Below are 57,671 nucleotides of genomic sequence, written 5' to 3' on the forward strand. Positions count from 1 at the left end.
TGAGGAGTGATTAATTATGAAAAAAATATTGCTTATTGTATTGGCTTTATCTTTGTTGTTGGTAGTTGGGTGTAGTGATGATGATGATAATACTTTAGTTTGGGATACCTATTCTAATGGTTATTATGCCTTTCAATATCCTGCTGAATGGGTAATAACTGACGAATATATAGACGAATCAAACACGGATCACGAAGTAATAATTCAACCTAATAAGACTAGTACTTTTAAATTTGGTATTTATGGCATCTATACAGAAACAAAAGATGAATTGAGAAATGAAGCTTTATATGTTATAGAATCATCTCAAGAAGATGGACTAACCATTTTGAATGGACAAACAGATAATCCAAAAGAGTATAAAAGAAGAATAAATAATTTTTTAGCGTACCATTTTATTCTTGAAGAAGAAAGCGATTCCCAGTTATGGAAAGGAGAACTCTTTCTCCTTCACGATGAGGAAAACCAAATTTCTATGGATATAGAATTTTTTGGCGACGCAAATGAGTACAACTCTAACTCTTCTGTAGCCAAAAGAATTGTAGAATCATTTGAATTTTTATATTAAATAAAACAAAAACCGCGCTCCTCTACTCTAGAGCGTGGTTACATATTAATTGATTCTATTATCACTTGTATAGCAACTGATAAATAATTAATAAATAAAGATGCTACAAGTGTTGTATTGATTACTATAAAAATATCCACATACCCATTAATTAAATCAGTTTGAAGAACAACCATAATATACAAAAAAGAAACCCAGGGTATAATCTTTTCATTCCTTAATTCAGAGGTATAAAACAAGGCTAATGTTAGCCCAGCTAAATAAGGCATTTTAACAATCAACTCCTTTCCTACCAAAAATTCAAAAGAGGTGAGAACGTGGACAGTTTCGATGAATTAAGACTTTTCATAAAAGAACATGAACAATTTATAAAAGACTCTCATAAAGCCATCTCTTCAATTGCAACGCCTGATTTTACAGATTATCTTAATAATATAACTTCTAACTTTATTATACCAGACTTTGGTCGCTTTTTGGAGGGGAATTATGCAATTTCTAGACCCTCATTAGAATTTTGCAATTACGCAAAACAACTGCAACTTGAAATTAATCAGGCTGCAACTATCCCTATTATAGAAAATATATCGAAAGACACAAGGGCTTTCTTAGATGAATTACACCTTGATATTGATTTCAATATTCAACTTGTAAATGAATTGAATATTGTTCTTAATCAAAGTTACTTTACAGAACTCAATAAAAAAATAGAAGATTTAAAAAAAGAATCAAGTAAAAAAGAGGTTCACAAAAATGAGCATAGTGACAAGTCTGCTCATGTAACTATAATAAACACTAGTGCTATTCAAAATATAACTATACTAGCTTTAGAACAGAGTGGTTTTTTAGAATCTCCAGCAGATGGCTTATACAACTTACTCTTTCATATAGAACCGATAATAGAATTTGTCGCTATTAATATTACTAACGCTTTAAACAATCATATAATCCAAAAGGTTATTATAGGCTTAATTCTACACATATTAACCTTTTTCATTCAGCCTGCTCTTAAAACTACCAGAGATAAATTTTTCAATAAAAGAAAAGCAATTAAAACAATAAAACAAAATGTTTCATCTCAACCTCTAGATCTATCTGCATTGAAAAATCACAGATTTATTACAGCAGATTCTTTAGAGGTAAGAAAAAGCGAGACTATAAATTCTGAAATAGTTGACCATTTATATTTCAGTAATGTTGTTCTAGTTGTCCGCAAGAAAAGGAATTGGATGTTAGTTAAATATAATAATCAAGAAGATAAACCAGTAATAGGTTGGATATTCAGTAGATATACTAGTAAGTTTAATTAATTTTAACTATATTTTATCAACAGGAGGTCTATAAAATGAAAACCAAACAATACATCCTCGACAAACTAGATAAATTAATTAATGAAGCTGAAGAAGTGCTTAAAACTGAACCCAGAGAAGCCACTCTTGATTATTTAGAAGTAGACTTTAAAAAAGAATTAGGTACCGAATCATACTATAAATGGGCCAGCACTTGCGTGAACCTCTTAAAAAATCACTTTGGCGAAGATAACATCTACTATGAAACCTTTAATGCCAGCTTTAAAGCTAGTGCCAATGAGGCTAAAAGTGTTCTAATGTGCAAAGGAATTCTAAGGGCTGCTAGAGATGACTACCAGAGTGATGATGTAACCAACCTCTCTACCCTTCTGCGGGTCGAGATTATAACAGAGATACTAGGACAAGCCCAGGAAGCTTTGAAAGGTGGTGATAAGAACAGAGCTTATATTATTTCTACTACTGCCCTGGAGCTGGCTTTGAGATTCTTGGGAGATCTTAAGGGGGTTAGGAGCAAGAAGGTTGATAAGATCAATGGTGACCTGAGGAAGAAGAAAGTTTACAATGCTGCTAAGGAGAAGCAGATTAAAAGTTGGTTGGAGATGAATGATGATTGTTCTGGTGATGATGTTGGGGCTATGATTACAGGGGTGAATGGGTTTGTGGCTGATTACTTGTAGGTTTGCTATTCTATCGCCCTGCTCTGTTTTAATCTAAAGGTGAATTTTACGGTATATATATGTCGTAAAGATTTTGTTATACTAAATCATCAAGTAATAATGGACAAGTGATTTATAAATCGAAAAGATTAATTATATTATTGGGTAGATGAGAGGAGTGGCAATTGTGAAATATGAAATAATTGATGAGATAAAAGTAGAAGGGGTTAAATATAAAAATCATCAGAAAAATATTAAGAAATTCATAGAAATATTAGTTCCTATATGTGATAAAAAAAGACAGAAATTAATATTGAAACAAAAACAGATTTTAGCTAGAGAAAAGGGAAGTATTAAGTTTAATTTACTGATTAATATTAAGATTAATACTTCTGAAAAAGATATAATATCTCAAAGGGAAAGTTTTAAAGAGAAAGTGTGTATTACAATGGAAATATTAAATGTTAGAAGATTGAGTGAGAAATAGTTATGTTTTTTTACAGAGTATCAAACTTAAGTCAAAAACTGATGGGGTGAGGGAAAATGAAAAAAGAAAAAAATTTGTTATTAAGGGGATTGGCATTTAATCCTAATGATTTTAATTCACTTAATGAAATGAAAATTTCATTACTTAAAAATGGTGACCCTATAGATAGAGGATCTTGTTTACAAGTTCCTAATATAGATCATCATAATATGAATGCTAATTCAGTTATTGAATCTGTATTAACAGATGAAAAAAATGGTGTTTTGAGATATAAAAAAAATAATAATAAACAAAGTTTAGCAAAATATGTTTGTGGAGATTCTATTGGTGCAAATTTTTATGCAACTAGACAATACGAACCAGGTTTAGTTTTACATCTGAAAGCTGATATTAGTAGCTTAGTAATTGATGGAAGAGATTTTTTATACACAATAATACCAATAATCATTAAAAAGGAAACTCAACAAAAGTATGCTAAAATTTTAAGTCAATCTTTTGGTACAAAAATTGTTGATTATCTAAATTCTGGTTCTAAATTAAAAGATAACTCTAGGAATGTTTTATTCAGGTTAGTTGATTATATATGTATGGATTTAGAAATTATTAAAGCTCACTTGAAAAGCAATGTTTTAATTAAAGGAAGACATAATACTAATTTTAAGAGTGCTTTTGGAGTAATAGGCGATATTAAGCCTAACGATATTATTAAAATTACTAAATCGGATATAGATGTCAACGCATATGTTGATAATGTTATATCAGTTAGAGATATAATGAAAAATTGTTAATCTTTTGTATAAAATATGCATACAAAATAAGCTTAACTTTTTACTAGCCCTACTCCCCTCTTAACCTTTAATAATTAAGAAGGGATGACTTATGATTGTTCTGGGGTGATATTAAGAAGATGATTACAGGGGCCAATGGGTTTGTAGCTGACTATTTATGAAAATTTAATTACTTTTTTAAGTTACAATCCCATTAGATCTTAAACACCTAAAAATGAAAGGAGTTTTTAATAGACATAATAAAATATTAAAGGGATGTGAATTTTAATTCACATCCCTTTAATTATATAAATTATAAAATCAAGGTTTTACCCCGATTCTCCTCACAATATGTTGTATATTTCTTTGCTTTAATCTGTTTTCAACACGTTGCTTAATCTGTTCATAAATCTCTACTTCTTCATTATAATGTTCAAGTGTTACTACAACAGAATAGTCTTCTTTCATATCTTCACTATAACCAATACTATTTCCAAGCCAGTTATCTTCAGACCTAACTACTAAATAATAAGTATCTCCATAATCTACTCTAGAACTTCTTGTTCTTTCAAACACTGCTCTTTGAAGGGTACTTTTTCTTATCAAAGTACTATTAGGTTGCAATTCACACCTCTCTGCTCCCATTTTACTATACGTTTTTTCTTTAGTATCATTACTTGCAATTTCTAATACTTCTGATAGACTTTTTCCTCGTATGAGTTCAAATCCCATTGAATATCCAGAATAGTCTTTTCTAGTATGTCTAGTTGGGGGTGTATGCGCTAAAGAAATTATTATTTTTCTGATTCCTTTATTATTAATAAAATCCTCTGGAACAGGTATTTCATAAACATCAAAATTATCTAGTCTAATTTTTCCTTCTGCGTATAAAGTTACTCTATTATCAGATGAATATAACGCTTTATTTAGATTTGGAATCCCATATCCACAAATTCTTAAAAGGTATTTATCAAATTCTGCATCATAACCTGGAATAACCTCAAGTAAATTTTTTAACTCCTCAGAACACGAATTACTTTTTAATAGCTTTCCTTTGTTTGTTACATTAACTATTCCTTTATCTATACAATCTTGAATTACATCTTCTATTTCTTCATTAAAGTCACTTTTATTTTCTTGAAGAAAAGAAACAAGTTGACTATGAGCTTGATTCATATAATCTTTAAGCAAACAACAAATTTCTTCTGAAGGAATAGCAGAATTAGATAATAAAGCTCTAATTGTATTATTAGTGAAATTAAAATTATAATTAAGAATTCTAGCAGATAAATTAGCTATAAAAGGAGCAGAAAAACTTGTCCCAGTATCGCAAGCAAAAAGCTTATCATCTTGCATGTATTTATGATTAATCGAAAAAACACCTGTCTCTATATTTCCTCCAACCAGTGCTTTATGATCACCATCATAATACATGTTCCCGCCATATGCTACAAACTCAGGCTTTATAGTGTCGTTTATTCCTAACCCACATCTAGTAAATGGAGAAGGCTGATTAACAGAAGCGATTGATACTTTTCTAATTCCTTTAGCTTTTTCTTGTGGATTTCTATAACCTCTGCTAGTTCTAAGCTCTGTTGAAACAGAACCTACAGTTAAACAATTAGTAGCTGTTGCAGGATCTAATAGACCTGCCGATTCTTTGAATAAATACTCAGGATAACATTTAACTATCCCTTCACCACTAATATCAAATTGTTCTTGAAATTGATTAGGGGTGATATTTCCCGTAGAAATAACTACTATAATATCTCTTTCCCTAACTAAATTATCTAATACTTGTGCCCATTTGCTTTGATACTGGTTACCTTTATATATATTATCTGGGTCTCCTAAAGAAATATTAAAAATTCGACACCCAAACTGATTATTATAATATTCAATAGCCCTCTTTATTTGTTTTATGTAAATTTTATCATTAGGCCCAAGGTTTGAATCTTCATCAGTAACTCTAGCACTATATAATTTTACCTCAGGTATAAATTCATTTTTCTCTATACATTCATTAATATCACCATATAAAGCAATTCCAGCCACAAATGTGCCATGGCCATTTTCATCTATTCCATCATTTAAATCTCCTCTAAAAACATCATAATCTACAATTGCATTTTCTAATAATGGATGTTTTGGCATAACCCCACTATCTATAATACAAACCCCAGCAGCATCTTCATCAGGAGTACCAGGATTGATTTCAGATAAAGGAGTTCTAACTTTTCTAATTCCCTTTGACATTAGTTTAGGTGGAAAATCAATTTGACAAACAATATCTTCATTAAGTAGTTCTTTTAAAGCATACCCTGAAACTTCTGCTCGTAACATATGTAAGTGATTATCTATATAATAATCAGTTATTCTGCCTTGATCACCTATAATTGTTTTTATATCTTGTTCTGAGCTTTTACACTCTAGTTCAGAGCCACTATACCACAATTCTATATCTACCCAATAATATTCATCGTCAATTATTTCTTTACCCTGTAATTTAGATCCTTTTCTATCTTCTGGCTCTAACCTTTTTAGTTGTTTTATATTATTAAAAAAACTTACATAAGGAGGGTTATTTGAAGAAGTTAACTCCCCATTACTATACTTATCCCACCTTTCTAAAAATTGTTCCATCATTTCTTCATTAGAAAAAACAACCTGAGCTTTACCACCGGTTGGAATTTCACCTAACAAACGACAACCACCCCTCATAAGATCATCTTCTAATAATGGCTTTTCATATTCAATCTTAAATATCAAATGGGGGTTTATGCCTTTATCTTTAGCTTGTTGCTTTATTTGCTTTTGAATTCTATCTATATCAGTTTTAACTTGTTCAGAATGTGTCTTTCTATCTTTATCAGGAGGAATAAAAGCTCCTCCTCCTGGTTGTGATTTATATCTTTCTTCCTTATCATGAGGTATGTTCACAAGTTCTAAGTTAGGATAAGGAAATTTATTCTGGTCTTGCATAGCAATATCACTCCATTTCCATTAAACCATCATAAATTTTCTTCCGTCTTTTCTCTTCATCTATACATTCTTTTATTACATCTTCATTAACAAAATCTCTATTATCTATGATACAAGCTTTTATAGCATCTTTACAAATACGTTCAATTTGAGAATGAGACATACCATCTAATTCTCCACTTATTTTTTCAAAATTAATATTAGTTTTGAAAACTCTAAGTTTTTTCTTTAATAATTTCTGAATCTGATCTAAACCTGGCTTATTAAAATATAAAATTTCATCAAATCTTCTCCAAATAGCACTATCAAGTAGATGTTGATGATTGGTAGCTGCAATAAATAATGTCTTTGTTTTAAAATTATCTAGCATTTGTAAAAATGTATTAACAGATCTTTTGAGCTCGCCATGTTCGTTTTCGTCTTCTCTACTTTTGCCTATAGTATCAAATTCATCAAAGAAAACAACCCATTTGCCAGTTCCCGCATACTGAAATATTTTTCTTAAATTAGATGCTGTATCCCCCAAATAGGAAGAAATTAAGGAATCCATATGAACATAAAGTAAAGGTAAATTAATTTCATTAGCTAAGGCCTGAGCAGTTATTGTCTTTCCACATCCAGGAGGACCACAAAATAAAAGTCTTCTTTTTGCATCCAAGTTATAACCTCTTAATTCATTAGCACTATGATATTCAAGCATAATTCTATTAATTACATTCTTATTTTCATCAGATAAAACTACATCTTCTAAATAATAATTAGGTTTAATAATAGAAACTAAATCAGCTCCACCTTTATCATCTCTAGGCAAGCTATTAAAGTAACTTCCATTTATGGAACTGGAATGATTTTTCCTATATTCATCGTTATTCTCATTAGGAAAAGAATTAAATAATTGTTGTAATGAATTAGCAAGTTTGTAATGAGATTTATCTTTTTCATCTTCTATTATCTTTTTTGCTACTTGTTTGAATCTAATGTGATTATTTTCATTATAAGCCTTAAATAAACTTTCTACATATTTACCTTTAGGCATAACTCTACCCCCTCCCTTAATTTGATTTTACCGAATAAATAGTACATATAATTATAGCATTTTTCTAATGATGATTAAAGTCGATTTTTGATTTAAGAAACATTATTTGTTTATTTTTAACTACTTTAAAATTTATATACCATTAAAATACATATAAGGTATCAATTAATCAATTAGACAAATCTAATTTAAATCCTGCAAATAAACAAAATAATAATGAATTTTTGACCTAATAATTAAAACTAGATATAATAAACTTATAGTATGTTTTTTACAAATTTATTATAAAGAAAAATTTAATGCACTATAAAATTGCATATACTATTATTTTATAACTTGCTTTAAAACATTAATACTATTTTATTATAAGTATATAAGTAGCCTTTACTAAATTATTACTGTAATATTACTGTAACTTAAAATTAATTAATATAAAGGAGTGATTTTATGAAAAATGGTATAGCTTATATACGAGTATCTAAAGCCAGGGCCAATATGATTACCCAAGATACTCAACTTGAAAAAATTGAACAATACTGTAGCTTACATGATATAGAACTACTGAGCACTTATATGGACTTAGACTTCTCTGGTAGATCTACTAACCGCCCAGATTTTCAAAAGTTATTTTATGATATTGAAAATGATAATATAGATGTTGATTATCTATTAGTGTACAAACTAGATCGCTTTGCTAGATCAGTTAATGACTTTCATGAATATATGGATATTTTAGATAAACATGATATTAACTTTGTTTCTATCACTCAACACTTTGACACTTCTACCCCTATGGGTCGCTTGGTAAGAAATATACTTGTTGATTTTGCTCAATTTGAATCGGAAATGGTTGGAGAGCGTGTTAGAGATAATATGCTTCAAAACGCTCAAAACGGTGTATGGAACGGTGGGCCAGTCCCCTTAGGGTTTAGCCTTAATGAAGATGAAAAAGGCCCTAATATAATACCTAATGGACGAGCTAAAGACATTATAAAGTTTTATAATTGGTACTTAGAATCAGATGGAACCATAAGAAATAATTCTATGCGGGCCAACAAACAAAGAATTCCTTCCTCTACTGGTTCTGTATGGAACCCAAATCAAATGAGTAGAATATTAAAAAACCCTATTTATTGTATAGCTGATAAGGAATCAATCAAATATTTTGAAGATCAAGGTTTTGAAGTGTTGAATAAACAAGCTAATGATGGTAAAAGAGGGTTTATTAGATATAACCGTCGTAAGCCAACAGGAACTACTTCTGTTGTAAGAGATAAGTCTAAATGGCTTATAGCAGTTGCTGAACATGAAGGTATTGTACCATCTGAACTATATATCAAAGCTCAAAAAAAACGAGATAAACGAAAAAATAAACCTGTTAGGGCAGGTACAGGTAAAAGTCTTTTAGCGTGGTTAACTAAATGTAGTAAATGTGGAAGAGCTATGACCTATAGCTATTCATACTCTAAGCTTGCTGATGGTACTAAAAAAAGATATAACTATTATAAATGCAGAGGTAAGCAGCAACAGGGAACTATTACTTGTGAAGGCCAAACTGTTAAAGCTGAACAGTTAGAAAAAGTAGTCTTAAATAAACTTCACTCTTTATGTAATGACAATGATTTCTTAAATGGATCTCGTGGTAAAATCAATTCTTTGTCTGAACATATAAATCAATTAAAAGAACAGAGAAAAGAAATCAACTCTAAAATAAATCAATTAATTTCCGAAGAAGAAAACTTAATCAATACACTTAAAAGAAGCAATTCCGAAAGGCTGTTAGTTATAATTGAAGAAAAAGTTGAGGAGTTAAATAAGAGTAGGTTAGAATTAGAAGCTCAGTTAGAAGAAATTCAAACTCAACTATTAGATTATGAAGCTGAAGAATACAATAAACAAATTATACTATCTCATCTCAGAGATTTTAATAATAGTTTTGACAGTATGAGTTTTGAGGAAAAAAGAGAGTTTTTACAATCTGTTATAAATAAAATTATCTACAATGAAGGCGATGTTAAGCTGGAGCTCTTTTTTTCGTGATAAAGGGAGGGGTTTTCATTTGCATTTTTGTAATGAACGGGCAAGGGTTTAAAGCTCCGATCAGAGTAAAGCGAGCAGGATAATTTAAGGTTGTCAAGGCTCTAGAGATAGTAACCTCTCCCTCTTCTAAAGGTTGACGCAGAACTTCTAGGACACTCTTCTTAAACTCTGGTAGTTCATCTAAGAAGAGTACTCCATTATGGGCCAACGTCACTTCACCAGGCTTTGGTATCCTCCCTCCACCTATCAAACCTGCATTGGAGGTAGTGTGATGGGGGCTTCTAAAAGGAGGTTCTGCAATCAAATTATCGGTCTTAGGTAATCCACCGACAACACTAAAGATCTTTGTTACCTCAATAGCCTCCTCCTTAGTCAAAGAAGGTAATATAGTAGGAAAACGCTTTGCTAGCATAGTCTTTCCTGACCCAGGCGGGCCAACCATAATCAGATTATGACCACCTGCTGCTGCAACCTCTAAGGCCCTCTTGGCATGTTGTTGGCCTTTTACATCAGAAAAATCAACTTTAAACCGACTGGCAGCTTTAGGCTCAAATGAAGTCTTTAGACCTTTTATACTAATATCTCCATTTAAATAACCTATAGTCTCTTTTAAAGACTCTACAGGAATAATCTCTAACCCTCCTATCAAAGAGGCTTCCTTAGCATTCTCTTTAGGAAGTATAATCCCCTTCTTAGCTCCTTCTTTAGCTGCTAGAGCCATTGCTAGAACACCTTTTACCCCTCTAATCTCACCATCTAAAGATAGCTCACCAATTAAAGTAAATTCCTCTAACCTTTTTTCATCTATAAAACCCATTGCCGACAACATACCTACTGCTATAGGCAGGTCAAAGGTTGCCCCTTCCTTCTTTATATCAGCAGGAGCTAGATTAACAGTTATTCTCTTAATGGGAAATTGATACCCCGAATTCTTAATAGCAGCCCTTACCCTCTCCTTTGCTTCTTTAACAGCCACATCAGGAAGACCTACTATATTAAAAGCCGGCAAACCCTTAGAGAGATCAACCTCAACCTGTATCAGATACCCTTCCACCCCCAAAACGCCATTACTCTCTGCTTTTGCTAACATTTCTCTCCTCCTTATCTTAAACTTAATAGTAATAAAGCGAAGCTTTATTACTGGTGATGAGTAATCAGTAATGGGTAAAACCTTAAAACCTCAGACCCCATCCCCCTTACGAGTTTCAAGAAACTCTTTATGGTTATTATCTTCACCAAAGTGATTGTGAAGATAATTTCCCTCCCCCCTCTCTTCAGAGGAGGAGAGGCTGGTTTTGCACGGAGTGATCGATAGACCCGAAGGGGGGTAGGGAGGTGAGGTGTGAGTTCTTGACTTTACTCATTACTCTTCACTCATTACCCATTACTAGTGGCACGATAGTGCCACTATACTACTAATAAATAACAATATTCTTAAACAATTCTATCTCCTCACCAAAAGAAGTCTTAGATATTGCTACAAGATCAAACCTTGTATCTACTTCTATTCCCTTTTGAGTTATGTAATACTTAGCTACTCTAGTTAGATTCTCTTTTTTTCTATAATCTATCTGTTCACTAGGAGACATAAAGCCTCTCCCCCTAGTCATCTTTACCTCTACAAAGGCCAAACATCCTCTATCCCAAGCAATTATATCTATCTCACCCCAACGACACCAAAAATTCTCCTCTACTATCCTATAGCCTTTAGAGATTAGATAGTCTTTGGCCCTTTGCTCTCCCCTTCTTCCTAATTCTCTTTTATTCATTCACCTTACCTCCATTACTATATATTATCCACACAAGGAATAATTATACATATTTTTACTTAGAGTTGAGCATCTTCATTATTAAAGCAATGATTAATTTAAAATAATTGTACTTATTTTCTCAAATATGCATATACTAAATGTAAAGGTAATCTTCTAGATTACCTTTCACTATAGATAGCCCCCTTCTCCTAGGAAAAGGGGGCTTTTCTATTTCTAAAACAACTTAGAATAATAACTCTATAGATATTAACGAATTAAGTTATCTATGGTATAATATAGATATACACCTACAAAGGAGGATCAGAAATGGTAGAAATGGAAGATATGGACTTTGAAGTTGATAATTATATTGAAGAGAATTTAGAATGTTCAGAGGTCCTAGCAGATTTCTTAGAGATAATTACCTTACTATTAAAAGAAGGTACTAAATCTACAGTTGAAAAGGTAGAACCTGAAGATTTATACGAAGAAACAAATAAAGAGATTTATGGTGTAGAATTAAGTATCTCTTTGCTTCTATCCCACGAAGGCTATGCACAATCAGAAATCTTCCTTTTTAATACTGAAGAAAGAAGAGATAAATTCTATTATTATCTTATTAAGATAATAAAAAGTTGAACTACAAAAGCTAGTAATTATCAAATTCATCATATTACGTTGAATTTGATAATTACTAGCTTATACTTTTACATCTATAGTATTTAGATTTTCTTCTTCTCCTAGAAGCTTAAATAAGAGTTTCCCCTTATACCACCCTTTAACTCTGACCTTTATCTTTTCTCCTTCTTTAAGGTCTGTCATAAGCTTAACTTCAATTGCTCGATTAGAAAATTTAACTATTGCACTATCTCTCTTAACCTCCAAAACAGTACCAACTAAGGTGTCTCCTTCTTTAATCATCCTACCTCTCCTTAGCTAAATTTACTTACAATCTTAAAAGATTTTCTATGTATAGGCGTTGGCCCGTGCTCTTTTAATGCCTCTATATGATAAGCAGTCCCATAGCCCTTGTGAGATGAAAAACCATACTCAGGATACTCTTTATCATACTCTAACAACATTCTATCTCTAGTTACTTTAGCTACTATAGAGGCTGCAGCTATAGAAACACTATTAGCATCACCTTCAACTATACCCTTTTGAGCAATAGCTATTCCAGGCAAAGTCTCAGCATCTATCAATAGATAATCAGGATCAACTTCTAAAGAACTTATTGCTTCTTTCATTCCTTGATAAGTTGCTTGTAAGATATTAATTTCATCAATCCTTCTATTATCAACTATCCCTACACCTACACCCAAAGCCTTCTCTTGAATAATCTCAAATAACTCTTCACGCTTGCTCTCTGATAATTTTTTCGAATCATCTAAACCAGGTATATAAGTGTCTTCATCCAATATGACTACAGCTGCCACTACTGGCCCTGCTAAAGGTCCACGACCAGCCTCATCAATTCCACCAATCAATTTATAGCCTCTTTCTCTTAACCCTTTCTCATACCTGCTCATCTGCTCAAACTTTTCTTTAAGCATCTGCTCTCTCTTTCTAGCTTTGAGTATACTACTGCTTATCTTTTGTACACCTTTGCGCGAATCTAAAGCTAACTTCTCGATAAGATCATCCGAAATAACCTCTAAATTAGAGACTGCCTCTTTAATCTCTTTAATTGTCATACTAGCAAAATCCATCCTCTCACTCCTTAAAAACCAGTTAATAAAGAACATTAAATATTTAATAAATAAAATCAAAATCTAGAATATTCTCTATTGTCTGCCCTTGACCTTAACTGTCAATTATCAATTATCAATTATCAACTGTCTCTAAAGTTAATCTTCCAAATTTACCTTCCCTAAACTCTCTAATAATTATATCTGAAACTCTTTCTCGATCTATACGCCCACCTGATTGTAAACAGCCTCGCTTACGTCCAATATCAGCTACTAACTCATAGGTATCAGGGTTTACATAATCTAAGTTAAAACGTTCTTCTATCTTTTGGGGAGCGACATCAGTTAATATCTGAAGTAATTTATAAGCTAAAAGCTCACTATCAAATAAAGTCTCCTTAATAGCACCTGCTAAAGCTAATTTAAACCCTACCTCTTGATCCTCAAATTTAGGCCATAAAATTCCAGGTGTATCTAATAACTCAAAGCCCTTTCTCAACTTCACCCATTGTTGGCCCCTAGTTACACCAGCTTTATTTCCAACTCGAGCACTCTTTTTATTACTTAAACTATTAATCAATTGAGACTTACCTACATTGGGAATACCGACTATCATCATCCTTATATCTTTCTTAGTACGCCCTTTTTCTTCCCATTTCTTCATTTCCTCTTCCATCAAGTCTTTACTGACTTTAATGATCCCATTTACCCCTTTACCAGATAAAGAGTTAACAGTTAAGGTTGGAGCAATATTTGAGAAATAATCCTCCCACCTTTGAGTCTCTTTAGGATCAGCCAAATCTTCTTTATTTAAAACAATAATCCTATTTTTACCTTCTAAAAGATCATCTATATCAGGATTTCTACTACTTAACGGAATCCTAGCATCTAAAAGTTCAATTACTACATCTATTAAACCAAGTCTTTCACTAACCTTTCGCTTAGCTTTTACCATATGACCTGGGTACCATTGAATTGTCATAATTACTACCCCCTAATTAATTAAGCTGATCCTATTTAAAGGCCAAAAGATAACAAATGCCCTACCAACAACCTTTTCTTCAGGGACAAATCCCCAATACCTGCTATCCTCGCTATTATTTCTATTATCACCAAGCATAAAGTAATGACCTTCTGGAACAACTTTAGCTGGAAAATCTGCATAATTTCTCTCTAATAGATAGTCCTCTTCCAATACTTCTCCATTAATATGAACCACACCATTTATTATTTCCACTTCATCCCCTGGCATACCAATTAACCTTTTAATGAAGTTACGCCTAGGATCAACTGGATATTTAAAGACTATAATTTCCTGGCGTTTAGGCTCAGTAAATCTATAAATGAATTTATTTACTAAAATCCTATCTCCAGGCTCTAATAGAGGTCTCATAGACCCAGATGGAATAAAAAAGGCCTGTACCACAAAGGTAATTATTAAAAAGGCAAGAATAATTGAGATAATTAAGGATTCTAAATACTCTCTAATCATAGATAACACCTCCACTTATATAAAAGAGGACAGGCTAAAAGCCAGTCCCCTAATAATAGTCTTTGCAACTTAATTAAAATCTCTTTTCTTTTACTTGAGCAGCCTTACCTCTACGTTCTCTTAGGTAATATAGCTTAGCTCTTCTTACATCTCCACGTCTTACAACTTCGATCTTAGCGATCTTTGGAGAATGTAATGGGAATACACGTTCTACTCCAACTCCAAAAGATATCTTACGAACAGTGAAAGTCTCTTGAATTCCTCCACCCTTCTTCTTGATTACGATACCTTGGAATACCTGAATTCTCTCTTTTCCACCCTCTTGAACTTTTACATGAACCTTAAGAGTATCACCAGGGCCAAAAGAAGGAACTTCTTCTTTTAATTGATCTTGCTCTATAGCTTTAATCAAATCCATCGTTATTTGCCTCCCCTCTCAAGACGTTCTTAACCACTTTTCTGGACAGCGGACCGCCTGTTTTCACACTGAATCATTATAGCATATAATTAGCAGTATTACAAGAACTTTTTCTCTTTAATTACTCATCACTATTACTATACCATCCTTCTCCTAAGAGCCTATCCATAATAATAGAAGCAGCACTTCTTACAGATAGATGGTTATAATCTACTGGCCCATAGATAGGCTCTAAGATATAATCAGTAGATTTCATAACCTCTTTGGTAAGACCCCATCCAGTTCCAAGAAGTATCAGATAAGGCTTATCTCCGCTTTGAATTTTGGCCCTTAAGTCTTTGTATCCAATTGTATTAGGATAGATCCTAGCATCAGTAGTTACTAAGATAGGTTCTTCTCCTTCTACCTTCTTAATATCTTCAACTGCATCTTCTAACTCACTTCTTACATCTATTACACTAAAGGCTTCTTTTCTATCTGGATTGTATTGGGCTCCAAAATCACCAGTCCAATAATCTTTCATTTTATTGACCATATCCTGTTGACTTTGGAGGTGATTTACTATGTAATACTTTTTCACACCATAAGTTCTACTTGCTCTAGCAATATCATGGAGGTCAAAATTTGTTACTGTAGTAGTAATTACCTCCATCTTCTTATTGTAAATTGGATTATGTATTAATGCCAAATAAAATCTTGGATTAGCCATTGGCCCCCTCCTCCATCTCTTTCTTTATCTCTTCTAATAGCCCTTTATCCTCTTTGGACAGCTGAACCTTTTTTAAAAGCTCAGGCCTTCTTAGTAGAGTCTCTTCTAAGGCTTTTTTTCTGCGCCAAGTAGCAATCTTTCCATGGTTACCACTTAAAAGAATATCTGGAACCTCTATTCCTCTATAAGATTGAGGTCTTGTATAATTAGGAAAATCTAAAATCCCATTATAAAAAGAATCTTCTATTGCCGATTCTTCACTTCCAAGAACTTCAGGTACCATCCTAGAAACTGCATCTATTAAGACCATAGCTGGTAACTCTCCACCAGTTAAAACATAATCACCAATTGAAACTTCATGGGTAACTAAATTATCCCTAACCCGCTGGTCGATACCTTCATAATGTCCACACAAAAGTACTAATCTATCTTCTTTAGCAAATTCTTTAGCCATCTTTTGGTCTAAAGTCTTTCCTTGAGGAGTTAAAAAGATTAAAGGAGTGCCTTCCTCTATCTTCAAATCATCTACCGCTTCAAAGATAGGTTCTGGTTTCATTACCATCCCCGCTCCACCACCGTAGGGGTAATCATCAGCCTGATTATGCTTATCTTTTGTATAATCTCTAATATCTACTTTATTTATAGAAATAAGCTCTCTCTCCCTAGCTTTATTTAGTATACTAGCACCGAGTACACTATCAAACATCTCTGGAAAGAGAGTTAAAATATCGAATTTCATCTATATCCCACCTACCTTAAACCTGGAATCATTTTAACAATCATCTCTCTTTTCTCCATATCAACAGATAAAACCACATCTTTAATGGCTGGCAAGAGAACCTCTTTATTAGCATTTTTAACAACATAAACATCGTTGGCCCCTGTCTCTAAGACCTCTGCTAATATACCTAAGTCCTCGCCTTGATCTGTATAAACTTGAATACCTACAATATCATCTATATAATAAGTAGCTTCAGGAAGATCAACTTTATCCTCATCCTTTACTTTCAAGAAGAATCCCTTATGTTCGATAGCTATACCAATTTCATCAAAACCTTTAAACTTTAAAATAACAAAATCTTTATGATACCACATATCCTCTACAAAGACCTCTTTTTTGATTCTATTTTTTATTAGATAAAGAGAATCTAACTCTTCAAACCTTTCAATGAAATCAGTCAAAGGAGCAACTCTAACCTCTCCTTTATTACCTTGATGACGAATTATCTTGCCAATTGTAGTTAACTCTTCTCCCATAACTACTCTCCTTTTCATTATTATATACTTTTTATTATAAATTATAATTAAAGAGCTAGAGTTAGCCTCTAGCTCTGCATTAATCAGTCTTTAATTTCTACTCTTACCTGCTTCTTAGCTTTAGTTGCTGCAGCCTCAATTAGGGTTCTGATGGCTTTAGCCACCCTTCCCCCTTTACCGATGACCTTACCCATATCTTCATCAGCAACTCTCAACTCTAAGATAATAGACTGTCCTTCTTCCCTCTCCTTAACGGAGACTTCTTGAGGATTGTCCACTATATTTTCAGCAATAGTTCTTAGTACCTCTTTCAAAGAGAGCACCTCCAATTAAGTTAAAGACCTCTTTTTTAGTTCTTTTCAGCAAATTTCTTCATAATACCTTCACGCTTAAAAATATTCTTAACTGTATCGGAAGGTTGAGCACCTTTACTTAGCCATTCTATTGCACTTTCTTCATTAATCTTAACTGTTTCTGGCTCAGTAGTAGGGTTATAGAATCCTACCTCTTCGATAAATCTACCATCACGAGGAGATCTAGAATCAGCAACAACTAATCTATAAAAAGGATTTCTCTTAGCTCCCATTCTTTTTAGTCTAATCTTAACTGCCATTATTATTCACCTCCTTTATAGTATATAGCTTCTAGCTTGTGGCTACTAGCTAAATTACTTAAGTATATATATTATTATAACTAGCTGCTAATACCTAGCAGCTAATAAATAACTTACATAAAAGGTAGTTTAAATTTACCCTTCAATCCACCTTTTCCACCTAGACCTTTTTGCATTTGGCCCATCTGTTTCATCATCTTTCTTGTCTGCTTAAACTGCTTTAATAGTCGATTAACATCTTGAACTTTTGTTCCACTACCTTTAGCAATTCTTCGCCTTCTACTTCCATTAATCATCTCTGGATTACGACGTTCTTCTATGGTCATAGAACTGATAAGAGCTTGAATCTTATCTAACTCTTTTTCATCCATATTGATATTCTTTAACTGCTTACCAACACCAGGTATCATCCCTAAAACCTCTTCTAAAGGTCCCATATTTCTCACCTGGTTCATCTGATCTAAGAAATCCTCTAAGGTAAACTCTTGCCTTCTTAATTTCTCTTCTAGCTCTTTTGCTTTCTGAGCATCTATCTGCTCTTCAGCTTTTTCAATAAGAGTTAGAACATCACCCATCCCCAAAATTCTTGAGGCCATTCTATCTGGGTGGAATGGCTTTAGATCATCTAACTTCTCACCAAAACCTCCAAATTTAATAGGCTTATTGGTTACAGAACTGATTGATAAGGCTGCCCCACCACGAGCATCACCATCTAACTTAGTCAAAATTACACCGTCAACACCTAGCGCTTCATCAAAGCTTTGGGCAACATTCACAGCATCCTGACCAGTCATTGAATCAACAACTAATAGTATCTCATGTGGCTTAACCTCTTTTTTAATATCTTTAAGCTCATCCATCAATTCCTCATCTATATGCAATCGACCAGCAGTATCTATAATCACAACATCATTACCATTTGACTCTGCATTACTGATTGCTGCTTTCGCAATATCGACTGGACTCTGCTTATCCCCCATAGTAAATACAGGTTGCTCAACTCTCTCTCCTAGTACCTGTAGCTGTTTGATAGCAGCAGGCCTATAGATATCTCCAGCTACTAATAAAGGGTTCTTTCCTTCCTTCTTTAGAAGCTTAGCTAGTTTACCTACAGTGGTAGTCTTACCGGCACCTTGTAAACCTGCCATCATAATTACTGTAGGAGGGTTGGAGGCAAAGGTTATCTTACTCTGCGATCCACCCATCAAATCTGTTAACTCTTCATTAACAATCTTAATAACCTGTTGGGCAGGAGTTAAACTACCTAAAACCTCTTCTCCAACAGCTCTTTTTTCTATCTTTTTAATAAACTTCTTAACAACCTTAAAGTTAACATCGGCTTCTAACAAAGCCAATTTAACCTCGCGCATTGCTGCTTTAACATCCTTCTCCGATAACTTTCCTTTACTCTTTAATTTATCAAAAGCACCTTGTAACTTGTCTGCCAATCCTTCAAAGATCACACTAATTCCCCCTCTTGGTAAGCTTTTAGTCTAATTAAAATATCCTTTAAATCCTCTAGCTCTTCCTTTTCCAATCTGGGTTCTATCCTTTTTCTTATATCTTCTAATTTTTCTATCTCTTCTTCTATTCGTTGATAGTGTTTTAGTAATTTTAATTTTTCTTCATAGTCTTCTAAAGCTTCTTCTGAGCGCTTTAGATTGTCATAAACGCCTTGTCTACTGATCCCTTTCTGCTCTGCTATCTCACCTAAAGATAGGTCATGATAGTAATAGAGCTTAACAAACTCTTGTTGCTTTTGAGTCAGTAGCTTCCCATAAAAACTAAACAACTTCCCAATCCTAACAACCTTGTCAACACTTAACAAAAAACCACCTTCAATCCTGTTAAGTAATTTCACTTTACAGACATAACTATAACATAGTAACACATAGTTGTCAATTATTTTTTTATTGCCTTTATCCTGTGAAAATCAAAGTGCTGCTCAATAGGTAATATAGTGTCAGTTTTAGAGTTAAGATCAAAAGATTTTTTTACCACTAATGAACTGAAGCTTTTTACCTTAACTATCAATTCTCAATTAATCTATTCCTCGCCATCAAATAGTGCATTGATAAAGCTCTCTGGCTCGAAGTCTTGTAAGTCCTCTGCACCTTCACCTACACCGATTAGCTTGATTGGAATACCTAGCTCCTCTTTAATAGCAATTACTACTCCACCTTTAGCCGTTCCATCTAGTTTGGTTAAAGCAATTCCATCAACATTTACAGCTTCGTTAAATAGCTTAGCTTGGGAGATTGCATTCTGCCCTGTAGTGGCATCTAAGACTAAAAGAACCTCAACTCTCATATCACCAGCTTCACGATCGATTACCCTTCTTACCTTCTTAAGTTCTTCCATTAGATTAGACTGAGTATGTAACCTTCCAGCAGTATCTACTATTAATAAGTCAACCTCTCTAGACTTAGCTGCTTGTACTGCATCATAGGCTACAGCTGCAGCATCAGCACCCTCTTGGTGGGATATTATATCTATCCCAACCCTTGAAGACCAGACCTTAAGTTGATCAATTGCTGCTGCTCTAAAGGTATCTCCAGCGCCTAAAAGTACTTTCTTATCCGCAGCCTTAAACTTTTGTCCAATTTTTCCAATAGTAGTTGTCTTTCCGGCCCCATTAACACCTACTACCATCAAAATAGTTGGCTTATCCTCTTCTTCTTCCTCTTCTTGGTTTAATAACTCAATTAACTGTTCTCTAAATATATTAGTAAGATCACTTGGCTCTTTAATCTTCTCCTCCTGAGCCTTATCCCTCAAATCATCTACCAACTTCATAGTTGTATTCACACCTACATCAGCTTGAATCAATATCTCTTCTAACTCTTCATACAATTCATCATCAATACTTGAAAACCTACTAAAGAGATCTTCAACCTGAGATACAAAACCTTTCCTTGTCTTGGATAGCCCCTTTTTTAACCGGCTAAAGAAACCAACTTTCTCTTCTTTTTCTTCTACTTCATTAAGCTTTTGTTCAGCTTTTTCTCCAACCTTTTCCTCAATTTTCTCTTCAACTTCGACTTCCTCTTTCTTCTCTCCTAGATCTTCTTCAATCTCTTTTATTTCTTCTACTACTTGTACTACTTGCTCATCTACAAGCTCTTCTTTCTTCTTTTTCTTTCTACCTAAACCAAATATCTTCTTTAACATAATCTTCACTCCCCACTATTTCATCTCAATTGGTTTACATAAATCTGTATATTCTTGGGCGATTCCAAATCTCCTCTTTCTTATCTCTGTCTCTTCTTCTGGAGTTTGGGCCAAATAATACCGTTGACCAACCTCTTCATACTCATCGGCAAGGTTAGCAACTTCAGGACGAAGTTCAATAACTGTAGCCCCTCTAATGTTACCATCTTTATCATGACCAATAGCAACTACCGGTCTCCCCCAAGTTCCCGGGCCAGCCATGGCATCACCCATATGCATTACACCTGTTCCACCTGGATGTGTATGTACTATCACTACGTTGTTAGGAATAACTTCAGTATAAGCTTCCTTTAGAGATAAGCCTGAGATATCTGTATAACTTGAGGCAAGCATCCTCGATGGTACATAACCCATACCACCAACTACAATCTCACCTTTTTGTACTATATGACCATCCTTTACCTCTCCAATGGCTGCTACCTCTCTTCCTTGCTCAACCTGAGTAGATTTATCTACTAACCTTTTAGCAAAACCTTCATCTATAGAATCAACTTCAACAGTTGGAATCTCCCAATCACTTTTTACTAGAGATAATTCTACATCCCTTTCTTCAATATCAACAACCTCTAACTCTTCACAAACATCTAAATAATTAAGTTGAAGGTTGAAAGACTCTCTTAAGATATCCCTCTCTTCTTCCATAGTATTGGCTGTTAACCTCTTTAATTGAATATTTTCTGAGCTGGTAGAGAGATCAAATAGCTTCTTTTGAGGATAAATTAGACCTACCCCAGCTGCTTTACCCATCTTCACCCCTATACTTACTAGAGGAAGATTAAAGATATCAAGACCACCAGTTCCAACAATTATCCCTGTCTTTCCAGGGTTAGTGGTAATTATCACTGCATTATCAGGCAGTTGATTAATTATCTCTAAAAGAGACTCCCCTTCTACCTTTACTAATTTAGATAACATCTTTCTATAAGGAAGGCCAGATATACCCCCATCTACCAAATCTGTCAATGCATCTATGTACCCTTCATCATTTAAAAAACCAATAGCCCCAGCGGGTCTTCCTTGGCTTAAATGGTTGCTTCTTTCTACTAATCTATCTACTACAAATTTTCCTATACCTTTTACCTTCATAATTTCCTCCTTTTATTATTAGCTATATGATTTATGCTAATGATTTTTATCTTCTTAAAACTTCAAGTGCAAAATCACCCGTACTGACAAAGGCAGTATTCTAGAATCAGAAGTCTGGAATCTGTACAGATCAAAGTCAAGGACTTAAAGATTTTGAACTTGCTTATTCTTCGTTCCCAATTCCTAAATTCCTACTCTTCATACTCATCCAAATCATCCATCCTCAAAGAGACCATCTCTGAGACTCCAGACTCTTGCATTGTGACCCCATAAAGAGCATTTGCTGCTTCCATAGTTCCTTTTCTATGAGTAATGACAATAAACTGAGATATCTCAGATAATCTCCTTAAATAAGCTGCAAATCTATTAACATTAGCATCATCTAAAGGAGCATCCAACTCATCAAGGACATAGAAAGGGCTTGGATTTACCTTTAGAAGGGAAAAGATCAAAGCAGTAGCTGTTAGAGCCTTCTCTCCTCCTGACATCAAAGATAGCTTCTGTAACTTCTTCCCTGGTGGTTGGGCATTAATCTCAATACCTGTCTCTAATAGATCATCTTCATCCTCCAAAGCTAATTGAGCTCTTCCTCCACCAAATAGATCAACAAAAATCTCCTCAAACTGTGCTTTAACTTGTTTAAATGTCTGAGCAAACTTTTCCTTCATCTCCTCTTCCATCTCACTTATTACCTTCTCTAAAGATTCTTTGGCTTCTACCAAGTCATCATGCTGCTCCCTTAAAAAATCAAACCTTTCCTTTAAACTCTCATATTCCTCAATTGACGTTAAATTAACAGGCTCTAAGCCCTTCATCAACCTCTTTAACTCTTTAATCCTCTTCTCTACCTTGGAATAGTCATCAATTGCTACCCTGCTTTCTACAGCTTGGCAGGCCTCTAAATCATATTCTTCTCTTAATCTCGACTCGGTATTCTCAACCTTGACCTTTAACTGGGCCAACTCCACTTCAACCTTATTATAACCTTCTTGAAGTGAATTAAATTGTTCTCTTATCTCTTTAGATTCTTGCAAAAATTGAGCTATCTGTCCATCAGCCTCTTTCTTCTTATCTCTAAAGCCATCTAGTCGGTTCTTCAGTTCAAAGACCTCTTGACTTTTAAGCTCGCGATCTTTATGTAATTGAGATCGTTGGTCCTCTAGATCTTCATCTTTATTTTCTAGCCTTTTAATGCTTGCTTCTCTCCTTTGAATTCCCTCTTTAGCACCTTTAATAGATCTCTCCTTAAGGCTAATATCTTCTCTTAGACCTTCTTTTTCCTTACGCAATGAAGCAATCTCAACTTTTAAGTCAGTAATCAACTCATTGCACTCTTCCTTCTTAGCTTGATTAGCCTCTATATTATCTTCAAGCTCTTTGATTATCTCTTTAATATTACTTCCATCCTCATTAAGGTCCTCTAAAGCCTTAGATAGTCCACCCTTTTCTACTTCTAAACTATCTATTTTATCCTTTAATTGAGATGACCTCTTATCTTTCTCATCAATCTCCTTATTTAAACGATCTATCTCTTTAGTATAACCTTCTATGTCTTTAGAATAGCCATTCTTCTCTATCTCTAAAGAATGAATATTTTTGTTCAACTCTTTAATCTCTCCTTCAGCTTCTAAGAGTTGACCTCTCTTCTCTAAGCCAGCCTCCTCTAACAACTTTAACTCCTTAGATAAACCTTTTAAAAGCTCATCTAATTTTTCAATTTCTCGAGAACGACCTAAAAGGTTATTATTTTGATTTCTACTACCTCCTGTCATAGCTCCACCAGGATTAATTAAATCTCCTTGTAAAGTTACAACCTTTACCCTCTTATTTGTAGCCTTAGAGACCTTAACTGCCACATCCATATCCTTGGCAATAATAACCCTTCCTAAAAGGCTCTCAAAGACAGGTCTATACTTTTGATCATAGCTAACTAAATCCTTAGCTATCCCGATTACACCTTCAATATCTAAGGCACCCTTCTCTTTATTATTTAAATAACGGCGACTGACTAAATTAATCGGTAAGAAGGTAGCCCTACCCATTCTATTCTTCTTCAAATAATTAATAGCCCTCTTTCCTACCTTATCATCTTCAACTACTATGTTCTGGAGGCTACCACCTAAGGCAATCTCAATTGCTGTATCATATTCCTTAGGAGTATTAATAAGCTCTGCTACTACTCCACAGACCCCTTTAAAATCATTATTACCTTTAGTTGCTTTTAATAGATTCTTAACCCCTCTATAATAGCCTTCATAATTTTCTTCCATACCCTTTAAGACCTTAAATCTAGACCTTTTACTATTATATTTACCCTTTAAACTTTCATAACCTTTTTGCAAAGTATGTAAATCACTCTTTAAACTCTCTACCTTAACTTCTAAATCCTTATGTCTTGCGCTTAAAGTATTTAATTTATCCTTTGTCTCCTCTAAACCCTCTTGCCCTTCTCTTCTAATGCTCTCTAGATCCTTGATATCTCTAGCTAATTCTTCTTTCTCTTGCTTTAGCTTATTAATATCCTCTTTATCTCTTTGGATCTCTCTGTCCATACTCTTTAATCTATGCCTTTGATCACTTATCTTATCAACCTGTTTTAATCTATTTCCTTCTATCTTACTCTTTTGAGATAGATAAGCAGCCAACTCTTCTTGTATCTGATTAGCTAATGATTCTTTAGCCCTTAAATCCTCTTCCTTCTTTTCAATTAACTCCTCTAACTGATCTTCCCTAATTTTCTTATTATCTAATTCTTTAGTATTTAACTCTATATTACTATTTAAAGATACAACTTCTTTATTTAAACGTTTCTTCTCTCTAACGAGGTTATCTTTCTTCTCCCTAGCTAATTTAAGCTTATTTTCTATCCTCTCTACATTACTCTTTGCTTCAAATATCTTATCCTTCTCTTGGTCAATCTTAGTAGTTAACTCTTCACTTTGCTGCTTGTACTTATCCATCTTTAGATCATATTCACTTACTGCAGCCTTGGCTTGAGTTAATTTATAAGACAAAGATTGTTTCTCCCTTAGCTTTTCATCTAGCTTATCATCAAAGGTATTATACTTATTAAGTAATAGATTAACCTCTAGCTCTTTTAGTTGGCCCTGATAATCTTTATACTCTATAGCCTTTTTGGACTCCTTCTTAAGCGGCCCAATCTGTCTTTCTATCTCACTAATAATATCTTCTATCCTCTGTAACTTCTGCTGAGTATTATCTAGCTTCCTTAATGCCTCTTCTTTCCTACTCTTATGTTTTGTAATACCTGCTGCTTCCTCGAAAAGCTCTCTTCTATCTACAGAACGCTCACTTAAAATAGCTTCTACCTTACCTTGTCCAATAATTGAGTAAGCATCCTTACCAACTCCAGTATCCATAAATAATTCTTTAACATCCTTTAATCGACATATATTATTATTAATTAAATAATCGCTATCTCCACTACGACTCACCCTACGACCTATTGTTACTTCTTTATAATCAATAGGCAAATCTCCATTTCTATTATCTAAAGTCAAATAAACCTCGGCAATACCCAAGGCTCTCCTATCCTTACTACCAGCAAAGATTACATCCTCCATCTTTCCACCACGCAAGGTTTTAGCACTCTGTTCACCTAAAACCCACCTAATAGCATCCGAAATATTACTCTTCCCACTACCATTAGGGCCAATGACTCCAGTAATAGCGGGCTCAAAATCTACCTTAACCTTATTTGCAAAGGATTTAAACCCTTTTATAGTTATCCGTTTCAAAAACACAAAAAATTCCTCCTCCACCAATAATACAAGTCCACCTTATATTCTATCATAAGTTTGTCAAAAAATAAATATAAGCACAAATCCTCCCCTTATTAGGAGAGGATTTTAAAATTATAAATATAATAATATGCTTTAGAGAAATTTCTATCTAACAGATAATCATCAACAAATATTAAACAATTTAAAAAACTTTTATTTTTCTAAAATTATTCTTTTTTCCCGTTACCTTGGTTCTACAATGAATTTAATTGCTGTTCTTTCTTGCCCATCAATTTCAATCTCAGAAAATGCGGGAATTGCAATTAAATCTATACCATTAGGTGCTATAAAGCCCCGTACAATTGCAATAGCCTTAACAGCTTGATTGATTGCACCCGCTCCAACGCCTTGCAATTCTGCTCTTCCTTCTTCTCTTATTACAGCAGCTAAAGCCCCAGCAACAGATTTTGGCTTTGATTTTGATGATACCTTCAACATTTCCATATTTCTTCCTCCTCAACTTTTAGTAGATTAATATATCTCTTATGTTAATATATATTAACTAGTCTACTAAAATATTCATATTTAAAAATTTTTTTGAGGATTTATAGTAATAAAGCGTCACTTTCGTGCCACTAGTAATGGGTAATGAGTGAAGAGTAATGAGTAGAGTCAAAATCTCAAAACCTCTTATAAGTCTTAGGTAACAAAGGGGTTTCTGTTTTCTTAAGGTTTTACCCATTACTCATTACTGATTACTCATCACCAGTAATAAAGCTACGCTTTATTACCTATAACGCTTCCACAATAACACTCCCGCGTTCTAGGGTATCATCTCTTTTTATTATTATCTCTTCTATAGGATATTTATTATTTAAAGTATCTATATTATGATTCTTTTGACCCCTAAGGTTAGATATATCCTTAGAATTAACAGTAATAGTTAGAGTTTTAATAGGATTATCATCTATTTTTTCCTCAACCTTTTTTAACATAATTCTAGATTCTACAATCTGTCTAAAGGAGGGATGGAAGGGTCCAGCTATCACCTCATCATCATTTACACCTTCTGAAGGCTGTAGACCGACCCTTATAACCTTTATTTGAGCTTTGTTTAACTCTTCTAAAATAGTAGAACTAATCTCTACTCCATCTTCTAGGGATAAAGGGATATAGTGTCCACTCTTATAAAGAGAAGCCAACTGAGTCCCCTTTATAACCAAGGTAGGATATATTCTAACAAAGTCTGGCTTTAGTTGAATGATCTCCTTTACTGTTTGAAAATCAGATTCCCTACTACTACCAGGTAGTCCAGGCATAATCTGTAGTCCTAATTGAAAATTATATTCTTTAATTAAATCTACAGCCTTTAAAACCACCTCTCTATTATGACCTCTCCCAGCAGCTTTTAAAACCTTCTCATCTAAAGACTGTACTCCTAGCTCTATAGCTGTAACACCATAATCCTCTAAGTAATCTAAAACCTTTTCATCTATGTAATCAGGACGAGTCGATAACCTAACTCCATTTATATCACCTTTTAATAATTTATCTTTAGCTGCTTTTAGTAATTCTCTTTGATAAAGAGGGTCAATCCCTGTAAAACTTCCACCATAAAAAGCTACTTCAATGTTGTTGGCCCTTTTAGGTATGGTCTCTAGATAAGAATCAACCTTCTTGATCACTTCAGCATAACCAAGGCCTCTTTTAACCCCTGTTATTTCCTCTTGATTGCAAAAAACACAATCATGGGGACATCCTAAGTGGGGTACAAAGATAGGAATAATATAATTCCTCTTACTCATTCTCTTTAACCCTCTTAGCTATCTCTTTTAATTTATTGACTTCCCAGCGCTTTAACCTCCTATAAGAACCTAACTTTAAATTGTCATCCAACTCCAAAGGTCCCATCTTAATTCTCTTCAATTCTAAAACTGGGTATCCTACCGATTTAAGCATCCTCTTTACTTGATGTTTCTTACCTTCATGAATCTCTAAAGATACAATAGATTTATTTTTATAATCAACTACTAACCTAGCTTTAGCTGGAGCAGTCCATCCATCATAAAGCTTGATCCCTCTCTCTAAAGCATCTAGGGCACCTTGATTTGGAACCCCCTCAACTGTTGCTATATATTCCTTACTTACCTGATGACTTGGGTGGGTTAGAGCATAGGCTACATCTCCATCATTTGTTAAGAGTAATAGACCCTCTGTATCATAATCCAACCTACCAACTGGATAGACCCTCTGCTTTACCTTAACTAAGTCTAAAACTGTTGCTCTCCCCTTTGGATCATCGGCAGTAGTAATATAACCCTTTGGTTTGTTTAAAAGAAGGTAAACCTTCTGTTCCTTATTTATTTCTTTACCATCTACCTCGATCCTATCCTTATTAGGATCTACCTTAACACCTAATTCCTTTACTAACTTTCCATTTACTTTGACCCTACCTTCTGTAATTATCTCTTCACTTTTACGTCTTGATGCCACTCCTGCTTTTGCCATTACTTTCTGTAATCTGTCCATTCTAATATCACCTCAACTACTTTTTATCTTTCTTTAAAGTTATTCACGATAAGAGTTCAGGTTCCTTTTTAAAAATAAATTTGTATCCTTGAGGTGATTATCTTCCAAAATCTATTGATAGCTGATTCTTCAACATCTCTGTCACTTATTATATCTACCTTTCCTATTAATTGGCCCTCGTTATTATAAAAGGATATATTACCCATCTTATCTCCTCTTCTAATAGGAAGGGTATAATTATAAACTCTTAGAGACCTCTTTATGTTAACTTCCTCCCCCTTAGGTATGACCACCTTAAAGTCTTTATCAGCTATTAGATCTATCTTTTCACCTCTTCTTAATTTAATTTGATGAACAACTTCACCTTTATCAATTAGATCTACTCTATCATAATTATCAAAACCATAATTTAATAAAGCTAAAGACTCACCCCACATATCACCACTCTTTAAAACTACACTTATCAACCTTCTACCATTTTTTGTTGCAGAGGCTACTAAGCACCTTCCTGCTGCCCTAGTATAACCTGTCTTTACTCCATCTACTATATCTGATCTAGTTAACAATCTATTTGTATTCTTTAATATCCTATCCCAACTATTACCGGGCCAAGATATCCTCTTTTTCGGGGTTGCAACAACCTCAGAAAAGAACGGGTTCTGTAGTGCATAACGCGTAATCTGGGCCAAATCATAGGCTGTAGTCAAATGCCCTTCTTGTGGTAGACCATTAGGATTTTTGAAGGTAGTATTTAGAGCTCCAACCTCCCTTGCTTTTATATTCATCATCTGAGCAAAGTCTTCTACTGATCCCCCTATATGTTCAGCAATGGCTACTGCTGCATCATTTCCAGACTTAACCATAAGACCATAGACCATTTCTCTTAAAGTTAAAGTCTCACCTGGCACTAAATATATAGAAGACCCTCCTTCATAAGCAGCTCTAGGACTTGCTGTGACCTCATCTGATAAATTCCCTTGCTCTATTGCTAAAATTCCTGTCATTATCTTTGTAGTGCTAGCAGGAGCCCTTCTCTTATGAATGTTTTTTCCATAAAGAACCTCTCCTGTATCCCCATCAATTAAGATTGCTGCATAAGAACTTATACTTGGACTAGCAAAAACACTGATATTTAATCCAATATTTAACAATAGACTTACTACTAAAATCAAAATTATCCTTTTACTTGCTTTATTCATAAAAAACACCTCCATTGTTTCAAAAGAAAAGTGAAGGTTACCCTCCACTTTAGAAGCTAATAAGTCAAGTCTACCTGCCTATCACTATTTTTCTTACCACTATAAACATCAGCAAACTGATCGATTAATTCAGGTACTAAATTAATCAAACGCTCTATTCCAGCCTTATTATTAACTGGTAAAAGCCTTACCTGTTCTTTATTAACAACTAAGAAAGCCATTGGCTGTAACATAACTCCAGCACCACTACCCCCACCAAACTTTGGAGTATTACTCTCATCATCTTTTTTACTCTTTAACTTATATTCGGCACCACCAGCAGCAAAACCAAAGTTGACTTTGGAAATAGGAATTATAACATTTCCCTCTTTAGTTTCTACTGCATCACCGACAATTGTATTGACATCTATCATCTCTTTAATATTCTCCATTGCAGTAGACATTAATCCTTCAATGGGATGTTCTTTGCTCATATTTTCTCCTCCTCTTTTTTATCTTTGACGAAACAATAGTAAAACCTATACGTATAATTTTTCCTAAATTCAATTTAAATATACCTTTTATTTCAAATTTCAAGGGGGAGGAACCATCAAAATCGGGACATATTTCAAATACAGGGTCTTTTTCTAACTTTAGATTATTACTCATTAACCCAACAACTGAGCCTTTAAGCCCCCATAACAAACCAGTAATTATTCCAGTATAAGCTGGATTACTAAAACCAAAACTACTCCTCCAAAGGAAATAATCACAGTTATTTACTTTTTCAAAAAAAAATCGAATTAAATTTGGGTCAATATCTAAACGATTGAAAAATATTTTAATATCTTCTAAACTTTCCTTCTCCCCTAAACTTTCCTCTGCACTTATCCCCTCTTCAAAAATACTTTCAAACTCTCCTTTGAATTCTAAATTTGATAAAGAAAAGCACTCTTCTATATTAAGATAAGGAATTTTAACTCTATCATTAATTATCATTAGCATTCCACTTACTTTGATATGTAAAGATTTGTTCTTCTGTTTGCATATTAAATCCATTCTTAACTTTACTGGTATAAAATAAAGAATGATCAAGGCTAAGATTATTAATATAAGTATCATAAAATCATCCTTTCAAATGTTAGGAATCTGGCAAACCATTAATCCTAAAGGTTTAGATTTTAACGCTCTATTTATTCCTGATTACTTATTCCAGATTCCTGTAATAAAGCTATACTTTATTACTATAAAAAAAAGAACTAGATATCAATTAAGATACCTAGTTCTGGAAAATTTATTCTTATTTTTTGAATACCTCTTCTTCTAATTCTTCTTCGTGAAGTTGAGTAAACTCTTGGGGTAAAGGTAAATCTTTAAGATCATTTAGCCCCATATACTCTAAAAATTGATCAGTCGTCCCATAAATAATTGGATTACCTATAGTATCTTTCTTACCTTTTTCCTTTATCAAACCTCTTTTTTGTAGAGTCTTTAAAGCCTTCTCTACATTAACCCCCCTAATCGCCTCAACCTCGGCTCTAGTAATAGGTTGTTTATAAGCTACTATAGTTAAAGTCTCTAATGCTGCCTGGCTTAGAGAATTGTTCATTTCTGGTTTATGCAGCTCTTTAATAAAGGGTTGATATTGCTCCTTGGTCTGCAATTGATAACCTTTATTAACCGTTACCAATTCAATACCCTTATCTGCCCCTTGATACTCTTTCTTTATCTTATCTAAAGAATCCTTAACTTCTTCTTTAGTTATACCTAAGACATCTACAATATCTTTAAGCTTTAAAGGATCTGTACCCATAAATAATAAAGCTTCAACTGCTCCTCTTATCTCATCCGCTTTTAACATTTAAACCACTCCCCAGAAGGTAAATTCTTATATCACTAAAACTATCCTCCTGCTTAATCTTGATCTCTTTTAATTTTATTAATTCCAATAAAGCCATAAAGCTTACTACTACCTCTAACCTAGTTGTAATGTCTGAAAATAAGTCTATAAAACTGACTTCTCCACCTCTAATCATTAACTCTTTAATAATATATCCTTCTTGTTCTTTAATAGTAACCTTCTCTCTTTTAATTTGAGGAATCTCAGGTACCTCTTCCTCCTTTTTAGCCTCTTGCCTTCTCTTTTTTCTTCTCTTTAACACCCTTTGAAAAGCAACTATAAAGTCTTCTAATTCAACATCTTCTAATGGATTTACACTTTCAAACTCTAAATTAGCCAATAAAGGTGCTACATTTCTAGTATAAGACTTGCGCTTCTTAACTTCAAAGTCCTGTAATTGACTAGCTAATTCCTTATACTTCTTATACTCTAATAACCGCTCTACCAGTTGCTGACGAGGGTCAACCTCATCCTCTTCTTCATCACTCTTCTTTTTTGGTAATAGAGTTTGGGCTTTAATCTCCATTAGTCGAGCAGCCATCACCAAGAATTCACTAGCAACCTCTAAATCTAGCTGATTCATCTCTGTAATATAATTTAAATACTGCTTTGTGATATCAGAAATTCTAATATCATAAATCTCCACCTTATCCTTCTTCAATAGATGTAACAATAAGTCTATTGGCCCTTCAAAGGCGTCTATTCTAACTTGATAGCCCATACTCTATCACTCCTATTTTAGATTCATTGCCTTTCTTACTTCTTCTAGAGTCACTTTGGCAATTTCACGAGCCTTATTAACACCCTTCGCCAAAATCTCATCAACAATCTCTGGGTTCTCTTTTAACTCTCTTCTTTTTTGGTGGATATCCGATAAATAATCAGTAATTGAATTTGCTAATGTCTTCTTGCAATCCATACAACCAATCTGAGCTTTACGACAGCCTTTATCTATCTCTTCTGCCTTATCTTCAGTAAATATTCTATGATATCCAAATACAGAACATACTTCTGGGTTACCTGGGTCATCTAATCTAATCCTATCAGGATCAGTTACCATCTTTTTGACCTTATTCTCTATCTCTTTAGGGCCATCACTTAAATATATAGCATTACCATAACTCTTACTCATTTTTCGCCCATCTAAGCCTAATAACTTCTTGATCTCAGCAAGCTCTGGCTCAGGCTCAGGGAAAGTTTCTCCATAAAGATGATTAAATCTTCTTGCTATCTCCCTACTTATCTCTATATGAGGAAGTTGATCCTCTCCAACAGGCACCTTATCTCCCTTGAAAGTTAATATATCAGCAGCCTGTAATACAGGGTATTCTAAAAGGCCAAAGGGAATAGAGTCCTTTACTCCTAACTCCTGGATCTGATCCTTATATGTAGGGTTTCTTTCCAATCTAGATACAGAAACGATCATAGATAGTAAAAGGTTTAACTCTGCAATCTCTGGTATATGGGATTGAACAAAGATAATACTCTCTTCTGGATCAATTCCAGCACTAATCCAATCTATTACCTGCTCTCTAATATTCTCTTGCAGTTCTTCAGTCTGATCAAATTTGGTAGTTAGAGCATGCCAGTCTGCCACCTCAAAGATACAATCATACTCCTTTTGTAACCTCTTCCAATTATCTAAAACTCCTATTAAGTGTCCTAAGTGCAATTTACCTGTAGGTCGCATCCCACTTAAAATAGTACCTTTCTTACTCATAACAATTCCTCCCCTAAAATCAATTAATTTAAAACCTTTTCATACCTCACTCTAACTCTATCCTACCTTAGAAGAGAGAACTAAAAGCATTATCTTTGTTCCCCTATCCTGGTATGAGGAGAAGGATTAGGGATGAGGTGATTTTTTAAGTTTTATTTTAAATTCAAATTTATAATCTAAAATCATATAATTCTAAGCACTATCCCTCCAAGTTTTTAAAGCCTTCGGGTTCAAAAACCATAAACCACTCGTGGAATCTCAATTTCAAAGGTCCCTCATAGTTTATAAAAAGCATAAACCACTCGTGGAATCTCAATTTCAAAGGTCCCTCTATCCCTTATTATATAATTCCAACTATACTAAAAATCAAATTCCTTATAACAATTAAAGGCACTCCTAATACCCTTCCTAGTCCTCCAGTAAATACTAAAAGCATTAAGATAAAAGGGCCATAAGCTTCTAGATTATATATTATATTATCCATACTAGGTGGTAATATCCCCATTAAGATTTTAGACCCATCTAATGGAGGTACTGGCAAGAGATTAAACAATGCTAAACCCACGTTCAAAGAAACTCCAACCATAAAGAATGTAACAACTATATTGGGATTTAAAAATTGTATCAAATAATCTCCTGTAAATCTAAATAAAATAGCCAAAAGAAAGGCCATTAATATATTTGATAAAGGGCCAGCTATACTTACAAGCATCATTCCTTTTCTCTTATCCTTAAAGTAACGAGGGTTTATTTGTACAGGTTTTGCCCAACCAAACCTTCTAGTTGTCAATAAAACTAGAGTTCCTAACAGACTTAAATGGGCCATAGGATTTAAAGTTAACCTTCCTGTCATCTTAGGGGTTGGGTCTCCTAAGATATCAGCCATCTTACCATGGGCAAACTCATGTATTGATAAAGATAATAATAGTATCGGTATTAATATAAGTAGTTCAGCTACTAATGGCATTCTAATCACCTCTTTTCTCTATATACTCTCTTAAATATTCAAGCTCTTCTTTATAACCATTTACTTCTCCATCTAATTTGGCCCTTTTAACCTCTTTTAAAACATCTTGAAAGAAAGGACCAGGCTTATATCCATATTCAATAATATCTTCTCCTGAAACTTCTAGATCAACCCATTGCAACTCTTCTAAATAAAGGCTTACCTTAGCCTCTAATTTAGGTTCTAACAATAAAATTAGGATAATATCTTCAATTGCTAAGCTCTGTAAGAAGTAATATATCTGGCTAGAGCTATGAGCTTGCTTCAACATTTTAATATCATCATCTATTCTAATTGTAGCCAAAAGCCTATAAAATAAATTTTTATTTAAACTTAACTTCTCTTTTAGACCTCTTATTTTCTCCTTCTCTAAACCTTTAAATAAGATCATAAGATAAAGAACCCACTCTTCAAAGCTAAAAGATACCTCTAAAGCCGAAAGCCAATCTAATATTTTTGATATCTTAGAAGCCAATTCTACCTTTTGATCATCCCAACTAAGGTTCTCATCTATATAAGATAATAAACCATACTTATTTAATAGTCCGATGAATTTAATAGGATCATCATCCTCTAATCCAAGCTTAACCTCTGAAAATAACCTTTCACAACTCATCTTATCGACTATATCTAACTCGATACCTTGTCTAATTAACTCTTCTGTTCTCTCCTCAAACTTATACCTATAGCGACTAGCAAACCTTAAGCCTCTAAAGATTCTAGTTGGATCATCATAAAGACTAAAGTTGTGTAGTAATCTAATTATTCCTTTCTCTAAATCAGCTTTACCGTTAAAATAATCCACCAATTGACCAAAATAAGGAGCATTTAATTGTATTGCCAAGGCATTAATTGAAAAATCTCTTCTAAATAGATCTTCTTGGATTGAGCCTTTCTCCACCTCTGGAAGACTTGCAGTATTAGAATAGTACTCAACCCTTGTAGTAGCAATATCTAGCTTAATTTTATCTAATGATATTAAGGCCGTACCAAACTCATGATAAATATCTAACTCTCCTTTAAGCTCCTGGGCCAACTTACGAGAAAATTCAATGCCATCACCCTCTACTACCAAATCTAAATCTAAATTAACTTTATCTAGAAGAAGATCCCTTACAAAACCTCCTACTATATAAAGGTTAAAGCCCATCTCCTGGGCCAACTCCCCTGACCTTCTTAAAATCTTCATAATATCATCATCAATAACCTTAAACTTATCGATTATATTGTAACGTTTCTCCTGGACTTCAACCAAGCTTCTTCCATATAAGTTCTGCTTATTCATCAGATAATCTTCTCTACCATAGAAGGTCTTTAGAAGATCACTACGGCTAATAATACCTACTAATTTACCCCCTTTATCAACGACAGGTAGTCGACCAATATCATGATTTACTATCTCTTCTTGTACTTCTTTTAGAGAAGCTTCTTGGTCTATAGTTACAGGTTTTGTCGACATATAACCTTTAACTGGAGCATGTAGTAGGTTATGTTTTCTAACCTTATCAATATCTCTTCTTGAAATAATCCCAACAGTCTCTTCATCATCAACTACTACTAAACCTGAATAACCATACCTTTGCATAATCTTATCAGCTTCACCCATAGTAGTATCTAAACCCACTGTCTTAACAGGTGTAGACATAATATCCTTTACCAATATAGCAGGGTTGACCTTTCCTTTAATAGTACAAAGCAACTCCTCTTGCCAATCTATTAAAGATCTTGTATCACCCTTAATATTGGCTGAAGCAGCTCTACTGTGTCCACCACCACCATAATAATTTAAGATATCACCTACATCTATACTATCATTATTACTTCTTCCTATAATCAAGACCTTATCACCTTGTTTAATCAAAATAAACAAAGCCTCTGCATTATGTAATTCATTAAGCTTATGGGCCAACAAAGCGATATCAGGTATGTATTCATCAATTTCAACGCTAAAGATATCTATAGCAAAACCCTTAACTGATACCTGATATAAAGAGTCTAATAATTTATTAAAGAGCTCCTGTTGCTTTCTATTTAAAGAGTACTCTATATAATCCTCTACTATCTCCAAGTTGGCCCCTTTTTCAAGCAGATAAGCTACTGATTTAGCATCTGTTGAAGTAGTGCTCTTATAGATAAGACAACCGGTATCTTCATATATCCCAAGAGCAAATAAAGTAGCTTCAAAAGGGGTAATCTCTATCTTCTTCGCCTTTAAGCGGTTGACAAGCATTGTGATTGTAGCTCCAACCTCTTCAATCACCTCTTTGGCTTGGGGTATTAGTCCTTTTCTATCAAGGTGATGATCATAGATTAAAAAGTCAACTCCATCCTTCTTCGCTAAATCAGAAAAAACTCCCAGTCTAGAAGGGACCCTCGTATCAACCATAATAACTCTAGTTATATCATCCTTATTAATATCTCTAGCATACTTAACAGTAATTCTATCTCTATATAAGGCCATAAACTTCTTAACATTCTTCGTTAACTTACCTGAAAAGACCATAACGCCTTTTGGGTGCAGCTTCTGTGCTGCCACCATAGAAGCTAAACCATCAAAGTCAGTTCTCTGATGACTGATAATTATCTCCATCTTAACCCTCCTTTGAAAAATAAGCCAAAAAACTAGAATATATTAAACAAGATTATATATAACTTTAGATTTTAATAAGCTAATCTTTATTATACCATAGATTATTAGTAAAAAAAAGTCAACCTAAATAAGGTAAGTTTTAATTAAGAAATAAATATAGAAATATTTATAACACAAAAGCTAAAACCTTTTATCATAAACTAAAAAGAAGTTATCCACTTAAGTGGATAACTTCTTTTTAGTTTATTTTCTCAATCGTTCAGGTATTTGATCATTAGCAATTAAATCATCATAACTTTGTGGTTTAACTGCCCAGTCAATTTTATCTTCATTGATCAATAGAACTCCTGGTCTTGGGATTCCATTATAATTATTACTCATTGAATAACCATAAGCTCCCGTACAAGAAATTAAGAGAATATCACCAGACTCTGCCTTGGGTAATTTAATGTCTCTAATTAAGATATCACCTGACTCACAGCACTTTCCAGTAATAGTTACTTCCTCTTCTTTCTCTTTATTAGCTTTGTTAGCTATAATAGCTTCATACTCTGCCTCATAAAGAGCTGGTCTAATATTATCTGTCATTCCTCCATCTACTGCAACATACTTTCTGATTTCTGGAATTTCTTTAACAGATCCAATACTATAGATTGTAGATCCAGCAGTAGCTACAATCGAACGACCTGGTTCATTAATAACCCTTGGTAATGGGATATCTAACTCTTCACACTTCTTCTTAATTGAACCTGCTACAATCTTAGCATATTTTTCAATATCTGGTTTCACTTCAGCATCTGTATAAGGGATACCAATTCCCCCACCTAAATTTAGCTCTTCTAAGGTTACTCCTACTTCTTCTTTGATATCTTCAACGAACTCTAACATAACATCCACAGCTTTAGCAAAAGACTCTAGCTTAAAAATCTGAGATCCAATATGGCAATGGATTCCCTTTAGTTTGACATTTTCTAAGTCTTTAGCCTCTTTAACTGCCTCTAAGGCTAAACCGTTTTGGATGCCTAGACCAAACTTAGAATCAGTCTGACCTGTTTGTATATAACTATGAGTATGAGCTTCAATACCTGGCGTTACTCTTAATAGAATATCAGCTTCTAACCCCTTTTCTCCAGCTAATCTATTTAACATTTCTAATTCATAGGTATTATCAACTACAAAAGACCCTATATTGGCATCTAAAGCAGTTCTAATTTCACTAGCAGTCTTATTATTCCCATGGAAATATATCTTCTCTGCTGGAAAGTCAGCTTTTAATGCTATGTGCAACTCTCCGCCTGAGACTACATCTAATCCTAAACCTTCCTCATCAATAATTCTTGCCATAGACAAAGACAAAAATGCCTTACTTGCATATAAAGTTAAAGAATTTGGATACCACTTTTCAAAAGCTTTACGATAAGCTCTACAATTCTCTCTAACCTCCCCTTCATCTAATATATACACTGGCGTCCCATATTCATTTGCAATATCAACAACACTATGACCGGCAATCTCCAATACTCCCTGCTCATTAATACTCATATTTCCTTGCAATTTCATCTTACTATTCCCCTCTCTAAAAGTTAATTATAGTCTTATTATTGTAAAAACGGTTATGAGAATTATCTCATAACCGTCAAATATCACTATTATCAGTTTACAAGATAGCCCTCCACATTTAGTGGCAATTCTTTACCTATTAAGCAAAAAACCAACCTCAAGAGATGTGTTTTCTCTTAAAGGTTTCGGCAATAACCCCTTTCCTATTAATTCATAGCCAACACAGCTCCTTAATATTACTATTGATTATTGCTCCTCTATCACTTTATATTCATTTTTCGTTGTGATTAGAATAACATATTAGTAAACCTATGTCAACACTTTTTGAGATTAATTCTCAAAAACCTTTTTTTATCTTTCAATTTGCCTTTACCCCTATAATAATTAGTTCCCCAAACACCGATTATTATTAATATACATCCTACAGCATGAAACCAATAAAAAGGTTCATTTCTTAAGGTGACTCCTGCAATTACCGAAACAATAGTTGTTAGATTAGCAAAGACGGCAGAACGGGAAGCTTCCATCTGAGATAACATAAAGTTGACCAAAAAGAATGCTACTACTGAAGATAGTATACCTAGGTATACTACAGCAATTAATATTTCAATTTCAAATATAGGGGCCAAATAACCTGCTAAATTCCCACCTATTGTATGTTGAATTAATGATATCGTGTTAAAAGTAATTGCACCCATCAACATCATAATATAAGTAATTTCAACAGCATTAAACTCTAAAGATAGCTTTCTTGAAATAATATTAAATATTCCTGCTGACAAAACAGCCCCTAATAGCAATAATAGCCCTATAAACTCACCACTTACTCTTACTCGATCACCCATAAAGATAATAAAGAAGACCCCTAAAACTGAAGTGATTATAAAGAAAAGTTGCTTTGGAGTTGGTATCTCTTTAAGAAAGATTGCTCCTAATATTGTAACTATAACTGGTATTAAAGCAATCACCATCCCTGCTTCTGATGAAGTAGTCAAGTTTAAACCAATTGTCTCAAAGACAAAATAAAAGACTGGTTGAAAGATTCCTAACATAAGTAATAGTTTAATCCTCTTTCCAGAATAGTCAACTTTAATAACTTTTAGATATTTAAGCAGAGTCAATACACCAGCTGCAAAAGAAAATCTAAAGGCCAGTAAATGAAACGGAGCCAACAGATCTAAAGCCTCCTTAGTAAATAAAAAAGAAAATCCAAATATAATTGATGTAATTAATCCTGATACTATGGGGAAATAACTTTTTTTATCCAACTTTCTATCACCCTCTCTAAATATAAATATAACACTTATTATATTAAAACATATTTGTTAGAGGATAACAATAGTAAGTTTATTAGTTACTAGCTTCTAGCTATGGGCTTTTAGCTAAAAAGCTTTAAACCCTACTTTTAACGAGGAAGGTTTGCCTAATAGCTAGCAAGTAGCTAGCTATTAGGCATTACTAATTACTCATCACTAATAATAAAGCATAGCTTTATTATTTAACCATTAGAAATTACAACTTCACCCTTTGGACATTTTGACCCCCAACTGGCGATAATTCTATCCTCTTGATGAATATTAATAACTTCACAGGAATTAGAACACTTCTCACATTCAAAGCTTGATACATGGTAATTAAATCCTGAACTATCAAAACCTTTAAAGCTGGTTTCTCCTTTCTTCTTAACCGCTTCCTGGGCCAACACCGCCGAACCTATAGCACCCATTACATTATGATATTCAGGAACAATAATCTCTAAATCTAATGCATCTTCAAAGGCTGCCCTGATACCGGAATTTGCTGCTACCCCCCCTTGGAATACAACAGGACCTAGTACCTCCTTGCCCTTACCAAGGTTATTTAAAAAATTTCTTACCAAAGCTTCACATAACCCTCCAATAATATCCTCTAGATTATGTCCTAACTGCTGTTTATGTATCATATCTGACTCTGCAAAAACTGAGCACCTTCCTGCTATCCTAACTGGATTATCTCCTTTAAGGGCCAACCCACCAAACTCTTCTATAGGAATATTTAATCTACTTGCCTGCTGATCCAAAAAAGATCCAGTTCCGGCTGCACAGACTGTATTCATTGCAAAGTCTACTACTACACCATCTCTTAATATGATTATCTTAGAATCCTGACCACCAATCTCTAAGACGGTCTGAACCTCTGGATTTACTGTCGATGCAGCAACTGCATGGGCTGTTATCTCATTCTTTACCACATCTGCACCAACAATTACTCCGGCTAAATTCCTTGCACTACCTGTTGCTCCTACACCACCAATCTCTATATCCACCTTATCCTTCATTCTCATCATACCCTCTTGGATAGCTCTAATTGGCTTTCCTTCAGTCCTTAAATAAAGTTTCTCTAGAACCTCTTTGTCCTCATTAATAATTGCAATATTCGTACTTACCGACCCAACATCAATTCCCATATATCCTTTACTCATACAACTACCTCCTCTTTCTTACGGGCCAATAGATCGATAAAGGCCTCCAGTCTAGTTACAAAACCAGCATCACCAGTATGCTCATCTACACTCAAAGAGAGTACTGGAATATCCTTCTCCTTACTTATTGTAGGAAGAACGCTTTGGGCTATTATCTCAGGCATACAAGTAAAAGGTAATAAGTGAATAACACCATCATATCCTTCTCTAGAATATAAGACTGTCTCACCTACAGACTCTATACCGTGTCCTCCTACAAAATGATTAAGGTAAGGCTTGGCTGCTTCCCTAACATTTCTATTATGCTTTAGGTCTCTAAATAAATTAAGGGCCATATGCTCTTTGATCCAATCTGTTAAGAAGATAGATCTATCCACTAATACCCCCAATTCTCCAAGTTTCTCTTCTATATTCAAATTAGTAAAGGGCTCTAAGACCACATATATCTCCCCTACCAAACCTACCTTTAAAGGTTTAAAATTCTTCTTCCTCTTCAAGCAATTTAACCTGCCTTCTATTAAATCTACAGATTTCTCTATATTCTTTATATCATTGCTCTCATCTACTAAACTAAGACCTTCCTTGTAGATTTGAGTACCTTTCTTGGGATCTATAAGGTAAGGTCTTGTCTTATTAATCAAAGAATCTAATCTATCTACCGCCTTGGCTTTGGCCCATCCTTTGTCCCAGGCACTCTTAAGTTTCAATAATGACATCTTCCCTAATAATGACCTTACTTTTTTATAAAAGTCCTTCCACCTACCTTGCATAGGTTCAAAGATAATCATCTCAAATTCATAACCTAAATCTCTTAATATCTCCTTTTGTACCTCACCATAGTAACCAAAACGGCACGGGCCAACACCTCCACCCATAATAATAGTATCAGCACCTAACTCTAAGGCTTCAATATAATTACCGACATTCATCTTAAGAGGAAGACAAGCAAACTCAGGCGAATGCTTGACTCCTAAATCTAAAGTCTTCTTTGTAATTGGAGGTGGCAAAATCACATCAAAACCCAATTCTTCAAATAAGGCCTTTGCCGGAATGGCCATGGTTCCCATATGAGGAAAGGTTATCTTCATTATGCTCCCTCCCATCTAATCATATCAATAAAGGCTTCCAATCTAGTCACAAGACCGGCCTCTCCTGTATGCTCATCTAAATTTAATGATATAAAGGGCTGACTCCTTCTTCGCTTAGACTCCCTTTCAACCATCTCTCCTACCAAAGAATCAGGTCCACAACCAAAGGCTGTCAATTGAATGATCCCATCTATATCATCCCGCTCAAAGAAATGATAAGCAGAACCTAGCATACTCTTACTTAAAGTCCAGAACATATCCTTAGAAAAACCCTTGGCTTGCTCTTCTAAAATCTGATCATCCACCATCTCTGAAGTTATCACATCTACCCCCATTTTTCTTAACTTCTTAATAAGGTTCATACTCACATGAGGGTCATAGATTATATACTCATGTCCTAGAAGTCCAATCTTATAATCAAATCTATCATGACTTTTATCTAGCATCTCTTTTTTATACCTTCTTAACTCCCTCAAAGCTTTAAAAAGGGCTTTAGTCACCTCTATATAACCTTTACCTAAAATATCTCCAACCTCAAAAGCAGACTTTAGAAGATCCCTCTTCCTACTTCTCATATTTATCGTTGTATCGATAATAGGAGGAATCCTATCTATATTATGCCTAACCATATCGGGCAGACCCATAAACTTAGGACATAGATACTCTCTAGGTTGAACACTAATAACTCTTGGAATGAAGAGGTAATCAACCTTATCCTTTAAATAATCAACATGACCTAAAAATAGTTTAACTGGAAAGCAGGCTTCATCAACAGATAATGATACCCCTTTATCTACTATATCCTTAGTAGACTTATCAGAATTTACCACCTCACATCCTAGCTCTTCAAAAAACTTATTCCATCCTCGGTAGTACTTATAATACAACAACGCTTTCGGTATTCCGATTTTGAAGCTCACCAAATCACTCCTTAAAATTTTATTCAGAAGGACGGGTATTATCTTCTTTAGATTCTTCATGCCTTCTTTCATCCAAATTGAGTGCTGATTGTCTGAATATATATGTCTTCAATGCCTTCCATTTAAATGGAATCAAAGGCCACAAGTATGGTATACCAAAGGATTTAGTGAAGAGAAATAGCATAAATATCACTACAACTCCACCAATGAATCCTGGGGTTCTTAAAAATACTACAAGTATTATCAGTATCAACCTAGCTATTTCAAAGAATAGAGCTATCTCTAATCCAGGTATTGCAAAGGTACCAATTGTTCCAATAGCTAAATATAGTATAGTTTCTGGATTGAAAAGACCTACTTCAATAGAGAACTCACCTAGAATTAAAGCACCAATCAAACTCAAAGATGTAGCAAGGGCTGTTGGTGTCTGTATCGAAGCAATTCTAATCAGATCAATACCTATAGTCGCTATGATAAATTGGGCTCCCAAAGATATCTGACCAACTTCCTCTGGTCCAATAAACTCTAAAGCCTCTGGCACCCAGTCTGGACCATAGGCCATTAACAACCATAGTGGTGGTAGAATAAGCCCCAAAAATATTGCTATAAATCGAATCGCTTTAAAATAACTACCTATTAAAGGTGGATATCTATATTCTTCTAAATTCTGAGTATGGTCTAAGAATACAGCCGGCAAGATCAGTGCTGTTGGCGAATTGTCTGTTATTACACATATCTTCCCCTCCAATAAATGAGCGGCTACGATATCAGGTCTATTACTATACCTTACCTTGGGCAAAAAGTTTATACCTTGACCAGTTAAAATATCATCTACAGTTCTATCGGCCAAAGGTAAACCTTCTAAGTCAGCTTCTTCTAGCTTCTGCTTAACCTCCTTTAGAAGATCTTTATCTACTCGATCATCAATATATAATACACCTACATCAGTTTTGGATCGACTCCCCAACTTAAAGGGCTCTACTCTCAACTTAGGATCTCTGATTCTTCTTCTAACCATACCTACATTTAAAACCATAGTCTCTATAAAACCATCTTCAGCTCCACGAGTAGCTTTTTCTAACTCAGGCTCTTCTGGACCTCTCATCTCCCAACCTCTAGCATCTATCTTTATGGCTTTGTCTTCACCATCTATTAATAAAACCTGAGGACCTGCTAAGACATCATCTATAATGGTATCTACATCATCTAATAGATCAATCTCTGTATAGGGTAACTTACTCTGTACTAACTTCTCTAAAAAGTCAATACTGAGATCTTCCTCTTCTATATCCATCAAAAATTTTAATAACCAAACCAAAATATCTCCATTAGTTAAACCATCAACATAGATAAGGCTAACGTCCCTACCTGCAATCTTGAAATCACGATTAAAGAAGTCGAAGGTCTTTGGCCCGTCAATCTTATCCTTTATATACTTTAGATTATCGCCTAAACTTTTGCTTACCTTCATTCCTTCACCCCGCTTCTCTTAAGTATCTCCTCTATAGCTTTAGTCGTTATAGGTGCTCCAACCTCAAAGCTATCCTTTCCAGACATCTTACCCAAATCTCCTATCCCAACAACCATAAGATCAGAAAACTCGTTAATTATATCTACTGTATCTCCTTCTAGAATTTGATGATTCTTGCCTTCTTGAGTTCCATACTTATCCACCGGCAAGTTTACAAGGTTTCCATCTCGAGTTATTGAAAAGTTAGGCTTAACCCCAGAGACAGCAGGAGTATTTGATGCTACTGCAACAATACCCAAAACTTCAATATTTTCAGATTGAACTACTTTCTCCATAACCTGCTCTCCCTTGCCACAACCACTATAACCTTGATCATCTACCATAATTACAACAGGGTCTTTTGGACAACTCTCGATCATATCCAATACCTTCTCTCCATCACAAGGTGTTGGATTGCCAGCAGATCTAGATATAACCCTCAAATCCAGATTCTCTGTTGCCTTCTCTACTGCCCTTTTAGCAACATTATCACCATCGGTTACAATAATTACTCTCTTCATATCAACCGCTCCTTTATAGCTTTACTGATATCCTCACTCCTTAGGTCTAAAGATAGCTGCCATTATGAAGCCAATCAATATTGCAGCAGCCACCCCTGTCCCACCTATCTCTAGTATTCCAGAAAAGAGGCCTAAAAATCCACCTCGTTTAGTCTCCACAAGAACACCTTGGGTAAGTATATTACCAAAATTCATTACTGGAACCGTTACACCAGCACCAGCAAATTCTACTAAAGGCTCATATAAACCTAAACCGGTTAAAATAGACCCTATAACAACAACAATTACCAAGAGATGGGCTGGAGTATACTTGGTGAAATCCAAAAATATCTGCCCCAAGCCGCAGATTAAACCACCAACCAAAAAGGCCATAATATATAAATACATAGCTCAACCCCCGTTCCCATTTAAAGCTTCAATTTTTGCTACCTCAATCTTATCAGCAAGCTTATTCTGTATCTTCTTACGTCCTATCCCTTCAACTAAATGGCCTGTACTTTCTAAAGTTACTGCATGAGCAATAGAGGGAATGGTCTCTCCCTGTAAAGAAAGAGTAGGATTTAAAAGAGCACCTGTTCCTAAGATCAAAACTCTCTTCAAGTGACCATACATCAACTGAGGTAGAACATAGGAAGCTAAAACTACAGCTGAACATCCACAACCACTTCCACCAGCTCCCACCTTCTGCTTAGAGTTATAAATTAATACTCCGCAATCATCATAGTTATCACCAAGATGGCAACCTGTCTCCTCAAGAAGTTCTTTAGTCAACTTCTTACCTAACTCTCCTAAATCTCCAGTAAGTATTAAATCATAATAACTTGGATCACGACCTGTATCTTCGAAGTGTTGAAGGAGAGTATCAGCAGCAGCAGGTGCCATAGCCGACCCCATATCCCTAGGATCTGCAACCCCTAAGTCAACTACCTTACCCAAAGTAGCCTCTCTAAGTTGAACACCACCTTGAGTATTGCTCATTATAACCCCTCCAGCCCCAGTCACAGTTCTTTGTTTAAAAGGAGGGTACTTGTCACCGTATTCATTTGGTGTTCTGTACTGCCTTTCAGTAGCCTGATAATGGCTTGAGGTAAATGCTATTATTTGGTTTACTCCCCCTCCATCTATCATCACTCCCCCTATTGCAACTGCTTCAATCATTGTTGAACAAGCACCATAAACTCCTAAGAAAGGGGTTGGAAAGTCCCTTACAGCAAAATTAGAGGCTACCATTTGATTTAATAGATCCCCAGCTATTAAACAATCTATATCATCTTTAGATAACTTGGCTTTGTCTAATAAGCTATCTAACAAATCACTTGTCATCTTAATCTGAGCTTGGTCCCAGGTTTTTTGCTTATTATAACCATCACTGATAACTTCATCAAAGTAATCTCCAATTGGCCCCTTACTCTCCTTATTCCCAACTATAGATGCAGCAGACATAAATTGAGGAGGGTTAACAAATTCCATCGTCTGTTTTCCTAATTTCTTCATTTAATTCACCCCCACTAAAATATTAATAATTTGATTACACCTATTAAAAAAGCCGTCAACATACCATAAGTTAAAACAGGTCCAGCAATAGAATAAATGTTGGCCCCTAAGCCTAGTATGTATCCATCTTGTCTGTACTCCATAGCAGGAGAGACAATAGCATTAGCAAAACCTGTAATAGGAACTATGGAACCTGCCCCTGCAAATTGAGCTATTTCATCATAAACACCTAAACCAGTTAATAACCCACCTATAAATAACAGTATAATAGTATTATAAGCACTTGCATCTGCCATAGATAGACCTGCTCCCTGTAATGTGTTTAAAACAAATTGACCAAACACACATATCAATCCACCTACCAAATAAGCTGCAAAAAAGTTTCTAATCGGCGAACCTTGAGGTTGATGCTTTTTAATTAATTTTTGATACTCTTCTTGTGTCTTGTCTATCTTTCCCATTTACTTCCTCCCCTTTATTAGTTGATAATTATTTAGAACAAATGAACTAAAGTCCATTTAAGCTGTGTGTCGTGTGCTTTGTGCTAATGATTTTTATTACGGAAGGTCTTGATTTTTAGACCTGTAGGGTGTTCTAAAAGATTAACATCTTAATATAAAATCTTTAACCCTTGATGAATATTATGACCATATCTGAGGGAAAAGCCAATATACAAGTGAACCTAATGCTTTTCCTAATATTATAGCTGATAGCATTAATTTCATTTCATCCTTCAACCCCAACCTCCTACTCAAAATTGGCAAAACCTTCAAAACCTCTGTTAAAGCACCTGCAACTAAACCTACAAAGATACCAAAGAATAAACCGCTTAAAACAACCAATAATTCATTCAAAAAAAATAAATTTGGCAGAGCAAAATCATAAAAATCAATTAATATACCAATTAATGCTCCTATTAAGATAACAGATTGGTATAACCTTATCTTGCTTTTAGTAGATGTAAATCTAATCAGACGTGGAATTACATCCAAAACCATCAAGAAGGCTACTAAGGCCATCCCTACAATTACTCCTTCGGCCAAGCCTAATAAGATCAAAAAGATCCTTTTCATATTATCACCTAATGCTTACCCTTCTTTATCTGCTTTGCCCTTTTTGATTTTTGGGCCAAGGAGAATTCGTTGACTTTATTCTCATAAAGATACATCTCTATCTCAAGAGGAGTTGGATCATCATCTATCTTATACTTATAAAATCTATTAAAGAAGATAATCATACCTATAGCTATTCCTAAAGAGTAAGGAACCTGTAATAAAAGTGGCTCTTGATTGCTAACTCCCATAATCATCTGGTAGATTCTTTGGTGCACTGGCCCCATCCCAACATCGGCATGAAAGTTCATTATCGCCATTGCAGAGCCTAAGAATAAAATTAGGGAAACAAATATGACATATAATCTAGGAGGACTACTCTGGTGTTTATTTTTTTTAGAATTTTTTTCAATATCTATTATCACATCTGCTTCCCCTATATGTTCTATCCTCAACTCTGGAAATTCTCTCTTTATAGCTCCAATAATCTCTAAGGCCGTTATTATCATCGAATCTCCAGCTTCTTTGACTACCTCCTTTACTCTTATCTTCTCTATCTCTTCTTTGAGTTTATCTTCACTGACCACTTCAGATAAATCCTTAATGTCTAATCTTTGATTAGGCTCAGCTCTAACAACCCTCTTTACCCTTAAGAACACCTCTTCCTTTGTCCCTTTATCTAACATAAGAGATCGGTGACCTTTCTAAATTAACCTCTTCTACAATCACATCTTGATTGAAAACCCTCTTGGCCCTTGGCGATATCTCATCTTTTCTAAAAGTATCTCCCCAGAGGTAGATATTAACTGCAATTAGAAGGGCCAATATCACTAAATAAACCATCTTTCTTGCCTTCAAATAATCAAACAACTTTAACCCTCCTTTTTGAAAGGTTGATTTCTTATAAGCTATTATGTGTAAATAATCATATTTTAATACAAAAAAAGCATGGATGATTAATCATCCATGCTTTAAATAAATTGATTTCTAATTATTTTTATTATATTCTTCTCCAGCCTAGAGACTTGTGCTTGAGATATCCCAAGCACCTGAGCTATTTCACTTTGAGATTTCTCTTCAAAATATCTAAACCGTATTATAAGTTGATCCCTACTATCTAATTTTTTTATAATTTCTTTTAAAACAATACTATCTATTTTAGCATTATAATAATCCTTAGAATCTGCAATTTGATCTCCTAACTCCAAATTGCTATCTTCACCTTTATAAACCTTTTTATGAATAGAATCTGGTTCTCTTACTGATTCTAAAGCATTGACTATATCTTCTACAGCCATTCCCAACTCTTTACTCAACTCTTTAATCGTTGGCTCTCGATTCAAATGTTTACTAAGAGATTTCTTTACAGCCTTTATCCTACGGGCATCCTCCTTTAAGCTTCTGCTTACCTTAATCAGACTATCATCTCTAAAAAATACCTTAATTTCACCTATTATCCATTGAACAGCATATGTCGAGAACTTCACCTCTTTGCTTAGATCAAATCGATCTATCGCTTTAATTAAACCTATTATACCAATTTGAAATATATCTTCAAGGGAATACTGTCCATTCTTAAATCTATGTGCTATCTTTAAAACTAAACGTAGATTGTGATTTATCAGCTTGTCCTTTGCTTCTTCATCCCCTTGTTGATAATCAAATATTAAACTCTTAACCTCATCTTCCTCTAACAAAGGATACTCTTTTATACTGATACTCTCAAATCTGTTCATACCCACAACCCCTACTCTATCTCTTTATCCTGGATAGGCACCTTAAGCATCTTTAACCTAGTACCTTCACCCAACTTAGACTCTACTTTAAATTCATCCATAAAAGAATCTATAAATACAAGACCAAGCCCCATTCTACCTTCAGTAGTATAAGTAGGCTGACAAGCTTCTTCAATATCTTCAATGCCACACCCTCTATCCTCTACAATTATCTGCAATTTCCCGTCAAAAATCCCCATCTCTATCTCAATCTTTCCACTTTCTTCTTTATAACCATGAATTATAGAGTTGGATACAGCCTCTGAAATTGCAACCTTTAACTCTTCTAATTCAGATAATGTAAAGTCTAATTGTGCTGCAAAGGATGCTACTGTTACTCTACACAAACCAATATTTTCAGAAATACTATCAACTATTAATCTAGCCTTATTTTCCATTCTCTTACCCCCTAAAAATATTATCTAAGGCTTCTTTCTCTGATGAATAAAGATTTATTATCTTTAACATCCCAGATAACTCAAATATTCTTCTTACTTGAGGTGTTACATTTAATAAACCCAATTCCCCCCCTAAGCCCTTGATTTTCTTATAACTGACTAAAATAGCACCTAAACCTGAACTATCAATAAATTTAATACCATCTAAATTTAATATTAATCCTCTAATCTGCGGATTTATTTTTTTAGTAATGGCCTCTTTAAAACCAGGAGCAGTATGTAAATCAAAGTCTCCTTTTAAACTTACAATAAGCTTCCCTTCTTTTTCTTTAAATGATAAATCCATCATCTTCCCTCCTCTCTAAGAATATTAATTCAACATTAACCATTTTTTTCCTGCTATTTTAGATATATTTTTTTATCCTACTCTTTACACCTCAAAACTTATTATGTTAAAATAATTGAAATAATGAGAAGATTAAATGGTTAAAAGATTTATAAGTTATTATGTGCTTAAGTAGAATATATTTTTGTAAATCAATTTATTATTGCAATTTAGGTTTATTCTTTGATTAAAAAGAAAAATAGTACTCCGTTAGCGGAGTACCATTAAAAAACATTCATCAATTTACTTATAAACCTTTTAAAGGTCTGAATTATTATCATAAAGAAATTAGCCTTCTCTACACTATCTTTAGCAATTAGCTCAACCCTTCCTAACTCCTGTTCTCCTTTTAAAGCAACAATAACCCCCAACTTATCACCAGCTTCAATAGGAGCAACAATCTCTTTATCTATACGTGTCTGTTTAATCACTTCTTTCTCTTCTCCCCTTAATAAAGTAACATTGAGATCATCCTTAGCAACAGCAGTAACTTCCTCAACCTTACCTTTAAATACTTTAACCTGACCTACCTCTTCCCCCTTCTCTGCTATACTTAAAGAACGATGAATACTAAAAGCATAATTTAATAATTCGCGCGCTTCACTAAACCTCTTTTGGGAGTTAGGCGCCTTCATAACAACTGCAATAAATCTCATCCCATCCTTACTTGCAGTTGCTGAAACACAGAAACCAGCCTCTTGAGTATAGCCAGTCTTTAAGCCATCTGCTCCTTGATAAAAGCGTACTAAATTATTAGTATTACGTAAAAATGATTCCTCATCTCTAATATAGTCAATCCAAGTTGAAGTAAAGTCTAATATTTTAGGATATTTCAATAACTCTCTAGACATAATAGCTATATCTCTAGCGGTAGTATAATTCCCTTCTATTTCAGGATCTGTAGAAGGTAGCCCATTAGTGTTATAAAAATAACTATTCTCCATCCCCAGCTCCTTAGCCTTATCATTCATTGCTGCTACAAAAGCATCATGAGTTCCATAAATATGTTCAGCTACTGCTACACAAGCATCATTAGCTGAAACTATGGCTATAGCTTTTACTAAATCCCTTAATTTCATCTCTTCTCCTGGCTCTAACCATATCTGTGATCCTCCCATCTGTGCTGCATATTCAGTTGCTACTATCTTCTCTTCCCACTCTACTCTACCTTCATCTATTGCTTCCATAACCAATAATAATGTCATTACCTTTGTTATTGAAGCAGGTGGCATCTTCTTATCAGCATCTTTTTCATAGAGGACATTAGCAGTATTCGCATCTAATAATATTACTGATTCAGATTCTAACTCAAAATTAGTTTCTTGCACTGCATAAGCATTTCCAATAATAGAAATAATAAAGGCCAATAAAATAATAACAATCAAACTAATTTTTGATTTTTTCATACTTAATTCACCCCCACATTCTACTAATATCTATTACCTTTTTATTATAAGTATGATTGTAAAAAAAAGGGTTTTTAGTGACTGTGGTTATTTTTTACTTCATAATCTATTTTTTATTATTTAAAAGGAGAATTATAATTTCTGTCGAAACAATTTAAGTATAAGTGAAATGTATCTTAAACGGGGAGGTTTTAAAACTATGAAGACAAAATATATCAATCCTATCTTTGATGCTACTAAAAGTGTTTTACAGAATATGATTCAAGTAGAGGCTAAAAAGGGTGAATTAATAACCCGCAGCAACCCTTTATCTGCTCAAAAAATCAATGCCTCAATTGGTGTTACGGGAGATTTAAAGGGCTTTATTTATTTTGGTATGACCGAGGAAACAGCCCTTAGCGTATTTACTAGAATGGCAGGGATGGAATTGGATGAATTTGACGAATTAGCTGGATCAGCTATTGGAGAATTAGCTAATATAATTACAGGTAATTCTTTAACAAATCTTTCTAATATAGGGTATAAATGCGATTTAACTCCTCCTTCTATCACAGTAGGAGATAATATTAGAATCTCTACTGACCAACCTCAATTCTTAGTTATTCCCTTGCATACTGAGATTGGGGATTTTGAGATTAATGTATCTTTAAAAGAAAGATAAGATATTAATTTTATATCAACTCTAAAGGACTATTAAAAGAACAATTTATCTAATAAAATAATAAAAGGCGGGCTTTAGCCCGCCTTTTATTATTTTATTACCTCATAAATCAAAGGGTTTAATGCTGGTTTTTTATCACCTATTTGATAAGCACCTAGCAATTTATCTTTAGCTTCATCTACTTTAGCACTTTCATTATAGTATAAAGTAGCAATAGTCTCTCCACTATCTACTTTATCTCCAACTTTCTTAGCCAATTTAATTCCAGCAGCTAAATCAATTTCAGATTCTTTAGTCTCACGACCAGCACCTAAAAGCATTGCACTTATACCAACATCTTCAGCTACTATCTTCTGAACATAACCTTCTTTTTTAGATCTAACTTCTAAATTGTTTTTAGCTTTAGGTAATAGATCTATATTATCAATAACTTCACCATTACCTCCTTGTATATTTGCCATTTCTTTAAATTTAGCTAAACCACTTCCATCCGAAATTGCTCTCTCTAAAATTTCTCTTCCTTCATCGGCATCTTTAGTTACACCTGATAAGACTAGCATATGAGATCCAAGGGTTAAAGATAGTTCTGTTAGGTCTGCTGGACCTTCACCTTTTAAAGTTAAAATTGCTTCTTCTACCTCCAAAGAATTTCCAACCGCAAAACCTAATGGTTGATCCATGTCTGAGACTACTGCAACTGTTCTTCTGCCTACCTCTTTTCCTATCTCCACCATAGTCTTGGCTAACTGAACTGAACCTTCATATTCTTTCATAAATGCTCCATTTCCAGTCTTAACATCTAAGACAATAGAATCTGCTCCAGAAGCAATCTTCTTACTCATAATACTGCTTGCTATTAAGGGAATTGAATCCACTGTAGCTGTAACATCACGTAAAGCATATAATTTCTTATCCGCCGGGGCCAAATCTCCTGTCTGCCCTGCTACTGCTATCTTATTTTCATTCACATTATTAATAAAGTCCTCACGAGTTAATGATATATTAAAGCCTGAAATAGCCTCTAACTTATCAAGAGTTCCTCCTGTATGACCAAGACCTCTACCAGACATCTTAGCTACTGGCGCACCACAAGCTGCTACTAATGGCGCCAACACTAAAGTAGTTGTATCCCCTACACCACCAGTACTATGTTTATCTACCTTAACACCTTCAATTGGAGATAGATCTATTCTATCACCCGAATCTACCATAGCCTCTGTTAGATTACCTATCTCTTCTCTATCCATCCCTTTAAAAAAGACTGCCATTGCCCAAGATGACATCTGATAATCAGGAATTTCACCCTTTGTATAACCTTCAATCAAGAAGTCAATCTCTTCTTTACTAAGTTTCTTACCTTCACGTTTTTTATAAATTATATCATAAACTCTCATCTAATCACCCCTTTTAATTTTATATTAATAAAGTTCATTTTATTAATATAGCTGTGAGCCTTGTGTTGTATAGTTTTGTAGCGGTTTTGAATTTGGTTTTAGCTCACCCTACAGGTCTAAAAACCAAGACCTTCTGTAATAAAAAGCATTTCATTTACACAAAGCAGATGACTCATAGCTCATTTATGATCCCTCTTACCAATTGAATAAACTTTGGTTTAACTCTTTGAGTAGTCTCTATTACCTCATCATGAGCCAAAGGCTGTGGTAATATACCTGCTGCCATATTGGTAATACAGGAGATACCTACTATATCCATCCCCATATGGTTGGCTACTATTACCTCTGGTACTGTCGACATACCAACTGCATCTGCACCTAATAAACTGGCCATTCTTATCTCAGCAGGAGTTTCATATGTTGGCCCAGAAAAACCAGCATAAACACCTTTTCTAAGGCCTAAACCTTGGTCTTGAGCAACATTTTCAGCTAATTCAACAAGTTCTTTATTATAAGCCTCTGACATATCTGGAAAACGAGGACCCAATTCATCCTCATTTGGGCCAATTAATGGATTTGTCCCTGTTAAGTTAATTTGATCACTAATCAACATAAAGTCACCTACATTAAAGTTACGATTTGCTCCTCCTGCAGCATTTGTAACCACTAGCTTATCTGCACCTAAAAGCTTCATCACCCTAACTGGAAAAGTGATAAATGAGATATCATAACCTTCATAATAGTGGAATCTTCCTTGCATAGCTACAACCTTTTTACCTTCTAGATCTCCCAAAACCAACTGCCCTGCATGTCCTTCTACAGTTGAAACAGGAAAATTTGGAATCTCTTCATACGGAACCTCTACCTTATTTTCAATTTCATCTGCTAAAACACCTAAACCTGATCCTAAAATAAGAGCAACCTCTGGATCAAAATTAACCTTCCCTTTAATATAATCAACACTCTCATTTAATTTACTCATCAATTCACTTCTCATAAATTACGCCCCCCTATTTTTTAGTTTACAGTGTACAGTTTAAAATTTACAATTGCCACGATAGTGCCACTTTTTATTACTATTTATTTTACTACCTCATCCTTGAAAGATTTACCATATAAATCTCCCTTTACTCCAAAGATATCTGCAATTGTAACACCAATATCCCCAAAGGAAGATCTTTCCCCTAAATCATAACCCTCTTTTACTCTATCACCATATACCAATAAAGGAACATATTCTCTAGTATGATCTGTCCCCTTAAAAGTAGGATCACAACCATGGTCTGCTGTCATAATTAAAAGATCATCTTCATTTAAAGCAGATATAATCTCTGGTAATCTCTGATCAAACTCTCTTAAAGCTTGTGCATAACCTTCGACATTTCTACGATGACCATAGACCATATCAAAATCAACTAAATTAGTAAATATCAATCCACTCTTACCTTCTTTTAAATAATCTAATGTCTTATCCACTCCATCCATATTGTCGGATGTATGAACTGCTTCAGTAATTCCTTGGCCCGAGTAGATATAATCTATCTTACCAACTGACATAACATTATGACCATTATCCTTTAAGTAATCTAAAAATGTCTTTTTAGGTGGCTTAAGAGAATAATCCTTTCTCCTAGCAGTTCTTGTAAAATTCCCCACATCTCCTACAAAAGGTCTAGCAATTACTCTTGCAACAGCATGTTCACCAGTCAATAAATTTCTAGCTTTTTCACACATATCATAAAGCTCATCTATAGAAATAACATCTTCATGAGCAGCAATTTGAAATACACTATCAGCTGACGTATATACAATAGGCTTTCCAGTCTTAATATGCTCCTCTCCCCACTCCTCAATAATTGCAGTTCCAGAAGCTGGCTTATTAGCTAAGCTCTCACGACCTATCGCCTTATGGAAGCTTTCCATAATATCTTTTGGAAATCCATCAGGATAAGTTGGAAAAGGATCTTCTGATAAAATTCCACCTATCTCCCAATGTCCAGTAGTAGTATCCTTACCATTAGATCCTTCAGCCATTATACCAAAAGAGCCCTTTGAATTGGAGTTCTCTGAAACACCTTTAATCTCTGTTATATTTCCTAATCCCAAGCTCTGCATATTAGGTAAATCTATCCCCCCAACTGCTTCAGCCAAATTTGGTAAAGTAGCTGCTCCTTCATCTCCAAACTTATGAGCATCAGGTAATGCGCCAACACCTACACTATCTAATACTATTAAAACTACTCTTTTAAATTCTCTCACCTTTACCACCCCTTAATTTAAATGTATAATTCTAGTTTATCCTATATCTCCAAGAAATAAATCTAGATTTATTTCTATCTAGTCTAACCAACTATAGTTATTAATATTAAAATTGTCGTTAGACGTCAGACGAATATATTATTAATATTCGTCTTTCAAGATAAAACTCCTTCTTATTTTTGATTTTTTTTAAGGATTTAAAATAAAGCCTTCTGCTATTTGGATCAATCTAGGGGTTACATTTATCTCTATTAAGGCTGCTACAAATAGACATATACCAATCCCCCCCATAATAATAGAGTAGTAAACAATTCCTTGCTGTAAATTATACCTTCTCCTAAATAAGATATTACTAACTGCCTTAAATACAAAAACCAAAGTAAAAAATGAGGCTAATATTAAGCTAGGAATCATTATTATATTTTGAGGAAACATCGCTAAAAATACTAATAAAACCCCTTTAAAGAACATCTCCCTCATTATAAAAGTAGCTGTGAAGCCAATTATAAATCCTCTTAAAAATATTATAAATGGTACTATTGAAGCACCAACCAGCGTTATTCCTAGAACCCAAAATAAAAGTGCAAATTTTAAATTTCCAACGATAAGATCCTTAGCCACAATGCTTCTCCCCTCTGATAATAATTGATTAACCTCTATTGTAAACCCAGATAAATAATCAAGGAGAGCCTTCTTTTGAGTATAGGTTAATGTATTGGCAGATATAGAACCTAGAATAACTCCGATTAAAAAAAATATCAGAACAAATATTAAAAAAATCAGATTCTCTTTAAAGAAATTTTTCAACCTTAGTTTAAAATACCTATAATTAATTTCAATCCCTCCTGACTAGACATTTTTTTAATATTATGCAAAGGGATATAGTAGTTATTACATTATACATTTAAAAAACCAGACTGAGCTATTAATCTCCCTATAGCCTCTGACGCCAAGATATCTTCATAAGAATTAGAACTTGCTGCTACCAAAGTGATGCCTGTATTATACTTCTTTGCTAGTTTAATTGCTCTATTAGCCGAATTCTGGGCTGGTTCAAACCCCTTCTTTTTCTCAGTTCTTGCAATAGTTCCTGTAATTACTGCAGGTGCTCCATGGCTATAAGCAGCATCAAAGGCAACACCCCCTGAAGCTGTTACAATTAATACTACCTTATCCTTAAAATCGACCAATTCTACTATCTCCCTACCTATATTAGGGAGTATATCTCCTATCTTTGCTCCAGATCTAGTAACACCTGCTAAAGCAAGCTGAATATTCTCTTCTCTCTGCTTATTATCCCCTAACCTAGGCTCTGCAATCACTATTAATTCAGCCCTATTCTTCAATGCCTTCTTACCGGCAAAATAACCTATCTTTTCTGGATTAATAGTTATTGGAACAGTTACATTATCTGAACTAGCCCCAAAAACTTCAATTGCACCTCCATCTAAAGCTGCCTCAGCCGTAGTTGACATATCTATCACATCAATAATGACAATTACATCACCTCTTCTAGCACCCTTTGCTGCACCTGAAGCATTTGAAGTTATATTTAATGTATATATAGGATCACGACTTCCCATTTTCTCCATAATAACATCCCCCTTATATCAAATATACAGTATACAGTAGATATGATTTCTATTATTTTCACATCAATCCTATAGCTAGCTAATAAACTTAAAACCTTCATTTTAATAGTTATAACTTAATTCATTTAACAAACATTGTATACCAATAATTGTCTTAGCATCTTTAATCTTTCCTTCTCTTAACATAACCTTAATCTCTTCTAAACTATACTCTTTTATATTTATAAATTCTCCTGGATCTGTATTCTGTTCATATTTTTCTAAATCTGTAGCTAAGTACAAATAAATAACTTCATTTGTGAAACCAGGAGTAGTATAGAAATCATTTATGAAATTTAGAGATTCTGCTTTATATCCTGTCTCTTCCTCTAACTCCCTAAGAGCACAATCCTTAGGCTTTTCCCCCCCCTCCAATCTTCCAGCTGGTATTTCTAATAATAT

62 protein-coding genes and 1 riboswitch (1 of these 63 running past the window's edge) are annotated in these 57,671 nt (G+C 34.2%); of the genes, 8 read left to right on the forward strand and 54 right to left on the reverse strand.

Annotated elements, in window-relative coordinates; all coding sequences use genetic code 11:
- Nucleotides 1-16 precede the first annotated feature (16 nt).
- Nucleotides 17-568 (forward strand): hypothetical protein, encoded by a 552-nt coding sequence (locus HALSAC_RS0108930; protein ID WP_027339969.1) that lies wholly within the window; start codon nucleotides 17-19, stop codon nucleotides 566-568.
- 38 nt (nucleotides 569-606) lie between these two features.
- Here HALSAC_RS0108930 and HALSAC_RS0108935 read toward each other — a convergent pair whose 3' ends face one another.
- Nucleotides 607-837, reverse strand: coding sequence for a hypothetical protein (locus tag HALSAC_RS0108935; RefSeq protein WP_027339970.1), 231 nt, complete (start codon nucleotides 835-837; stop codon nucleotides 607-609).
- A gap of 48 nt (nucleotides 838-885) precedes the next feature.
- Between HALSAC_RS0108935 and HALSAC_RS0108940 the strand changes: the two genes are divergently transcribed.
- The 4 genes from HALSAC_RS0108940 (at nucleotide 886) to HALSAC_RS0108955 (ending at nucleotide 3,806) form a co-directional block, all read left to right on the forward strand.
- Nucleotides 886-1,875, forward strand: coding sequence for an SH3 domain-containing protein (locus HALSAC_RS0108940; protein WP_027339971.1), 990 nt, complete (start codon nucleotides 886-888; stop codon nucleotides 1,873-1,875).
- 35 nt (nucleotides 1,876-1,910) lie between these two features.
- A complete protein-coding gene (locus HALSAC_RS0108945; RefSeq protein WP_027339972.1) occupies nucleotides 1,911-2,552 on the forward strand; it encodes a hypothetical protein in 642 nt (213 codons plus the stop codon).
- A 166-nt stretch (nucleotides 2,553-2,718) separates the two neighbouring features.
- Nucleotides 2,719-3,018: a hypothetical protein gene (locus HALSAC_RS0108950; RefSeq protein ID WP_027339973.1), complete on the forward strand. Its 300-nt coding sequence runs from the start codon at nucleotides 2,719-2,721 to the stop codon at nucleotides 3,016-3,018.
- Nucleotides 3,019-3,074: 56 nt separating this feature from the next.
- Complete coding sequence (locus tag HALSAC_RS0108955; protein ID WP_027339974.1) at nucleotides 3,075-3,806, forward strand: hypothetical protein; 732 nt, start codon at nucleotides 3,075-3,077, stop codon at nucleotides 3,804-3,806.
- A gap of 300 nt (nucleotides 3,807-4,106) precedes the next feature.
- Here the strand turns inward: HALSAC_RS0108955 and HALSAC_RS0108960 are convergent, their stop codons facing one another.
- Both HALSAC_RS0108960 and HALSAC_RS0108965 read right to left on the reverse strand, forming a co-directional pair.
- Entirely contained in the window at nucleotides 4,107-6,767 is a 2,661-nt protein-coding gene (locus HALSAC_RS0108960) for a S8 family peptidase (protein ID WP_027339975.1), read from the reverse strand.
- 7 nt (nucleotides 6,768-6,774) lie between these two features.
- Nucleotides 6,775-7,803 carry an AAA family ATPase gene (locus HALSAC_RS0108965; protein ID WP_027339976.1) on the reverse strand — a complete coding sequence of 343 codons (1,029 nt, stop codon included), beginning with the start codon at nucleotides 7,801-7,803 and terminating at the stop codon, nucleotides 6,775-6,777.
- A 447-nt stretch (nucleotides 7,804-8,250) separates the two neighbouring features.
- Here HALSAC_RS0108965 and HALSAC_RS0108970 point away from each other — a divergent pair, with 447 nt between their 5' ends.
- The gene (locus tag HALSAC_RS0108970; protein WP_027339977.1) at nucleotides 8,251-9,843 is read left to right on the forward strand and encodes a recombinase family protein; all 1,593 of its coding nucleotides are present in this window, start codon (nucleotides 8,251-8,253) and stop codon (nucleotides 9,841-9,843) included.
- Here the strand turns inward: HALSAC_RS0108970 and HALSAC_RS15515 are convergent.
- Nucleotides 9,818-10,933, reverse strand: a complete 1,116-nt coding sequence (locus HALSAC_RS15515; protein WP_084804410.1) for a YifB family Mg chelatase-like AAA ATPase — start codon at nucleotides 10,931-10,933, stop codon at nucleotides 9,818-9,820. The genes HALSAC_RS0108970 and HALSAC_RS15515 overlap by 26 nt on opposite strands.
- Nucleotides 10,934-11,258: 325 nt before the next feature.
- Complete coding sequence (locus HALSAC_RS0108980) at nucleotides 11,259-11,612, reverse strand: YraN family protein (RefSeq protein ID WP_027339978.1); 354 nt, start codon at nucleotides 11,610-11,612, stop codon at nucleotides 11,259-11,261.
- 309 nt (nucleotides 11,613-11,921) lie between these two features.
- Here HALSAC_RS0108980 and HALSAC_RS0108985 point away from each other — a divergent pair, with 309 nt between their 5' ends.
- Complete coding sequence (locus tag HALSAC_RS0108985) at nucleotides 11,922-12,233, forward strand: hypothetical protein (protein WP_027339979.1); 312 nt, start codon at nucleotides 11,922-11,924, stop codon at nucleotides 12,231-12,233.
- 60 nt (nucleotides 12,234-12,293) lie between these two features.
- Here HALSAC_RS0108985 and HALSAC_RS0108990 read toward each other — a convergent pair whose 3' ends face one another.
- The 43 genes from HALSAC_RS0108990 to HALSAC_RS0109200 all read right to left on the reverse strand — a co-directional run bounded on the left by HALSAC_RS0108990 (nucleotide 12,294) and on the right by HALSAC_RS0109200 (nucleotide 51,324).
- On the reverse strand, nucleotides 12,294-12,515 hold the full coding sequence (locus tag HALSAC_RS0108990; RefSeq protein ID WP_027339980.1) for a hypothetical protein: 222 nt from the start codon (nucleotides 12,513-12,515) through the stop codon (nucleotides 12,294-12,296).
- Nucleotides 12,516-12,526: 11 nt separating this feature from the next.
- Nucleotides 12,527-13,303 (reverse strand): ribonuclease HII, encoded by a 777-nt coding sequence (locus HALSAC_RS0108995; protein ID WP_027339981.1) that lies wholly within the window; start codon nucleotides 13,301-13,303, stop codon nucleotides 12,527-12,529.
- Nucleotides 13,304-13,418: 115 nt separating this feature from the next.
- Complete coding sequence (gene ylqF, locus HALSAC_RS0109000) at nucleotides 13,419-14,264, reverse strand: ribosome biogenesis GTPase YlqF (RefSeq protein WP_027339982.1); 846 nt, start codon at nucleotides 14,262-14,264, stop codon at nucleotides 13,419-13,421.
- A 12-nt stretch (nucleotides 14,265-14,276) separates the two neighbouring features.
- On the reverse strand, nucleotides 14,277-14,774 hold the full coding sequence (gene lepB, locus HALSAC_RS0109005) for a signal peptidase I (RefSeq protein WP_027339983.1): 498 nt from the start codon (nucleotides 14,772-14,774) through the stop codon (nucleotides 14,277-14,279).
- A gap of 73 nt (nucleotides 14,775-14,847) precedes the next feature.
- A complete protein-coding gene (gene rplS / locus HALSAC_RS0109010; protein ID WP_027339984.1) occupies nucleotides 14,848-15,192 on the reverse strand; it encodes a 50S ribosomal protein L19 in 345 nt (114 codons plus the stop codon).
- A gap of 121 nt (nucleotides 15,193-15,313) precedes the next feature.
- Nucleotides 15,314-15,901 (reverse strand): RNA methyltransferase, encoded by a 588-nt coding sequence (locus HALSAC_RS0109015; RefSeq protein ID WP_027339985.1) that lies wholly within the window; start codon nucleotides 15,899-15,901, stop codon nucleotides 15,314-15,316.
- Nucleotides 15,894-16,640 (reverse strand): tRNA (guanosine(37)-N1)-methyltransferase TrmD, encoded by a 747-nt coding sequence (gene trmD / locus HALSAC_RS0109020; protein ID WP_027339986.1) that lies wholly within the window; start codon nucleotides 16,638-16,640, stop codon nucleotides 15,894-15,896. The genes HALSAC_RS0109015 and trmD overlap by 8 nt, the downstream gene beginning before the upstream one ends.
- An 11-nt stretch (nucleotides 16,641-16,651) precedes the next feature.
- Nucleotides 16,652-17,158 (reverse strand): ribosome maturation factor RimM, encoded by a 507-nt coding sequence (gene rimM, locus HALSAC_RS0109025; protein ID WP_027339987.1) that lies wholly within the window; start codon nucleotides 17,156-17,158, stop codon nucleotides 16,652-16,654.
- A gap of 83 nt (nucleotides 17,159-17,241) precedes the next feature.
- A complete protein-coding gene (locus HALSAC_RS0109030; protein WP_027339988.1) occupies nucleotides 17,242-17,472 on the reverse strand; it encodes a KH domain-containing protein in 231 nt (76 codons plus the stop codon).
- A gap of 35 nt (nucleotides 17,473-17,507) precedes the next feature.
- A complete protein-coding gene (gene rpsP, locus HALSAC_RS0109035; RefSeq protein WP_027339989.1) occupies nucleotides 17,508-17,771 on the reverse strand; it encodes a 30S ribosomal protein S16 in 264 nt (87 codons plus the stop codon).
- 113 nt (nucleotides 17,772-17,884) lie between these two features.
- A complete protein-coding gene (gene ffh / locus HALSAC_RS0109040) occupies nucleotides 17,885-19,234 on the reverse strand; it encodes a signal recognition particle protein (RefSeq protein WP_027339990.1) in 1,350 nt (449 codons plus the stop codon).
- On the reverse strand, nucleotides 19,231-19,632 hold the full coding sequence (ylxM, locus tag HALSAC_RS0109045; RefSeq protein WP_245579448.1) for a YlxM family DNA-binding protein: 402 nt from the start codon (nucleotides 19,630-19,632) through the stop codon (nucleotides 19,231-19,233). The genes ffh and ylxM overlap by 4 nt, the downstream gene beginning before the upstream one ends.
- A 185-nt stretch (nucleotides 19,633-19,817) precedes the next feature.
- Entirely contained in the window at nucleotides 19,818-20,942 is a 1,125-nt protein-coding gene (gene ftsY, locus HALSAC_RS0109050; protein WP_027339992.1) for a signal recognition particle-docking protein FtsY, read from the reverse strand.
- Between the two features lie 15 nt (nucleotides 20,943-20,957).
- Complete coding sequence (locus tag HALSAC_RS0109055) at nucleotides 20,958-22,088, reverse strand: hypothetical protein (protein WP_027339993.1); 1,131 nt, start codon at nucleotides 22,086-22,088, stop codon at nucleotides 20,958-20,960.
- Between the two features lie 191 nt (nucleotides 22,089-22,279).
- On the reverse strand, nucleotides 22,280-25,852 hold the full coding sequence (gene smc, locus HALSAC_RS0109060; RefSeq protein WP_027339994.1) for a chromosome segregation protein SMC: 3,573 nt from the start codon (nucleotides 25,850-25,852) through the stop codon (nucleotides 22,280-22,282).
- A 222-nt stretch (nucleotides 25,853-26,074) separates the two neighbouring features.
- Nucleotides 26,075-26,335 (reverse strand): stage V sporulation protein S, encoded by a 261-nt coding sequence (locus HALSAC_RS0109065; protein ID WP_027339995.1) that lies wholly within the window; start codon nucleotides 26,333-26,335, stop codon nucleotides 26,075-26,077.
- Between the two features lie 287 nt (nucleotides 26,336-26,622).
- On the reverse strand, nucleotides 26,623-27,636 hold the full coding sequence (locus HALSAC_RS0109070) for an elongator complex protein 3 (protein ID WP_027339996.1): 1,014 nt from the start codon (nucleotides 27,634-27,636) through the stop codon (nucleotides 26,623-26,625).
- Nucleotides 27,629-28,360: a pseudouridine synthase gene (locus HALSAC_RS0109075; RefSeq protein WP_027339997.1), complete on the reverse strand. Its 732-nt coding sequence runs from the start codon at nucleotides 28,358-28,360 to the stop codon at nucleotides 27,629-27,631. Before HALSAC_RS0109075 ends, HALSAC_RS0109070 begins: the two co-directional genes overlap by 8 nt.
- Nucleotides 28,361-28,428: 68 nt before the next feature.
- The gene (locus HALSAC_RS0109080) at nucleotides 28,429-29,559 is read right to left on the reverse strand and encodes a D-alanyl-D-alanine carboxypeptidase family protein (protein WP_027339998.1); all 1,131 of its coding nucleotides are present in this window, start codon (nucleotides 29,557-29,559) and stop codon (nucleotides 28,429-28,431) included.
- 56 nt (nucleotides 29,560-29,615) lie between these two features.
- Nucleotides 29,616-30,032 (reverse strand): GerW family sporulation protein, encoded by a 417-nt coding sequence (ytfJ, locus tag HALSAC_RS15520; protein ID WP_035571567.1) that lies wholly within the window; start codon nucleotides 30,030-30,032, stop codon nucleotides 29,616-29,618.
- Complete coding sequence (locus HALSAC_RS0109090) at nucleotides 30,010-30,660, reverse strand: DUF2953 domain-containing protein (RefSeq protein WP_027339999.1); 651 nt, start codon at nucleotides 30,658-30,660, stop codon at nucleotides 30,010-30,012. The genes ytfJ and HALSAC_RS0109090 overlap by 23 nt, the downstream gene beginning before the upstream one ends.
- A gap of 178 nt (nucleotides 30,661-30,838) precedes the next feature.
- A complete protein-coding gene (gene scpB / locus HALSAC_RS0109095; protein ID WP_027340000.1) occupies nucleotides 30,839-31,399 on the reverse strand; it encodes an SMC-Scp complex subunit ScpB in 561 nt (186 codons plus the stop codon).
- Nucleotides 31,383-32,159 (reverse strand): segregation and condensation protein A, encoded by a 777-nt coding sequence (locus HALSAC_RS0109100; RefSeq protein ID WP_027340001.1) that lies wholly within the window; start codon nucleotides 32,157-32,159, stop codon nucleotides 31,383-31,385. Before HALSAC_RS0109100 ends, scpB begins: the two co-directional genes overlap by 17 nt.
- 12 nt (nucleotides 32,160-32,171) lie before the next feature.
- Entirely contained in the window at nucleotides 32,172-33,158 is a 987-nt protein-coding gene (trpS, locus tag HALSAC_RS0109105) for a tryptophan--tRNA ligase (protein WP_027340002.1), read from the reverse strand.
- A 340-nt stretch (nucleotides 33,159-33,498) separates the two neighbouring features.
- Complete coding sequence (locus HALSAC_RS0109110) at nucleotides 33,499-34,125, reverse strand: site-2 protease family protein (protein ID WP_027340003.1); 627 nt, start codon at nucleotides 34,123-34,125, stop codon at nucleotides 33,499-33,501.
- A gap of 1 nt (nucleotide 34,126) precedes the next feature.
- Nucleotides 34,127-36,754: a CBS domain-containing protein gene (locus tag HALSAC_RS0109115; RefSeq protein WP_027340004.1), complete on the reverse strand. Its 2,628-nt coding sequence runs from the start codon at nucleotides 36,752-36,754 to the stop codon at nucleotides 34,127-34,129.
- A gap of 243 nt (nucleotides 36,755-36,997) precedes the next feature.
- Nucleotides 36,998-38,314 carry a diaminopimelate decarboxylase gene (gene lysA, locus HALSAC_RS0109120; protein ID WP_027340005.1) on the reverse strand — a complete coding sequence of 439 codons (1,317 nt, stop codon included), beginning with the start codon at nucleotides 38,312-38,314 and terminating at the stop codon, nucleotides 36,998-37,000.
- Nucleotides 38,315-38,411: 97 nt separating this feature from the next.
- Nucleotides 38,412-38,582: riboswitch (Lysine riboswitch) on the reverse strand.
- A 46-nt stretch (nucleotides 38,583-38,628) separates the two neighbouring features.
- Complete coding sequence (locus HALSAC_RS0109125; RefSeq protein WP_027340006.1) at nucleotides 38,629-39,582, reverse strand: DMT family transporter; 954 nt, start codon at nucleotides 39,580-39,582, stop codon at nucleotides 38,629-38,631.
- Nucleotides 39,583-39,812: 230 nt separating this feature from the next.
- Entirely contained in the window at nucleotides 39,813-40,775 is a 963-nt protein-coding gene (locus tag HALSAC_RS0109130; protein ID WP_027340007.1) for an acyl-CoA dehydratase activase, read from the reverse strand.
- Entirely contained in the window at nucleotides 40,772-41,863 is a 1,092-nt protein-coding gene (locus tag HALSAC_RS0109135) for an acyl-CoA dehydratase activase-related protein (protein ID WP_027340008.1), read from the reverse strand. Before HALSAC_RS0109135 ends, HALSAC_RS0109130 begins: the two co-directional genes overlap by 4 nt.
- Nucleotides 41,863-42,783, reverse strand: coding sequence for an acyl-CoA dehydratase activase-related protein (locus HALSAC_RS0109140; RefSeq protein ID WP_035571570.1), 921 nt, complete (start codon nucleotides 42,781-42,783; stop codon nucleotides 41,863-41,865). Before HALSAC_RS0109140 ends, HALSAC_RS0109135 begins: the two co-directional genes overlap by 1 nt.
- 19 nt (nucleotides 42,784-42,802) lie before the next feature.
- The gene (locus HALSAC_RS0109145; protein ID WP_027340010.1) at nucleotides 42,803-44,254 is read right to left on the reverse strand and encodes a spore germination protein; all 1,452 of its coding nucleotides are present in this window, start codon (nucleotides 44,252-44,254) and stop codon (nucleotides 42,803-42,805) included.
- Nucleotides 44,251-44,814, reverse strand: a complete 564-nt coding sequence (locus tag HALSAC_RS0109150; RefSeq protein ID WP_027340011.1) for a stage V sporulation protein AE — start codon at nucleotides 44,812-44,814, stop codon at nucleotides 44,251-44,253. Before HALSAC_RS0109150 ends, HALSAC_RS0109145 begins: the two co-directional genes overlap by 4 nt.
- 33 nt (nucleotides 44,815-44,847) lie before the next feature.
- On the reverse strand, nucleotides 44,848-45,201 hold the full coding sequence (spoVAE, locus tag HALSAC_RS0109155) for a stage V sporulation protein AE (protein WP_027340012.1): 354 nt from the start codon (nucleotides 45,199-45,201) through the stop codon (nucleotides 44,848-44,850).
- 3 nt (nucleotides 45,202-45,204) lie between these two features.
- Nucleotides 45,205-46,308 carry a stage V sporulation protein AD gene (spoVAD, locus tag HALSAC_RS0109160; protein ID WP_027340013.1) on the reverse strand — a complete coding sequence of 368 codons (1,104 nt, stop codon included), beginning with the start codon at nucleotides 46,306-46,308 and terminating at the stop codon, nucleotides 45,205-45,207.
- A 14-nt stretch (nucleotides 46,309-46,322) separates the two neighbouring features.
- Nucleotides 46,323-46,769 carry a stage V sporulation protein AC gene (spoVAC, locus tag HALSAC_RS0109165; protein WP_027340014.1) on the reverse strand — a complete coding sequence of 149 codons (447 nt, stop codon included), beginning with the start codon at nucleotides 46,767-46,769 and terminating at the stop codon, nucleotides 46,323-46,325.
- A gap of 180 nt (nucleotides 46,770-46,949) precedes the next feature.
- Nucleotides 46,950-47,381, reverse strand: a complete 432-nt coding sequence (locus HALSAC_RS0109170; RefSeq protein WP_027340015.1) for a stage V sporulation protein AB — start codon at nucleotides 47,379-47,381, stop codon at nucleotides 46,950-46,952.
- A gap of 8 nt (nucleotides 47,382-47,389) precedes the next feature.
- Complete coding sequence (locus tag HALSAC_RS0109175) at nucleotides 47,390-48,046, reverse strand: stage V sporulation protein AA (RefSeq protein ID WP_027340016.1); 657 nt, start codon at nucleotides 48,044-48,046, stop codon at nucleotides 47,390-47,392.
- Complete coding sequence (locus HALSAC_RS0109180) at nucleotides 48,036-48,230, reverse strand: hypothetical protein (protein WP_027340017.1); 195 nt, start codon at nucleotides 48,228-48,230, stop codon at nucleotides 48,036-48,038. The genes HALSAC_RS0109175 and HALSAC_RS0109180 overlap by 11 nt, the downstream gene beginning before the upstream one ends.
- A 101-nt stretch (nucleotides 48,231-48,331) precedes the next feature.
- Nucleotides 48,332-49,096 (reverse strand): SigB/SigF/SigG family RNA polymerase sigma factor, encoded by a 765-nt coding sequence (locus tag HALSAC_RS0109185; RefSeq protein WP_051412156.1) that lies wholly within the window; start codon nucleotides 49,094-49,096, stop codon nucleotides 48,332-48,334.
- Nucleotides 49,097-49,107: 11 nt separating this feature from the next.
- Complete coding sequence (gene spoIIAB, locus HALSAC_RS0109190; protein ID WP_027340019.1) at nucleotides 49,108-49,533, reverse strand: anti-sigma F factor; 426 nt, start codon at nucleotides 49,531-49,533, stop codon at nucleotides 49,108-49,110.
- A 4-nt stretch (nucleotides 49,534-49,537) separates the two neighbouring features.
- Nucleotides 49,538-49,879: an STAS domain-containing protein gene (locus HALSAC_RS0109195; RefSeq protein ID WP_027340020.1), complete on the reverse strand. Its 342-nt coding sequence runs from the start codon at nucleotides 49,877-49,879 to the stop codon at nucleotides 49,538-49,540.
- A gap of 263 nt (nucleotides 49,880-50,142) precedes the next feature.
- Nucleotides 50,143-51,324, reverse strand: coding sequence for a D-alanyl-D-alanine carboxypeptidase family protein (locus HALSAC_RS0109200; protein WP_027340021.1), 1,182 nt, complete (start codon nucleotides 51,322-51,324; stop codon nucleotides 50,143-50,145).
- A 199-nt stretch (nucleotides 51,325-51,523) separates the two neighbouring features.
- Here HALSAC_RS0109200 and HALSAC_RS0109205 point away from each other — a divergent pair, with 199 nt between their 5' ends.
- On the forward strand, nucleotides 51,524-51,985 hold the full coding sequence (locus HALSAC_RS0109205) for a chemotaxis protein CheX (protein WP_027340022.1): 462 nt from the start codon (nucleotides 51,524-51,526) through the stop codon (nucleotides 51,983-51,985).
- An 89-nt stretch (nucleotides 51,986-52,074) separates the two neighbouring features.
- Here HALSAC_RS0109205 and HALSAC_RS0109210 read toward each other — a convergent pair whose 3' ends face one another.
- The 6 genes from HALSAC_RS0109210 to HALSAC_RS0109235 form a co-directional block, all read right to left on the reverse strand.
- A complete protein-coding gene (locus HALSAC_RS0109210; protein WP_027340023.1) occupies nucleotides 52,075-53,379 on the reverse strand; it encodes a pyrimidine-nucleoside phosphorylase in 1,305 nt (434 codons plus the stop codon).
- 172 nt (nucleotides 53,380-53,551) lie between these two features.
- Complete coding sequence (locus HALSAC_RS0109215) at nucleotides 53,552-54,376, reverse strand: purine-nucleoside phosphorylase (protein WP_211231330.1); 825 nt, start codon at nucleotides 54,374-54,376, stop codon at nucleotides 53,552-53,554.
- 83 nt (nucleotides 54,377-54,459) lie between these two features.
- Nucleotides 54,460-55,638, reverse strand: a complete 1,179-nt coding sequence (locus HALSAC_RS0109220) for a phosphopentomutase (protein WP_027340025.1) — start codon at nucleotides 55,636-55,638, stop codon at nucleotides 54,460-54,462.
- A 189-nt stretch (nucleotides 55,639-55,827) separates the two neighbouring features.
- Nucleotides 55,828-56,445 carry a stage II sporulation protein M gene (spoIIM, locus tag HALSAC_RS0109225; RefSeq protein WP_027340026.1) on the reverse strand — a complete coding sequence of 206 codons (618 nt, stop codon included), beginning with the start codon at nucleotides 56,443-56,445 and terminating at the stop codon, nucleotides 55,828-55,830.
- An 89-nt stretch (nucleotides 56,446-56,534) separates the two neighbouring features.
- Nucleotides 56,535-57,230 carry a hypothetical protein gene (locus HALSAC_RS0109230; protein ID WP_051412158.1) on the reverse strand — a complete coding sequence of 232 codons (696 nt, stop codon included), beginning with the start codon at nucleotides 57,228-57,230 and terminating at the stop codon, nucleotides 56,535-56,537.
- A gap of 102 nt (nucleotides 57,231-57,332) precedes the next feature.
- Nucleotides 57,333-57,671, reverse strand: partial view of an NUDIX hydrolase gene (locus HALSAC_RS0109235; protein ID WP_027340028.1) — the 3' portion only. It continues 204 nt past the right edge of the window; 339 of the gene's 543 nt are visible here — the last part of the coding sequence; its start codon lies beyond the right edge, outside the window; the stop codon is at nucleotides 57,333-57,335.

Source organism: Halonatronum saccharophilum DSM 13868, from assembly GCF_000517025.1.
Taxonomy (GTDB): Bacteria; Bacillota; Halanaerobiia; order Halobacteroidales; family Halobacteroidaceae; genus Halonatronum; species Halonatronum saccharophilum.

Excerpts from the sequence above, each read along its gene's own strand:
- scpB (WP_027340000.1), bottom strand. The coding sequence starts at position 31,399 with ATGTTAAAAGCGGATGAGATAAGAGGAGCAGTTGAAGCTTTATTATTT.
- HALSAC_RS0109200 (WP_027340021.1), bottom strand. The coding sequence starts at position 51,324 with ATGAAAAAATCAAAAATTAGTTTGATTGTTATTATTTTATTGGCCTTT.
- trmD (WP_027339986.1), bottom strand. The coding sequence starts at position 16,640 with ATGAAATTCGATATTTTAACTCTCTTTCCAGAGATGTTTGATAGTGTA.
- HALSAC_RS0109130 (WP_027340007.1), bottom strand. The coding sequence starts at position 40,775 with ATGAGTAAAGGATATATGGGAATTGATGTTGGGTCGGTAAGTACGAAT.
- HALSAC_RS0108995 (WP_027339981.1), bottom strand. The coding sequence starts at position 13,303 with ATGGATTTTGCTAGTATGACAATTAAAGAGATTAAAGAGGCAGTCTCT.
- HALSAC_RS0109090 (WP_027339999.1), bottom strand. The coding sequence starts at position 30,660 with ATGATACTTATATTAATAATCTTAGCCTTGATCATTCTTTATTTTATA.
- HALSAC_RS0109110 (WP_027340003.1), bottom strand. The coding sequence starts at position 34,125 with ATGCCATTAGTAGCTGAACTACTTATATTAATACCGATACTATTATTA.
- HALSAC_RS0109210 (WP_027340023.1), bottom strand. The coding sequence starts at position 53,379 with ATGAGAGTTTATGATATAATTTATAAAAAACGTGAAGGTAAGAAACTT.
- HALSAC_RS0109215 (WP_211231330.1), bottom strand. The coding sequence starts at position 54,376 with ATGAGAAGTGAATTGATGAGTAAATTAAATGAGAGTGTTGATTATATT.
- HALSAC_RS0109070 (WP_027339996.1), bottom strand. The coding sequence starts at position 27,636 with ATGAGTAAGAGGAATTATATTATTCCTATCTTTGTACCCCACTTAGGA.
- spoVAC (WP_027340014.1), bottom strand. The coding sequence starts at position 46,769 with ATGGGAAAGATAGACAAGACACAAGAAGAGTATCAAAAATTAATTAAA.
- HALSAC_RS0108980 (WP_027339978.1), bottom strand. The coding sequence starts at position 11,612 with ATGAATAAAAGAGAATTAGGAAGAAGGGGAGAGCAAAGGGCCAAAGAC.
- HALSAC_RS0108960 (WP_027339975.1), bottom strand. The coding sequence starts at position 6,767 with ATGCAAGACCAGAATAAATTTCCTTATCCTAACTTAGAACTTGTGAAC.
- rplS (WP_027339984.1), bottom strand. The coding sequence starts at position 15,192 with ATGGATTTGATTAAAGCTATAGAGCAAGATCAATTAAAAGAAGAAGTT.
- HALSAC_RS0109135 (WP_027340008.1), bottom strand. The coding sequence starts at position 41,863 with ATGAAGATAACCTTTCCTCATATGGGAACCATGGCCATTCCGGCAAAG.
- HALSAC_RS0108990 (WP_027339980.1), bottom strand. The coding sequence starts at position 12,515 with ATGATTAAAGAAGGAGACACCTTAGTTGGTACTGTTTTGGAGGTTAAG.
- HALSAC_RS0109150 (WP_027340011.1), bottom strand. The coding sequence starts at position 44,814 with ATGAAGAGAGTAATTATTGTAACCGATGGTGATAATGTTGCTAAAAGG.
- HALSAC_RS15515 (WP_084804410.1), bottom strand. The coding sequence starts at position 10,933 with ATGTTAGCAAAAGCAGAGAGTAATGGCGTTTTGGGGGTGGAAGGGTAT.
- ftsY (WP_027339992.1), bottom strand. The coding sequence starts at position 20,942 with ATGTTAAAGAAGATATTTGGTTTAGGTAGAAAGAAAAAGAAGAAAGAA.
- spoIIAB (WP_027340019.1), bottom strand. The coding sequence starts at position 49,533 with ATGGAAAATAAGGCTAGATTAATAGTTGATAGTATTTCTGAAAATATT.
- HALSAC_RS0108930 (WP_027339969.1), top strand. The coding sequence starts at position 17 with ATGAAAAAAATATTGCTTATTGTATTGGCTTTATCTTTGTTGTTGGTA.
- ytfJ (WP_035571567.1), bottom strand. The coding sequence starts at position 30,032 with ATGAGCAAAGAACATCCCATTGAAGGATTAATGTCTACTGCAATGGAG.
- trpS (WP_027340002.1), bottom strand. The coding sequence starts at position 33,158 with ATGAGTAAGAAAGGTACTATTTTAAGTGGGATGCGACCTACAGGTAAA.
- rimM (WP_027339987.1), bottom strand. The coding sequence starts at position 17,158 with ATGGGAGAAGAGTTAACTACAATTGGCAAGATAATTCGTCATCAAGGT.
- HALSAC_RS0108935 (WP_027339970.1), bottom strand. The coding sequence starts at position 837 with ATGCCTTATTTAGCTGGGCTAACATTAGCCTTGTTTTATACCTCTGAA.
- HALSAC_RS0108965 (WP_027339976.1), bottom strand. The coding sequence starts at position 7,803 with ATGCCTAAAGGTAAATATGTAGAAAGTTTATTTAAGGCTTATAATGAA.
- HALSAC_RS0109230 (WP_051412158.1), bottom strand. The coding sequence starts at position 57,230 with ATGGAGAAAATGGGAAGTCGTGATCCTATATATACATTAAATATAACT.
- HALSAC_RS0109185 (WP_051412156.1), bottom strand. The coding sequence starts at position 49,096 with ATGAACAGATTTGAGAGTATCAGTATAAAAGAGTATCCTTTGTTAGAG.
- lepB (WP_027339983.1), bottom strand. The coding sequence starts at position 14,774 with ATGATTAGAGAGTATTTAGAATCCTTAATTATCTCAATTATTCTTGCC.
- HALSAC_RS0109115 (WP_027340004.1), bottom strand. The coding sequence starts at position 36,754 with ATGGAGATAATTATCAGTCATCAGAGAACTGACTTTGATGGTTTAGCT.
- HALSAC_RS0109205 (WP_027340022.1), top strand. The coding sequence starts at position 51,524 with ATGAAGACAAAATATATCAATCCTATCTTTGATGCTACTAAAAGTGTT.
- HALSAC_RS0108970 (WP_027339977.1), top strand. The coding sequence starts at position 8,251 with ATGAAAAATGGTATAGCTTATATACGAGTATCTAAAGCCAGGGCCAAT.
- HALSAC_RS0109195 (WP_027340020.1), bottom strand. The coding sequence starts at position 49,879 with ATGGATTTATCATTTAAAGAAAAAGAAGGGAAGCTTATTGTAAGTTTA.
- ylqF (WP_027339982.1), bottom strand. The coding sequence starts at position 14,264 with ATGACAATTCAATGGTACCCAGGTCATATGGTAAAAGCTAAGCGAAAG.
- HALSAC_RS0109100 (WP_027340001.1), bottom strand. The coding sequence starts at position 32,159 with ATGGGCTATCAAGTTAGAATAGACGCCTTTGAAGGGCCAATAGACTTA.
- HALSAC_RS0109075 (WP_027339997.1), bottom strand. The coding sequence starts at position 28,360 with ATGGACAGATTACAGAAAGTAATGGCAAAAGCAGGAGTGGCATCAAGA.
- lysA (WP_027340005.1), bottom strand. The coding sequence starts at position 38,314 with ATGAAATTGCAAGGAAATATGAGTATTAATGAGCAGGGAGTATTGGAG.
- HALSAC_RS0108945 (WP_027339972.1), top strand. The coding sequence starts at position 1,911 with ATGAAAACCAAACAATACATCCTCGACAAACTAGATAAATTAATTAAT.
- HALSAC_RS0109065 (WP_027339995.1), bottom strand. The coding sequence starts at position 26,335 with ATGGAAATGTTGAAGGTATCATCAAAATCAAAGCCAAAATCTGTTGCT.
- HALSAC_RS0109145 (WP_027340010.1), bottom strand. The coding sequence starts at position 44,254 with ATGAAGGTAAGCAAAAGTTTAGGCGATAATCTAAAGTATATAAAGGAT.
- HALSAC_RS0109055 (WP_027339993.1), bottom strand. The coding sequence starts at position 22,088 with ATGAAGGTAAAAGGTATAGGAAAATTTGTAGTAGATAGATTAGTAGAA.
- HALSAC_RS0109170 (WP_027340015.1), bottom strand. The coding sequence starts at position 47,381 with ATGAAAAGGATCTTTTTGATCTTATTAGGCTTGGCCGAAGGAGTAATT.
- HALSAC_RS0109015 (WP_027339985.1), bottom strand. The coding sequence starts at position 15,901 with ATGGCTAATCCAAGATTTTATTTGGCATTAATACATAATCCAATTTAC.
- HALSAC_RS0109080 (WP_027339998.1), bottom strand. The coding sequence starts at position 29,559 with ATGAATAAAGCAAGTAAAAGGATAATTTTGATTTTAGTAGTAAGTCTA.
- spoVAE (WP_027340012.1), bottom strand. The coding sequence starts at position 45,201 with ATGTATTTATATATTATGGCCTTTTTGGTTGGTGGTTTAATCTGCGGC.
- HALSAC_RS0108955 (WP_027339974.1), top strand. The coding sequence starts at position 3,075 with ATGAAAAAAGAAAAAAATTTGTTATTAAGGGGATTGGCATTTAATCCT.
- HALSAC_RS0108985 (WP_027339979.1), top strand. The coding sequence starts at position 11,922 with ATGGTAGAAATGGAAGATATGGACTTTGAAGTTGATAATTATATTGAA.
- rpsP (WP_027339989.1), bottom strand. The coding sequence starts at position 17,771 with ATGGCAGTTAAGATTAGACTAAAAAGAATGGGAGCTAAGAGAAATCCT.
- spoVAD (WP_027340013.1), bottom strand. The coding sequence starts at position 46,308 with ATGAAGAAATTAGGAAAACAGACGATGGAATTTGTTAACCCTCCTCAA.
- HALSAC_RS0109175 (WP_027340016.1), bottom strand. The coding sequence starts at position 48,046 with ATGTTAGATAAAGGGACAAAGGAAGAGGTGTTCTTAAGGGTAAAGAGG.